This window comes from Vibrio floridensis, assembly GCF_021852965.1.
Lineage (GTDB): Bacteria > Pseudomonadota > Gammaproteobacteria > Enterobacterales > Vibrionaceae > Vibrio > Vibrio floridensis.
Genome location: NZ_JAKGCY010000012.1, coordinates 57,672 through 115,342, shown reverse-complemented (window position 1 = coordinate 115,342; position 57,671 = coordinate 57,672). Strand labels below are relative to the sequence as shown.

Annotated in this window: 53 protein-coding genes (1 of these 53 only partly in view); 24 read left to right on the top strand and 29 right to left on the bottom strand. The window is 47.8% G+C overall.

The features are described from left to right. Both LZU85_RS16475 and LZU85_RS16470 read left to right on the top strand, forming a co-directional pair. A protein-coding gene (locus tag LZU85_RS16475) for a WD40 repeat domain-containing protein (protein ID WP_176298331.1) crosses the window boundary here: on the top strand, positions 1-61 show its end. Its footprint begins 920 nt before the window's first position; only the last 61 of its 981 coding nucleotides appear in the window; its start codon lies off the left edge, out of view; it ends in the stop codon at positions 59-61. Positions 62-63: 2 nt separating this feature from the next. Then, positions 64-291, top strand: a complete 228-nt coding sequence (locus LZU85_RS16470) for a SlyX family protein (protein WP_011079308.1) — start codon at positions 64-66, stop codon at positions 289-291. 93 nt (positions 292-384) lie between these two features. Here LZU85_RS16470 and LZU85_RS16465 read toward each other — a convergent pair whose 3' ends face one another. From LZU85_RS16465 to kefG, 5 genes are all read right to left on the bottom strand, one after another. Then, positions 385-1,326, bottom strand: coding sequence for an isoaspartyl peptidase/L-asparaginase family protein (locus LZU85_RS16465; protein WP_080538783.1), 942 nt, complete (start codon positions 1,324-1,326; stop codon positions 385-387). Between the two features lie 126 nt (positions 1,327-1,452). After that, positions 1,453-2,058, bottom strand: a complete 606-nt coding sequence (gene slyD / locus LZU85_RS16460) for a peptidylprolyl isomerase (RefSeq protein ID WP_045614038.1) — start codon at positions 2,056-2,058, stop codon at positions 1,453-1,455. A 96-nt stretch (positions 2,059-2,154) separates the two neighbouring features. Continuing rightward, positions 2,155-2,355, bottom strand: coding sequence for a YheV family putative zinc ribbon protein (locus LZU85_RS16455; protein ID WP_086016862.1), 201 nt, complete (start codon positions 2,353-2,355; stop codon positions 2,155-2,157). 8 nt (positions 2,356-2,363) lie between these two features. Continuing rightward, positions 2,364-4,166: a glutathione-regulated potassium-efflux system protein KefB gene (kefB, locus tag LZU85_RS16450; RefSeq protein WP_237287779.1), complete on the bottom strand. Its 1,803-nt coding sequence runs from the start codon at positions 4,164-4,166 to the stop codon at positions 2,364-2,366. Continuing rightward, complete coding sequence (gene kefG, locus LZU85_RS16445; RefSeq protein WP_176298392.1) at positions 4,150-4,725, bottom strand: glutathione-regulated potassium-efflux system ancillary protein KefG; 576 nt, start codon at positions 4,723-4,725, stop codon at positions 4,150-4,152. Before kefG ends, kefB begins: the two co-directional genes overlap by 17 nt. A gap of 201 nt (positions 4,726-4,926) precedes the next feature. Between kefG and LZU85_RS16440 the strand changes: the two genes are divergently transcribed. The 6 genes from LZU85_RS16440 to crp all read left to right on the top strand — a co-directional run bounded on the left by LZU85_RS16440 (position 4,927) and on the right by crp (position 10,589). After that, positions 4,927-6,849 carry an ABC transporter ATP-binding protein gene (locus LZU85_RS16440; RefSeq protein WP_176298333.1) on the top strand — a complete coding sequence of 641 codons (1,923 nt, stop codon included), beginning with the start codon at positions 4,927-4,929 and terminating at the stop codon, positions 6,847-6,849. Beyond that, a complete protein-coding gene (locus tag LZU85_RS16435) occupies positions 6,846-7,325 on the top strand; it encodes a TIGR02444 family protein (RefSeq protein ID WP_176298334.1) in 480 nt (159 codons plus the stop codon). Before LZU85_RS16440 ends, LZU85_RS16435 begins: the two co-directional genes overlap by 4 nt. Before the next feature lie 145 nt (positions 7,326-7,470). Then, positions 7,471-8,448 carry a hydrolase gene (locus tag LZU85_RS16430; RefSeq protein ID WP_237287776.1) on the top strand — a complete coding sequence of 326 codons (978 nt, stop codon included), beginning with the start codon at positions 7,471-7,473 and terminating at the stop codon, positions 8,446-8,448. 55 nt (positions 8,449-8,503) lie between these two features. Then, positions 8,504-8,716 carry a YheU family protein gene (locus tag LZU85_RS16425; protein WP_176298336.1) on the top strand — a complete coding sequence of 71 codons (213 nt, stop codon included), beginning with the start codon at positions 8,504-8,506 and terminating at the stop codon, positions 8,714-8,716. Between the two features lie 128 nt (positions 8,717-8,844). Then, positions 8,845-9,714: a phosphoribulokinase gene (locus LZU85_RS16420; RefSeq protein ID WP_176298337.1), complete on the top strand. Its 870-nt coding sequence runs from the start codon at positions 8,845-8,847 to the stop codon at positions 9,712-9,714. Positions 9,715-9,956: 242 nt separating this feature from the next. Then, positions 9,957-10,589, top strand: coding sequence for a cAMP-activated global transcriptional regulator CRP (crp, locus tag LZU85_RS16415; RefSeq protein WP_011079297.1), 633 nt, complete (start codon positions 9,957-9,959; stop codon positions 10,587-10,589). Positions 10,590-10,799: 210 nt separating this feature from the next. Here crp and LZU85_RS16410 read toward each other — a convergent pair whose 3' ends face one another. The 11 genes from LZU85_RS16410 to rnr form a co-directional block, all read right to left on the bottom strand. Next, complete coding sequence (locus LZU85_RS16410; RefSeq protein ID WP_237287774.1) at positions 10,800-11,591, bottom strand: DUF1338 domain-containing protein; 792 nt, start codon at positions 11,589-11,591, stop codon at positions 10,800-10,802. A 212-nt stretch (positions 11,592-11,803) separates the two neighbouring features. Beyond that, positions 11,804-13,261 (bottom strand): succinylglutamate-semialdehyde dehydrogenase, encoded by a 1,458-nt coding sequence (astD, locus tag LZU85_RS16405; protein WP_237287772.1) that lies wholly within the window; start codon positions 13,259-13,261, stop codon positions 11,804-11,806. Between the two features lie 17 nt (positions 13,262-13,278). Continuing rightward, the gene (gene astA, locus LZU85_RS16400) at positions 13,279-14,298 is read right to left on the bottom strand and encodes an arginine N-succinyltransferase (RefSeq protein ID WP_013571001.1); all 1,020 of its coding nucleotides are present in this window, start codon (positions 14,296-14,298) and stop codon (positions 13,279-13,281) included. 234 nt (positions 14,299-14,532) lie between these two features. Then, complete coding sequence (locus LZU85_RS16395; protein WP_237287771.1) at positions 14,533-15,744, bottom strand: aspartate aminotransferase family protein; 1,212 nt, start codon at positions 15,742-15,744, stop codon at positions 14,533-14,535. Positions 15,745-16,094: 350 nt separating this feature from the next. Then, entirely contained in the window at positions 16,095-16,673 is a 579-nt protein-coding gene (locus tag LZU85_RS16390; protein ID WP_176298393.1) for an aminodeoxychorismate/anthranilate synthase component II, read from the bottom strand. A gap of 142 nt (positions 16,674-16,815) precedes the next feature. Next, positions 16,816-20,127: an ExeM/NucH family extracellular endonuclease gene (locus LZU85_RS16385; RefSeq protein WP_237287769.1), complete on the bottom strand. Its 3,312-nt coding sequence runs from the start codon at positions 20,125-20,127 to the stop codon at positions 16,816-16,818. Between the two features lie 21 nt (positions 20,128-20,148). Continuing rightward, positions 20,149-21,237: a porin gene (locus LZU85_RS16380; protein ID WP_237287767.1), complete on the bottom strand. Its 1,089-nt coding sequence runs from the start codon at positions 21,235-21,237 to the stop codon at positions 20,149-20,151. A gap of 462 nt (positions 21,238-21,699) precedes the next feature. Next, complete coding sequence (trpS, locus tag LZU85_RS16375; protein ID WP_011079289.1) at positions 21,700-22,716, bottom strand: tryptophan--tRNA ligase; 1,017 nt, start codon at positions 22,714-22,716, stop codon at positions 21,700-21,702. Positions 22,717-22,850: 134 nt separating this feature from the next. After that, positions 22,851-23,537: a phosphoglycolate phosphatase gene (locus tag LZU85_RS16370; protein WP_237287793.1), complete on the bottom strand. Its 687-nt coding sequence runs from the start codon at positions 23,535-23,537 to the stop codon at positions 22,851-22,853. A gap of 93 nt (positions 23,538-23,630) precedes the next feature. Then, on the bottom strand, positions 23,631-24,374 hold the full coding sequence (rlmB, locus tag LZU85_RS16365; RefSeq protein ID WP_011079287.1) for a 23S rRNA (guanosine(2251)-2'-O)-methyltransferase RlmB: 744 nt from the start codon (positions 24,372-24,374) through the stop codon (positions 23,631-23,633). A 37-nt stretch (positions 24,375-24,411) separates the two neighbouring features. Beyond that, positions 24,412-26,865: a ribonuclease R gene (gene rnr, locus LZU85_RS16360; protein WP_237287766.1), complete on the bottom strand. Its 2,454-nt coding sequence runs from the start codon at positions 26,863-26,865 to the stop codon at positions 24,412-24,414. Between the two features lie 250 nt (positions 26,866-27,115). Between rnr and LZU85_RS16355 the strand changes: the two genes are divergently transcribed. Beyond that, the gene (locus LZU85_RS16355) at positions 27,116-28,522 is read left to right on the top strand and encodes an amidohydrolase (RefSeq protein ID WP_130198959.1); all 1,407 of its coding nucleotides are present in this window, start codon (positions 27,116-27,118) and stop codon (positions 28,520-28,522) included. A gap of 63 nt (positions 28,523-28,585) precedes the next feature. On the opposite strand, the gene nsrR is transcribed toward LZU85_RS16355, so the two are convergent. Beyond that, positions 28,586-29,011, bottom strand: a complete 426-nt coding sequence (gene nsrR / locus LZU85_RS16350) for a nitric oxide-sensing transcriptional repressor NsrR (RefSeq protein WP_011079284.1) — start codon at positions 29,009-29,011, stop codon at positions 28,586-28,588. Positions 29,012-29,141: 130 nt separating this feature from the next. Here nsrR and hmpA point away from each other — a divergent pair, with 130 nt between their 5' ends. After that, positions 29,142-30,326, top strand: coding sequence for an NO-inducible flavohemoprotein (hmpA, locus tag LZU85_RS16345; protein ID WP_237287764.1), 1,185 nt, complete (start codon positions 29,142-29,144; stop codon positions 30,324-30,326). A 120-nt stretch (positions 30,327-30,446) separates the two neighbouring features. On the opposite strand, the gene motX is transcribed toward hmpA, so the two are convergent. Together motX and LZU85_RS16335 are read right to left on the bottom strand one after the other, a co-directional pair. Then, positions 30,447-31,082: a flagellar protein MotX gene (gene motX / locus LZU85_RS16340; RefSeq protein WP_080536778.1), complete on the bottom strand. Its 636-nt coding sequence runs from the start codon at positions 31,080-31,082 to the stop codon at positions 30,447-30,449. Positions 31,083-31,316: 234 nt separating this feature from the next. After that, complete coding sequence (locus LZU85_RS16335) at positions 31,317-32,633, bottom strand: adenylosuccinate synthase (protein ID WP_176298349.1); 1,317 nt, start codon at positions 32,631-32,633, stop codon at positions 31,317-31,319. Positions 32,634-32,806: 173 nt separating this feature from the next. Between LZU85_RS16335 and LZU85_RS16330 the strand changes: the two genes are divergently transcribed. Further along, positions 32,807-32,992 (top strand): DUF2065 domain-containing protein, encoded by a 186-nt coding sequence (locus LZU85_RS16330; protein WP_176298350.1) that lies wholly within the window; start codon positions 32,807-32,809, stop codon positions 32,990-32,992. An 11-nt stretch (positions 32,993-33,003) separates the two neighbouring features. On the opposite strand, the gene LZU85_RS16325 is transcribed toward LZU85_RS16330, so the two are convergent. The 3 genes from LZU85_RS16325 to tamA form a co-directional block, all read right to left on the bottom strand. Next, a complete protein-coding gene (locus LZU85_RS16325) occupies positions 33,004-33,351 on the bottom strand; it encodes a gamma-glutamylcyclotransferase family protein (protein ID WP_237287763.1) in 348 nt (115 codons plus the stop codon). Positions 33,352-33,422: 71 nt separating this feature from the next. Continuing rightward, positions 33,423-37,178 (bottom strand): autotransporter assembly complex protein TamB, encoded by a 3,756-nt coding sequence (gene tamB / locus LZU85_RS16320; RefSeq protein ID WP_237287761.1) that lies wholly within the window; start codon positions 37,176-37,178, stop codon positions 33,423-33,425. Continuing rightward, the gene (gene tamA / locus LZU85_RS16315) at positions 37,175-38,890 is read right to left on the bottom strand and encodes an autotransporter assembly complex protein TamA (protein WP_176298353.1); all 1,716 of its coding nucleotides are present in this window, start codon (positions 38,888-38,890) and stop codon (positions 37,175-37,177) included. Before tamA ends, tamB begins: the two co-directional genes overlap by 4 nt. Positions 38,891-39,117: 227 nt before the next feature. Between tamA and msrA the strand changes: the two genes are divergently transcribed. Then, positions 39,118-39,747, top strand: a complete 630-nt coding sequence (gene msrA, locus LZU85_RS16310) for a peptide-methionine (S)-S-oxide reductase MsrA (protein WP_176298354.1) — start codon at positions 39,118-39,120, stop codon at positions 39,745-39,747. A gap of 96 nt (positions 39,748-39,843) precedes the next feature. Here the strand turns inward: msrA and LZU85_RS16305 are convergent, their stop codons facing one another. After that, positions 39,844-40,053, bottom strand: coding sequence for a DUF1107 domain-containing protein (locus tag LZU85_RS16305; protein ID WP_176298355.1), 210 nt, complete (start codon positions 40,051-40,053; stop codon positions 39,844-39,846). A gap of 321 nt (positions 40,054-40,374) precedes the next feature. On the opposite strand from LZU85_RS16305, the gene LZU85_RS16300 reads away from it, so the two are divergent. The 7 genes from LZU85_RS16300 to LZU85_RS16270 all read left to right on the top strand — a co-directional run bounded on the left by LZU85_RS16300 (position 40,375) and on the right by LZU85_RS16270 (position 45,964). Next, entirely contained in the window at positions 40,375-40,926 is a 552-nt protein-coding gene (locus tag LZU85_RS16300) for a YtfJ family protein (protein WP_176298356.1), read from the top strand. 161 nt (positions 40,927-41,087) lie between these two features. Then, positions 41,088-41,366, top strand: coding sequence for a DUF2607 family protein (locus tag LZU85_RS16295; protein ID WP_176298357.1), 279 nt, complete (start codon positions 41,088-41,090; stop codon positions 41,364-41,366). 155 nt (positions 41,367-41,521) lie between these two features. Further along, positions 41,522-42,187, top strand: coding sequence for a zinc uptake protein ZrgA (zrgA, locus tag LZU85_RS16290; RefSeq protein WP_237287760.1), 666 nt, complete (start codon positions 41,522-41,524; stop codon positions 42,185-42,187). A 64-nt stretch (positions 42,188-42,251) separates the two neighbouring features. Continuing rightward, positions 42,252-42,956, top strand: coding sequence for an ABC transporter ATP-binding protein (locus LZU85_RS16285; protein WP_176298359.1), 705 nt, complete (start codon positions 42,252-42,254; stop codon positions 42,954-42,956). Beyond that, positions 42,953-44,212, top strand: a complete 1,260-nt coding sequence (locus LZU85_RS16280; protein WP_237287759.1) for an ABC transporter permease — start codon at positions 42,953-42,955, stop codon at positions 44,210-44,212. Before LZU85_RS16285 ends, LZU85_RS16280 begins: the two co-directional genes overlap by 4 nt. Positions 44,213-44,270: 58 nt before the next feature. Further along, the gene (locus LZU85_RS16275; protein ID WP_419795979.1) at positions 44,271-44,714 is read left to right on the top strand and encodes a DUF3299 domain-containing protein; all 444 of its coding nucleotides are present in this window, start codon (positions 44,271-44,273) and stop codon (positions 44,712-44,714) included. Between the two features lie 347 nt (positions 44,715-45,061). Then, on the top strand, positions 45,062-45,964 hold the full coding sequence (locus LZU85_RS16270) for a TIGR03899 family protein (protein ID WP_237287789.1): 903 nt from the start codon (positions 45,062-45,064) through the stop codon (positions 45,962-45,964). A gap of 89 nt (positions 45,965-46,053) precedes the next feature. Here LZU85_RS16270 and cysC read toward each other — a convergent pair whose 3' ends face one another. The 5 genes from cysC to cobA form a co-directional block, all read right to left on the bottom strand. Next, complete coding sequence (cysC, locus tag LZU85_RS16265) at positions 46,054-46,677, bottom strand: adenylyl-sulfate kinase (protein WP_176298362.1); 624 nt, start codon at positions 46,675-46,677, stop codon at positions 46,054-46,056. A gap of 12 nt (positions 46,678-46,689) precedes the next feature. Next, positions 46,690-48,414, bottom strand: a complete 1,725-nt coding sequence (locus tag LZU85_RS16260) for an SLC13 family permease (RefSeq protein WP_237287757.1) — start codon at positions 48,412-48,414, stop codon at positions 46,690-46,692. An 82-nt stretch (positions 48,415-48,496) separates the two neighbouring features. After that, positions 48,497-49,924 carry a sulfate adenylyltransferase subunit CysN gene (gene cysN / locus LZU85_RS16255; protein ID WP_237287756.1) on the bottom strand — a complete coding sequence of 476 codons (1,428 nt, stop codon included), beginning with the start codon at positions 49,922-49,924 and terminating at the stop codon, positions 48,497-48,499. A 17-nt stretch (positions 49,925-49,941) separates the two neighbouring features. Beyond that, positions 49,942-50,850 carry a sulfate adenylyltransferase subunit CysD gene (gene cysD, locus LZU85_RS16250; protein ID WP_237287755.1) on the bottom strand — a complete coding sequence of 303 codons (909 nt, stop codon included), beginning with the start codon at positions 50,848-50,850 and terminating at the stop codon, positions 49,942-49,944. 57 nt (positions 50,851-50,907) lie between these two features. After that, positions 50,908-51,783 carry a uroporphyrinogen-III C-methyltransferase gene (cobA, locus tag LZU85_RS16245; RefSeq protein ID WP_419795978.1) on the bottom strand — a complete coding sequence of 292 codons (876 nt, stop codon included), beginning with the start codon at positions 51,781-51,783 and terminating at the stop codon, positions 50,908-50,910. Between the two features lie 273 nt (positions 51,784-52,056). Between cobA and cpdB the strand changes: the two genes are divergently transcribed. The 4 genes from cpdB (at position 52,057) to LZU85_RS16225 (ending at position 56,078) form a co-directional block, all read left to right on the top strand. Next, complete coding sequence (gene cpdB / locus LZU85_RS16240) at positions 52,057-54,018, top strand: 2',3'-cyclic-nucleotide 2'-phosphodiesterase (RefSeq protein ID WP_237287754.1); 1,962 nt, start codon at positions 52,057-52,059, stop codon at positions 54,016-54,018. Positions 54,019-54,089: 71 nt separating this feature from the next. Then, positions 54,090-54,662, top strand: coding sequence for a Crp/Fnr family transcriptional regulator (locus tag LZU85_RS16235; RefSeq protein ID WP_237287753.1), 573 nt, complete (start codon positions 54,090-54,092; stop codon positions 54,660-54,662). 70 nt (positions 54,663-54,732) lie between these two features. After that, on the top strand, positions 54,733-55,188 hold the full coding sequence (locus LZU85_RS16230; protein ID WP_237287752.1) for a GNAT family N-acetyltransferase: 456 nt from the start codon (positions 54,733-54,735) through the stop codon (positions 55,186-55,188). Continuing rightward, positions 55,185-56,078 (top strand): DMT family transporter, encoded by an 894-nt coding sequence (locus LZU85_RS16225; RefSeq protein ID WP_237287750.1) that lies wholly within the window; start codon positions 55,185-55,187, stop codon positions 56,076-56,078. Before LZU85_RS16230 ends, LZU85_RS16225 begins: the two co-directional genes overlap by 4 nt. A 67-nt stretch (positions 56,079-56,145) precedes the next feature. On the opposite strand, the gene LZU85_RS16220 is transcribed toward LZU85_RS16225, so the two are convergent. Continuing rightward, complete coding sequence (locus LZU85_RS16220) at positions 56,146-56,709, bottom strand: LysM-like peptidoglycan-binding domain-containing protein (RefSeq protein WP_176298371.1); 564 nt, start codon at positions 56,707-56,709, stop codon at positions 56,146-56,148. 227 nt (positions 56,710-56,936) lie between these two features. On the opposite strand from LZU85_RS16220, the gene LZU85_RS16215 reads away from it, so the two are divergent. Beyond that, entirely contained in the window at positions 56,937-57,557 is a 621-nt protein-coding gene (locus LZU85_RS16215; protein WP_176298372.1) for a BamJ family beta-barrel-assembly machinery protein, read from the top strand. Positions 57,558-57,671: the final 114 nt, after the last annotated feature.

Here is a 57,671-nt window from a genome sequence, read left to right as displayed (position 1 = left end):
GCGCCGAGTGATTACGGCAACCTCTGCGGGCATCGCCCAAGCATGGCCATTGGAGAATTAAGCATGACAGAAAAAACCATCGCATTGCTTGAAAACCGCATCAATGACTTGGAGTGTCAGGTGGCGTTTCAAGAACAGACGATTGAAGAATTGAACGACGCTCTGACGCAGCAGCAACTGCTGATTGCTAAGATGCAAGATCAGATGAAGTATGTGGTCGGCAAAATGAAGAACATGGATAGCTCAAACATGGTAGACCCAGCGAAAGAGCCGCCGCCGCCACATTACTAAACTTAAAAGCTAAATTCAAAATCAACCAAGCCCAGCACATCTGCTGGGCTTCGTATTTTGTTACGGATAGTAGATGGTGGGTTACTGCGTTATTTATTCGTCAGCGTAGATTTTCACACAAAGCTCGCCTTGGGTATTGATGGCCGCTCGATACATACCGGAGCTGTTCATGGCAAAGTGAATGTCCCCCTGCGCATCAACCGCAATTAAACCGCCTTCGCCACCCATGCTCTTCAGCTCTCCGTGAATAATGTGCTCGCACGCCGTATGCACATCTTCGTTAAGATAGCGCATTCGCGCCGCAACATCTTCAGCCACACGCTTACGAATAAAGAACTCGCCCACCCCAGTGGTCGACACCGCCACCACGCCATTTTCCGCCACGGTGCCACAGCCAATCAGCGCAGAATCGCCAACGCGGCCATATTTTTTATTGGTCACTCCGCCCGTACTGGTGGCGGCCGCAAGATTGCCTTGTTGATCCAGCGCCACCGCTCCCACCGTGCCATGTTTTTTGTCATCGGGATATTTGGCTTCCGACAACGCAAACAAGCCTTTTTCACGCATCGAGAGCAGTTGCTCATAGCGTCGGTCAGTAAAGAAATAGTCCTGTTCGGTGTACTGGTGGCCTTGCTCAAAAGCAAATTTCTCTGCCCCTTCGCCAATGAGCAGGACATGAGCACTGTTTTGCATCACATCACGCGCCAGTTCTATGGGGTTTTTGATATGGCGAACCCCAGCAACGGCACCCGCTTTGAGCTCTCGTCCATGCATCACAGAGGCATCCATCTCCACCATTTCATTGTGAGTCAGCACCGAACCTTTTCCTGCATTGAAATTCGGCGAGTCTTCCAACACTTTGACCGCTGCCACCACCGCATCCAATGCATCGGCACCTTGCTCAAGTAACTGATAACCCGCTCTGACTGCGTGTTGTAAATCGGACAAAATGGCCTCTTTGAGCTCATTGCTCATCTGGCTGCGTAAAATGGTGCCGGCACCACCGTGAATGGCAATGGAAAAAGGCTTGTTCATCGTGGCTCTACTCGTTAAGAATCCTTGGCCAATATCTGAGCGTAGAATAGAAAAAAGCGCAAGCAGATTTCTCCGCTTGCGCTTGTTTACCTTAACTTTCCCGACTTATTCGAGAGATGGGTTCAATTAGTGTGAACCGCAGCTACCGCCACCGCAGCAGCCGTCTTTTTCGCCGTGGCTGTGGCCGTGACCTTCGCCGCCACAACAGCCGCCTTCATGGTCGTGATCGTGGTCATGGTCATGATCGTGACCACCACAGCAACCGCCACCTTGGTGGATGTGACCGTGCTCAATCTCTTCCGCTGTTGCTTCACGAACAGCAACCACTTCTACGTCAAATGTCAGTGTTTGGCCAGCCAGCATGTGGTTACCATCCACCACCACTTCATCGCCATCAACTTCTGTCACTTCAACAGGAATTGGACCTTGGTCTGTATCAGCAAGGAAACGCATGCCCACTTCGATTTGGTCAACACCTTGGAATACTTCCGCTGGTACACGTTGAACCAATGCATCGTTGTGCTCGCCGTACGCATCTTCCGGAGCAACTGTCACTGTGAATTTATCACCAGCCACTTTGCCTTCAAGCTCGTTTTCTAGGCCAGTGATTAGGTTGTTGTGACCGTGCAGGTAATCCAGTGGTGCATCGGTTGTTGAAGAGTCAACCACAATGCCATCTTCCAGTTTTACCTGATACGCAAGGCTAACAACCACGTTCTTTTCAATTTTCATAACTACTCCAGAGAGGGTTAATTTGCCTGACTAATACAAATCAGCCAGAACCAAATATCAATGCCGATATTATGGGGATCAATCTGAGAAACTCAATTATTCCGGCTTAAAAATACCGATCATTTCCTGATCTGCGTGTTTATTTTTATCTACAGATTTCGGTTTTCGCTGTTCTTTGAAGTCACACTCGACACACTCCACCAGCTCAATATTGTTTTCCGACCACCAAAGCAAAGTATCTTGCTGTTGGCAGGAGGGGCAACTTGCCCCGGCAATAAAACGTTTTTTGCTTTTCACTGACTCAACTACCTTTCATCCCAGAAATTTCGCGATTGATGATCGTTTTCCATCTCCCGCGCAAAAATCTCTTCCAACTCTTTTCTTGCTTCTTTAGCACGCTGTGCCAATTTCTTATCTTGATTGTGCTGTGGCAGAAGCTCTTTAAGCATAGCATTATCCAGTTTGCGAAAATGCGCTTCCGCCCGCTTTGCTTGATAGGGGTGCATGCCGATTTCCACTAAGGTTTGCCGCCCGAGATCAAGCGCGCCTAAAAACGTTTCTCGTGAATAAGTGCTCACACCGTGGCTGAGCAATTGATAGGCTTCCACGCGGCTACGCGCTCGCGCGAGCACTTTTAATTTAGGGAAGTGCTGTTGGCACAACTCAACAATGTTCATCACTTGATCCGGTGAATCTGTACAAATCACCAACGCTTCCGCCTTCTCAGCGCCTGCTGCGCGCAACAAATCGAGCTGTGTAGCATCGCCATAAAACACCTTATAGCCGTACTTACGTAGTAATTTAATTTGGCTAGCATCACTTTCCAATACCGTGACTTTGATTTTATTGGCATAGAGCAAACGACCAACAATCTGGCCAAAGCGACCAAAACCCGCAATGATCACCTTAGGTTCGGTATCCACCACATCTGGGGCTAAAGCATCGCTTTCTTGATTCAGCGTGCGGGCATACCACCATTTTTGTCCATTGAGTAACAAGGGGGTCGTCACCATCGATAGGCTGACCACGACTAAAAGGAACGAGACTTCACTTTGATTAAGTAACCCTTCTTTGCTCGCCGCAGTAAAAATAACAAAGGCAAACTCACCACCCTGGCTGAGAATGGCCGCCATTCGGCTACGTGCTTTGGCACGAAGTCGGCTGGCTCGACCAAGCATATACAGCACCATGCCTTTAAGCACCACCAAACCCGCGACCGCAGCAAGCACCTCTAAGGGATGCAGGACCAACAAACCCAGATTCACCGCCATGCCGACTGCGATAAAAAACAGCCCAAGGAGTAAACCTTTAAACGGCTCAATCGCAATTTCTAACTCATGTCGATACTCACTTTCAGCCAGCAGCACTCCCGCTAAAAACGTTCCGAGTGCCATTGAAAGTCCGAGCTGTTGCATCAGCATCGCAATACCAAGCACCACCAGTAAAGCGGTCACAGTAAACAGCTCTCTGACTCCAGTGAGTACCACATAGCGAAGCAATGGCCGTAATAAAAAGTGACCGCCAATCAACAGCACCACAACTGAACCAAACGTCACGAACGAGCTTAATCCATCGCCAGTTACCCCACTCCCGGCAAGCAGAGGCAAAAGGGCCAACATCGGGATCACGGCAATATCTTGGAAAAGCAAAATGGCAAACCCCGACTGACCGGTTTCGGTCCGCGCTAAACCTTGCTCTTCGAGCACTTTCAACGCAATGGCGGTAGACGAGAGAGCAAGCCCCATACCAATCACCAAAGCACTAGTCCAAGTGACATCAAACCACGTGACTACGCAAGCAATCAATAAGGTTGATATGACGACTTGCGCACCTCCCAAGCCTAGGATGGGACCGCGCATCTGCCAAAGTTTCTTCGGATTCAGTTCCAAGCCAATCAGAAATAGCAACAGCACCACGCCCAACTCAGCGAAATGCAAAATAGCTTCGACATCACTAATCAGCCCAAGTCCCCATGGACCAATCGCCACCCCAGCTAATAAATAGCCGAGTACAGAGCCAAGCCCTGAACGCTGCGCTAGTGGCACCGCGACTACCGCAGCAGAGAGAAAGACGACACTGGTTTGTAAAAAATCACTGGTGAGAGCCATCAATGCCTCCTAGTGGGTCGTTGAGCCACTGACGATAACGCTCAGCATGTTGATAGCGTTCCACATCAGAGACGTTTCTCGCCCAATAGAGCACTAAGGGTTCAATCCAGTGCATTTGACATAGCGCCGCGGTTAATTCAAATGGCTGCAGAATCTCTTCGAGTGGGTATTTATTGTAGCCTTTGGTGCTAAACGCCTCTTTTTTACCACCCGTAGTAATCACACTGCGCCAATACTTCCCCGCTAGCGCTTGACCCTTTCCAAATGCGAACCCTTTCCCCAATACTCGGTCTATCCACTCTTTTAATAAAGCAGGGCAAGAATACATAAACATCGGGTGATGCAGTACGATCACATCGTGCTCGAGCAACAACTGGTGCTCGGCTTTGACATCAATAAAAAAATCGGGGTAAATCGCATAGAGGTCGCGAATCGTGACATGAGGCAGAGAGGTAATTTTTTTTATCATGACCTGATTGGCCACAGAGGTGTGCGGCTCTGGGTGGGCATAAATCACCAAAACTTTGGGCTGCTTTTTTGGGGTTGCACTTTTTTCCATCATTGCACCTGTCATCCGTCCCATTCTTCGTTTTTGTGACTGAATCACAGCTATTGGCCAGCAAGCCAAGAAAACAAAGTGTTACTTAGTTGTTATTCATCATACTCATATTTGCATAATGATCGACATTTATCCTCTTTCCTCCTACTATGCGCAGCAAGAAAGTGCACGAATAAACAGCATTCATTTAAGCAGAACGACATGATTACCTTTTCAGACATTCAGCTGCTTCGCGGCGGCGCTCCTTTGCTTGATCAAGCATCAGCAACCATCCACCCAGGCGACAAAATTGGTTTAGTCGGTAAGAACGGTTGTGGTAAATCCACCCTGTTCGCCCTCATCAAAAATGAACTGTCGATTGATGCGGGCTCATTCAGTTGCCCACAACACTGGGAGCTGGCTTGGGTTGCTCAGGAAACGCCCGCACTGGAACGCAGCGCCATTGAATATGTCATTGATGGTGATCGCGAGTATCGTGAATTGGAACGTCAGTTACTTGAGGCCGAAACTCAAGAGCAAGGGACTCGCATCGCTGAACTGCATGGTAAAATCGAAACCATTGGCGGTTATAGTATCCGTGCGCGCGCTTCAGAGCTTTTAGATGGTTTAGGTTTTAGCCAAGAGCAGATGCATTGGAACCTGACCCAGTTTTCGGGCGGCTGGCGTATGCGTCTCAACCTTGCTCAAGCCCTGCTGTGTCGTTCTGATCTGTTGCTGCTTGACGAACCCACCAACCACTTAGACCTTGATGCTGTCATGTGGCTAGAACGTTGGCTACAAAGCTACCCAGGTACTTTGATGCTGATCTCGCACGACCGTGATTTTCTCGACCCAATCGTGAATCGCATCGTCCACATTGAAAACCAGAAACTCAATGAGTACACCGGTAACTACTCGTCATTTGAAAACCAGCGCGCTCAGAAACTGATCCTGCAACAATCGATGTTTGAGAAGCAGCAGAAGCAGATGGCGCACATGCAAAGCTACATCGATCGTTTCCGCTACAAGGCGTCCAAAGCTCGCCAAGCGCAAAGCCGCATCAAAGCGCTGGAGAAACTAGAAAAAGTGCTCCCCGCACAGTTTGATAACCCATTTAGCTTTGAATTTCGTGAACCTGCCGCGCTACCAAATCCGATCATGATGATGGATGACGTTTCTGCCGGTTACGGTGACAACCTCATCCTCGATAAAATTCGTCTTAATCTGGTGCCAGGCAGCCGCATTGGTTTGCTCGGCCGCAACGGTGCTGGTAAATCAACGCTGATCAAGCTCCTCTCCGGAGAGTTGAAAGCCCAAGGTGGCGATTTGACTTACTCGCAAGGCGTCAAAATTGGTTACTTTGCTCAGCACCAATTGGAAACCTTGCATCCCGAAGAAACGCCACTGCAACACATGATGCAGATCGCGCCAGATAAAACCGAACAAGAACTGCGTAATTATCTGGGTAGTTTTGGTTTTCACGGTGACAAAGCGCTGGAGAAAGTGGCGCCATTTTCAGGCGGAGAAAAAGCGCGCTTGGTGTTAGCGTTGATCGTCTGGCAAAAACCAAACTTACTGCTGCTCGACGAACCGACCAACCACCTAGACTTAGATATGCGCCAAGCGCTGACACTGGCACTGCAAACCTTTGAAGGCGCGATGGTGATCGTCTCGCACGATCGCTATTTGATCCGCGCGACCACCGATGATCTTTACCTAGTGCACGATCGCCAAGTAGCTCCATTTGATGGGGATCTCAATGACTACTACAAATGGCTCACTGAACAGCAAAAAGCAGAGCGTCGCGAAGCAGCCGCAGAAATGCCAGCCAAAGACAGCAGCAACAGTGCCGCAGCGAAAAAAGAGCAAAAGCGTCGTGAAGCCGATTTTCGTAAGTTAACCGCACCAATTCGCAAAAAACTGACACAGTTGGAAGCGAAAATGGATAAGTTGGGCGAAGCGTTGGCAGAAGCAGAGCAGCAATTGTCTGATAACTCACTGTATGATGCCGAAAATAAAGCTAAACTTACTCAAGTACTGGCGCTGCAAGCACAAAGTAAATCCGCTCTCGAAGAGATTGAAATGGAGTGGATGGCAGAACAGGAAGTACTGGAACAGATGGAACAGGAGTTCAATAGCCAATGAGTTCAGAGCACGTCCAACCTTCACTTACCCTCGAAAGGCTGTGGCAATTCAGCCTACAATATTATTCGATTCGAGAAGTGAAAGAGGCGTGCCTTGCTTTGCAGAACAACTTTAACGGCAACGTCAACTTACTGTTGCTGTTCAAATGGCTCGATGAACAACAACTGACGTTTCAAGAGCAAGAGTGGCATCAAGTACAAGCCTGCTTGGGCCGCTCTGAAACGCTACTGCATACCTACCGCGATCTCCGCCGCCAGTTTAAACAGCATCTACCGGATACCCTCTATCGCGAAGCGCTGCAATTTGAACTGCAATTGGAAAAGCAGCAACAATCCGATCTCGTTGATTGCATCAACACCCTAACGCTGTCACCCAACCAGCAACAGCCGCTCACAAAGCGCTACTGCCAACATCTCGGTGCCGCGCATCTCTACAATGCCTTCGCCGTTGCCTCACCGTCGCAGAAACTCGGTTGAAGTGTGATCCTGAGCCAGTCTTACAAAGAACATCACCCTCAATGATTGACGAAAAGTTGAGCAGAAGGACTAAATTAACTCGTATCACGCATACAAAGATCAGTGAAATGCCTCGCTGATCCAAATAACTCAAAGAGCAGCACACATGACTCAGTTTACCGCCGCAGCTGGGATAAAAAATCCACACCTACAAACCTTATTGCCGCGCTTAATTCGCAAAAAAGCACTGTTTGAACCCGTATGGCAAACACTGGATACGCCTGACGGTGATTTTTTGGATCTCGCTTGGAGCGAATCGCCACACAATGATCAAGCCAAAAACAAACCCTTGTTTGTGTTGTTTCACGGCCTTGAAGGCTGCTTCTACAGCCCTTACGCCAATGGTCTAATGAAAGCGTTTGCTGACGCAGGTTGGTTGGCGGTGATGATGCATTTTCGTGGTTGCAGCGGTAAGCCCAATCGCCTCGCGCGCGCGTACCACTCCGGCGAAGTAGAGGATGCCAGACTGTTTCTTGCGCATTTGCACGACGCGTTTCCTCACACGGTCAAAGTCGCCGTGGGTATCTCCTTGGGAGGCAATATGCTGGCCAACTACTTGGCCAAGTATCAGGGAGACGAACGGCTGGATGCGGCGACCATCGTCTCTGCACCGCTTGATTTGTCCGCTTGTTCGCAACGTATTGAGCAAGGGTTTTCGCGCGTCTATCGTCGCTACTTACTCTCCTCGCTCAAACGCAATGCACTGCGTAAGCACCATTTGCTGGCTGGCGAACTCGATCTTTCCTATCAAGCCATTAAACGAGTAACACGACTGTACGATTTTGACGACTTGATCACTGCCCCGCTGCACGGCTTCCAAGATGCCGCCGATTACTATCAGCAGTGCTCTGGGCTCAACAAACTGCGCGATATTCGCATTCCAACCCAAATCATTCACGCGAAAGACGATCCCTTTATGACCGACGCAGTGATCCCTAAGTTTGTGCTCCCAGACAACATCGACTATCGACTGTTTGATCACGGTGGTCATGTCGGCTTTCTCAGCGGAACCGCCCTGCAACCGCGATTTTGGCTAGAAGAAGCGCTGCCCGCCTACTATGAAAGTATGGCGGTTTCTGGATAATAGCGCCCCTGTCGACCGAAAAATCCACTCACGAGCATAGAATAAAGAGGTATTTATGATCGTTCCATGGCAACAAATCAGCCCTGAGGCACTGAGCAATTTGATTCGCGAGTTTGTGCTGCGTGAAGGCACCGATTACGGTGAAAGTGAATACTCACTAGAAGAAAAAATCACTCAAGTACAGCAGCAGTTGGAATGCGGCGAAGCGGTGGTGGTTTTCTCTGAGTTACACGAAACCGTGGATATTCAGTTAAAACAAAAATTCTAGCTGCGCCACACTTTACCGAATCCTATCCCATGACAAGCAAAGTGAACGTGCTATAGTGGGACAAACGATTGCTCCGCGGGAGGCCGATTCCCGCCCAACAGGTAAGTTTGAATACGACAAGGTCTGTCATGTCAGCAAAACATCCCATTATTGCCGTGACTGGTTCGTCAGGAGCCGGCACCACCACCACTTCCGAAGCCTTCCGCAAAATGTTCAATATGATGAGCGTTAAGCCGGCATGGGTTGAAGGGGACAGTTTCCACCGTTTTACCCGTCCAGAGATGGACGTCGAAATTCGCAAGGCAAAGGAACAAGGTCGTCATATCAGCTATTTCGGCCCTCAAGCCAACGACTTTCCGGCTCTGGCGGAGTTTTTCCGCCAGTATGGGAAATCCGGCACGGGCGAAGTTCGCCGTTATCTGCACACCTTTGATGAAGCGGTACCCTATAACCAAATGCCCGGCACTTTTACCCCATGGCAAAAGCTGCCAGAAAATACCGATGTGCTGTTTTATGAAGGGCTGCACGGTGGCGTGGTGGATGGAGAAGTGAATGTCGCGCAACACGTCGATTTCTTGATAGGCATGGTGCCGATCGTCAACTTAGAGTGGATTCAAAAATACGTTCGTGACACGCGAGATCGCGGCCATTCACGCGAGGCCGTGATGGATTCAATCGTACGCTCAATGGACGACTATCTGAATTACATCACACCGCAATTTTCTCGTACGCACATCAACTTTCAGCGAGTCCCGACGGTCGATACCTCCAACCCGCTCAACGCTAAGGGCATTCCCAGCTTGGATGAAAGTTTTGTGGTGATTCGCCTAAGAGGGATCAAAAATGTCGACTTCCCGTATCTACTGGCGATGATTGATGGCTCGTTCATGTCGCGCCACAACACCATCGTGGTACCGGGAGGAAAAATGAGTTTCGCCATGGAGTTGATTGTTCAACCCATCCTACAGCAATTGATTGAAACGGGAAAAATTGGTTAGAAACTCGACAAAGAGAACGATTACTTTTCATACCGTGATCATGTGCACATTTTTGCGTAGAAAATCCGATACTCGGCACGATTAAAATCAAGAAATCGTTTTCGAAAAAGGATACTATTTCAAACCGAAACACAAGATAGCTTGCACCCTTAGTTAACAGCTCTTATTCTAGGAAGCCTATATTAAGGCTTCGCTAAAATATGGATAGCGGCAAGCGTACCCTGCAGAGGAAGTGAGATATTATGGTTCTAGGTAAACCTCAAACCGATCCAACACTAGAGTGGTTTCTTTCACACTGTCATATTCATAAGTACCCATCAAAAAGCACGCTGATCCATGCGGGCGAAAAAGCAGAAACACTTTACTACATTGTAAAAGGTTCTGTTGCGGTACTGATTAAGGATGAAGAAGGTAAAGAAATGATCCTTTCTTACCTAAATCAAGGTGACTTTATTGGTGAACTAGGCCTGTTCGAAGAAGGCCAAGAGCGTACCGCTTGGGTTCGCGCAAAATCTCCTTGTGAAGTAGCAGAAATCTCATTTAAGAAATTCCGTCAGCTCATTCAGGTTAACCCTGATATTCTGATGCGTCTGTCAGCTCAGATGGCAAGCCGTCTGCAAGTGACCAGCCAAAAAGTGGGTGACTTAGCATTCCTAGACGTAACTGGCCGTATTGCTCAGACTCTACTCAACCTTGCTAAACAACCTGATGCGATGACGCACCCAGATGGCATGCAGATCAAGATCACTCGTCAAGAAATCGGTCAAATCGTTGGCTGTTCTCGTGAGACAGTTGGTCGTATTCTGAAAATGCTAGAAGAGCAGAACCTAATTTCTGCACACGGCAAGACTATCGTTGTTTACGGTACTCGTTAATTTCCATTAACGATGAACAATTTCAAAAGCCACTCATGGCAACATGAGTGGCTTTTTTGTTTCACAGAGACAGGTATTGGAAGTCAAGAACGCTACGCTTCAGCAGCAAACTTCCTCCTTCGAGACTAAACCCTCTCAGATTCCGAGTATTAAAATCTCTCGCAGCAAAGCATTCTCGAACCTTCAGGGCGCAGCCCGTTCTCGATTCTGTTAACCATTGGTGCTTTCGAAAATCTTATCGGCAGACGCTTCCACAAACCCTGGGTAAAGCTCACCATTGTCCATCGGGTAACGCTTGGCGAATTCGTAGAAACCACCAGGTACGATCTCACTGCCCTCGCTAAAGTGCACCGCCACTTTGTCGGCCATGGTCGAGGATTGCTCGAGCAACACCTCAGGTGAGCCTTTGACTTCACCACCCACTTCGTTAATGACAAAACCTGCGTTGCGTAAGTGATCATTCACGCCTTTGACCGAGTCCAACGCCTTGAGCTGATTGACACTGACGGTAAAGTGATTGGCACCATAGCCATGAGCCGCCAGCCAAGACGCATATTCACTTTCTTTTGCTAGGGTTTGGTAATCAGCAAACGACAGATCCCATAAACGACCACCGTGTAAAAATGCGCTGTCCTCTAGACGTGAAGCGTCGACTTGCTCCACCAATTTTTCGACGATGGCTTGTAACTCCTCCGAGCATTCATCCACTTTTAGCGCGCTGATAAACACTTTAGGTTGGGTCGGGTCGGGATGCTCAAAGTGCTTGGCAATCAACTTTTTGCTCTTAAACAGGTAATCACCACACGCCACATAGCCTAGCTCTAGAAATGGCTTGGCTAGCGTCTCGATGCCCAGCGGAGCAACATTAAATGTGCGCAAAGCGATGTGGTCGTTGATCAATGGCTCATCTTCTTCTAGCAGTTGATGAACTTTTGCAGCGGAAGGACACAAACGTTGAATATAGTCATTCCATAGCGATTGAAAGAGAACAGCTGGCGTCATAACGCCTCCTTGTTGTTGTAGATTCACGTTGTCGGTTATAGCGTAAATGGAAAAATGGCGATGGCGGTTGCTGTCCAGAGTGCAACCGACATCGCCATCAACCTGTGACGGCGATGACCGAGGTGTAAAAAACCTCACTTATAGTTGGGCCACAGTGACTCAGGCTCGATCCCACTGCACCCTTGGGCGACTAACACGCCCTTATTATTATTTTACAGTTCGATGCCTGGGCTTAACGTTGCAGGGAGTAATGTCTCCTCCCCTTCCATCGAAGCCATTGGATAGGCACAGTAATCCGCGGCGTAGTACGCACTTGGGCGCAAGTTGCCCGACGCACCGGGGCCACCAAACGGTGCATCACCACTCGCGCCCGTTAGCTGACGGTTGCGATTGACGATGCCAGCACGAATATGGTCAACGAAATATTGCCACTCACCATCATCGGTTGACACCAAACCCGCCGATAAACCAAAGCGGGTATCATTAGCGAGCTCAACCGCTTGCTCTAGTGTTTGATAACGCACCACTTGCAGCAATGGGCCAAAGTATTCTTCGTCGGGCAACTCAGCAATGTTGGTGACATCGATAATACCCGGCGTGACAAATGCCGCCTCGCCCGCTTTGGCTTCAATCAAGCTCTCTCCACCAAGCGATTGCAGGTTAGCTTGCGCCGCCAAAATGAAGTTTGCAGCAGCCACCGAAATCTGTGGTCCCATGAAGGGAGCAGGTTCTGCAAATGGCTGATCAACACGTAACTTCTTGGTCGCTTCGACCAAGCGGGTGATCAGTGCATCGCCTTTCTCACCCAATGGGATGTAGAGACGACGTGCACAGGTACAACGCTGCCCGGCACTGATAAAAGCCGATTGGATAATGGTGTAGACGGTGGCATCAAGATCGCCATAGTGATCGGTGATCACCATAGGGTTGTTGCCGCCCATCTCAAGTGCCAGCATCTTGCCCGGCTGACCAGCAAACTGGCGATGCAATAAATGACCTGTGTTGGCACTTCCCGTAAACAGCAAACCATCGATGCCTTTCGATTCCGCCAAGGCAATGCCCGTTTCCTTGCCACCTTGTACCAGATTGATCACCCCTTGAGGCAGGCCAGCCGCTTGCCACAGCTTCATGGCAAGCTCGCCCGTCCACGGAGTTTGCTCAGAAGGTTTAAACACCACCGTGTTACCGGCTAGTAGCGCAGGCACAATGTGACCATTGGGTAAATGACCCGGGAAGTTATACGGGCCAAAGACCGCCATCACACCAAGCGGGCGGTGACGCAAAACAATCTGGTTGCCTGCGGCTTCTTTTTGCGACTCGCCGGTACGCTCATGGTACGCACGAATCGAAATCGCGATTTTACCCGCCATGGCCGCCGCTTCAGTGCGCGTTTCCCAAAGCGGCTTACCAGTTTCTTTGGCGATCACTTGGGCGATCTCTTCACTGTTCTCTTTCACTTGCTCAGCAAAGGCCAACACCACCGCCTCTCGTTCGGCAACGGACAATGTTTTCCAGCCAACAAACGCTTGACGCGCTGCTTTCACCGCCATCTCCACTTGTTCCGCCGTGGCTCCCTTGCCACGCCAAACAACCTGATTGTCATACGGGGAGAGAGAGATAAACTCTTCACCTAAACCTTCGACCCATTCACCTGCAATCCACTGTGTCATCATCTCTTCCTTTCTGTTTACTGCGGCAACATGCGTACGTAGTGACCATCTTCAACGTTCAACGCTTCGGCGACGGCTGGAGATAAAATCACGCTTGATGTTGCTGGGTCATACGCTGCTTTGGCGGCAGTCGCACGAAAATCCTCAAATGAAGTATTGGCAATTAAGAACGCTTTTGAGCTCGAATGTTCACTGATCCGCACTTTCGCACGTACGGAATGGCGCACCGATTCAATATTGCGCAAATCGCATTCCACCGTTGGACCACCATCGAAAATGTCGACATAACCGCGGTTGGTAAACCCTTCTCTTTCCAACAACTTCAACGCAGGTCTTGTGTTGTCATGCACTTGACCAATCACCGCTTGCGCCTCTGGGCTGAGCAGGTTGATGTAGATCGGCAGCTTTGGCATTAAATCGGCAATAAAACCTTTCTTACCGATACCCGTAAGGTAATCCGCCATGGTGAAATCGATTGAGAAAAAGTGCTCTTGCAACCACTGCCAAAATGGCGAATTGCCTTGCGCATCAGAAACACCGCGCATTTCGGCAAAAATGGTTTGAGAGAAACGGTGTGGATGCTCTGCCATCATCAGAAAACGGCACTTAGACATCAGGCGACCATTCAAGCCTTCACGAAACTTCTCGCGCAAAAATAGGGTACAAATTTCGCTACAACCGGTGTAGTTATTACCAAAGGTCAGCAGTTTCACCACATTGTTGACGCCTAATTTCGGCGATGAGTGAACAATCTTGCTGATGTGATACGAGTAAAACGGCACATCCCAGCCAATTGAGGCTTCGATACCTGTAGTTCCCGCAACCTCACCCGTTTCACTGTCAAAACCGACCATCAGATAGCCTTCGTCACCGGGTTCGGTCACATTGGCTTTGGCAAAACTGTATTCAGAATGTTTGATTCGATTGGTTAACAGCTCTTCGTTAACCGGTAGAGAAGTGAATCCATGCCCTGACTCAACAGCGCAGGTGTGCAAAGATTCATAGTCCGACATTGCAATAGGGCGAACAACTAGCATCAATACTCCCTCCAGATGCACATACCCAAACGAATTGACGTTGCAGGTAGGCGGTAAGTGAGTTCATCCCATCAGCATAGATAGACTATGTGATTAGGGGAACGAGCATAGCCAACGCGCCTGCAACTTCAAATAGTAAGGGGATAGAAGGCCCTAGGTTCTATGCGTTAGCTCCTAGGAAAGGCATCGAACATTCACCCGCTTCCATGGGTGAATGTTCGGCATAAGCAGCGCTTAGACTAGAGAAGCGATCGCTTTGTCTAGCTTCGCGAAACCTTCTTCGATTTCTTGTTTAGTAATGACCAGTGAAGGGGTAAAACGCACCACGTTTGCGCCCGCCACCAACACTAATAAACCTTCTTTGCCTGCAGCCACCAACACATCACGAGCACGGCCTTGCCATTGTTCATTCAGTGCGGCACCAAGCAATAATCCCTTACCACGGATTTCAGCGAAGATTTGGTACTTCTCATTCAGTTTAGCTAATCCTTCACGGAACCACTGTTCACGTTCTTTCACGCCTTGTAGCGTTTCAGGTTTAGACACTTCTGTGACCACAGCCTCTGCCACGGCACAAGCCAATGGGTTACCGCCATAGGTTGAACCATGCGTACCCACTTTTAGGTGTTCAGCCAGTTTCGCCGTGGTGAGCATAGCCCCGATCGGGAAACCTCCACCAAGCGATTTGGCCGTGCTGAGAATATCGGGCGTGACACCCAGACTTTGGTAAGCATAGAACTCGCCCGTACGGCCATTGCCCGTTTGCACTTCATCAAATACCAGCAGCGCATTGTGTTTGTCACACAGTTCACGCACGGCTTGAATGAATTCCGCTGTTGGTGGAATGATGCCGCCTTCGCCTTGTAACGGTTCCATCATGACCGCACAGGTACGGTCTGAAATGTGTGCTTGCAGTGCTTCAATATCGTTGTAAGGAAGGTGAGTAACGTCGCCCGGTTTCGGACCAAAACCATCCGAGTACGCCGCCTGACCACCCACCGTCACGGTGAAGAAAGTACGGCCGTGGAAACCCTGTTTGAACGCGATGATTTCTGATTTTTCTGGGCCATAAACGTCTGCAGCATAACGGCGCGCCAGTTTCAGTGCCGCTTCATTGGCTTCCGCGCCTGAGTTGGCAAAGAACACACGTTCAGCAAAGCACACTTCGGTTAGTTTTTTTGCCAAACGCAACGCTGGCTCATTGGTCATCACGTTGCTCAAATGCCAAAGCTTACCCGCTTGCTCTGTCAGCGCATTCACCATCACTGGGTGACAATGGCCTAAACAGCTCACCGCAATACCACCAGCAAAGTCGATATACTCGTTGCCGTTTTGGTCCCAAATTCGAGAACCCTGCCCTTTAACTGGAATCATCTCCATTGGGTTGTAACAAGGCACCATCACCTCATCGAACAATCCACGCTCTACTTTCATTTCCACTGTCATTACACATTCCTTCTCGATACCGCAGCAGATAGCGAATTACGCCGACTTTCACTGTTCGGCAAATAATGTCTTGCTTTTACGCTTATGCGGCATTGTATTTACAATTAATTAACGATTTCAATAGTGAATTATTCTTTTTGGTTCGGGGTATAAATGTTGATAGTCACTATTAATGACTATTTATGCATCAAGTTGGTAAATTATTGAAGTACTTTTTTAAAAAGCGCAGAAGCTTACTGATGTAGTAAGAAAAATGAAAACAGAATGCAGAACGGTGCGAATAGTTTTTCACTCATCGCAAAAGCAAAAAAAGATGAAGAAAATGTTAAAAAAAGTGATCGAGATCAGGCTTAGCGCGCTAAAAAGTTCGCCAGTAGTTGGTGCCCTTGCTCAGTTTTGATCGACTCAGGGTGGAATTGCACCGCATCAATCGCCAGTGTTTTGTGCTGATAACCCATGATTTCGTCCATGCTGCCATCGGCATGGGTTGTCCATGCGGTGAGCTCAAAACACTCTGGTAGCGAGCCATTTTCCACCACCAGTGAGTGGTAACGCGTCACAGTCAGTGGATTGTTTAACCCTTTGAAGACGCTTCGGCCATTGTGCGTAATGGGCGAGGTTTTTCCGTGCATCACTTGTCTGGCTCGCACCACTTTCGCGCCAAATACTTGCGCGATCGCTTGATGACCTAAGCACACCCCCAATATCGGCAGTTTACCGGCAAAGTGCTCTATCGCAGCCAGCGAAATCCCCGCTTCGTTTGGCGTACAAGGCCCAGGAGAGATCACCAGGTGTGTGGGGTTTAGTTGTACGATACCCGCCAGATCAATCTCATCATTACGTACCACTTGCACCTGTGCGCCCAGTTCACAAAAGTACTGGTAAAGGTTGTAAGTAAACGAATCGTAATTATCGATGATCAATAGCATTGGAAAACAACAACTCACTCAAAGATGAACGGATAGATAAGGGCGGTATTTTGCAGCACCAGTCGCGAAAGGCAAGCCTTTTGACCGATAGAACAAAAATAAGGCCAGCAAATTGCTGGCCTTAAAGGTTTACACTTTATGCTTATAGCGAACGGCGGCGACGCAAGAAGCCAAAACCGAACAGTGATAGCAGCGCACCGAAGCCGAATGCACCACCAGAACCATCATAGGCAGCGACAACCGGTTTGACGTTGCTTGAATCACGCTTGGCAACAGTAACGGTCATCGATTTGCTTTCTACCACCTTTTCATCCGCTGCTGCGCGAGTTGCTGCTGAGCGAAGCACACGCATAGTCATGGTGTATTCACCAGCCTCCAAACCAGCCACATCAAACATCACCGTTTGAGCGCCATTTGCCTTAAGCGTCACTTTTGGCAGAGTGACCCCTGTAGGGCGAGGAGAGATTGAGATTTCCGCGGTATCACCCATGATTGCTTTTTCTGACACAGGGAAAGCAATATCGGTTCGGCCACTTTTCATGGTGATAGAAACTGGATTTTCACCAACTTCACCATATTTGTAGCCTAAGCTGATAATGGCAGAATCATGATCAGAAGAGCGGAAAGGTGTTTCAGCATAGAACGGATTAGGTTCATTGGTATCACCTCCTTTGTATTTGTGGTTGTAGTCATACAAAGACGATTCTGGTGCATTAATGTGCCAATCTGTCGCATCGACTAAACGATGCTTGAGAGAAGGAGAAATCAACATGTGATCCAGCGAGCCGACTTCATCATTAAACGAATAGCTCCATGAGGTTTTACCTTTTTCCGTTTTTAGATCAACCGCGTTTAAGTAGCCAAACGTCTTTTCAATACGCTGACCATTTTTTTCAAATGGCGTTTTCCCTACGTAGGTATGTTCTGATGCATAGATAGCTTTGCCTGTAGGGTTGCTTGTGAGTACGAGCATCGGATCTTCATTTGCGTATGAGTTCATGTCACCTAACACGACTTTATCGCCAGCAATGTCCTCTAACTCTGAACCTAAGTGGTACGCAGCTGCGACACGGAAGTTTTCACACGAGCCTTGGAAATCATCATTGCGCACATCATCCTGAACAGGGTCGAAATTCTTCCACGTTTCCCAACCTTTCCAATCTTCGTAACACGTTGAGCCTTTAGACTTAAAGTGGTTCACAGCAACAGACAACGTCTTGCCAGTGTGATTCACTTTAAAAGTCGCTACGACGGTATGACGTTGATAATTGTCTCCGTTTTCGCGAATTTCACCTTTTTTATCTAAAATTGGCGCACCACTGTCATCAACGATCGTCGGAGCATGCTGCTCTGGCATCGGGATAACTTCGCCGCTGACAATCGAGACCTTTGAAGGACGATAGATAACACCCGAAGTGATCGCGTCCGAACCAACCGTATCTTGCTCATCTAGAACCGCGTCACCGTTCTTATCAAACCCAACAAACACATAGCGATTATGGATTGAGTTCTTTCTATGACGATCTCCGTAATCTTCGTCGTCGTATTTTTCATTAACGGCAGCAAGTAACTCATTGATTGCGCTAAAGTCACCAAAACCATTGTTCTCAATTTCCATGACACCCAAGATGTCCGCATCTAAGCCATAAATCGCTTCAACGATTTTAGCTTGTTGGCGTTCAAACTCCTCTTGAGATTCTGCACCACGACTATCACCGAAGTTGTTGTCGGAACCACCATACGGTGAGTTAAAGTAGTTCAGTACGTTCTGAGTCGCGACTTTAATAGTAAAACCGTGAACACCATATGATTCGTTGAGTTTTGGAGCATCGGTACGATCAGTATTGTGGATAAATGTAATCTTCTGCGAGGACTCCAGCGCTTTGGGAACGATGATATTAAAATTACCATATGAATAACCAACCACACCGGTCAAACCCACTACGCTATCATCAATACGGACGTAGTTTTTCTGAGGATCTTGTTTAAACTCAGGATAATAAGGAATCTCGCCATTTGGCGCTTTCCCGTCAGATTCAAGAATCACACGGAAATCATCGTTTTCAGCAGCTTGCGCTAATGAAGCTATCGACCCAGCAGCATGATCTTGGTTTGGCTGAGGATTAGGACGTTTGTAGGCAAGAACCATGTTATTGCGGAAAGCATCAAAATCGAAGCTAAAGCTACGTGACACTCGTAAATCATATTTTACTGCGGTCAACTCATCACGACGCGCCTCTTTAGCCTCGGCTAAACGCGCTTGGTATATAGCCTCATCTTCACCATCGGAACGCTTAACCGTCACTTTATCCACAAGAGCTTCAATAGCAGCCAACTCTTGAGCTGTCTTGCCCATATCCGCTGAAGTTTTGACCAACATACCTTCGTAGCGTTCTAGCGTAGATTCAAATGTTGTATCGTCAGCATGACGCTTTAGTTCAACAGGTACGACTTCAACTGGTGTTGCATCAACCACTTCCCACTTATCATCAACAGCAACAAGTTGGGTTAAACCATAGTTTTCTTTCACTTTAGCGACCACACACACTTTTTGACCCACCATGCTCTCAGTGGCTTGAGTGGTTGGTACAAAGATGCCGTCCGATGTTAGGTCATTGCCATCGTTATCGTATAGGTAGAAACCCTTCGCAGGGTAGCTAGTTACCGCAGAAACAATACCTGTCACTTTATACGATTCTGTTGACTCGTACCCTTCAGTAATAAGCGGAGAGAACTTACCTTTGCCTTGTACTGCACCAATAGTTTGCTCTGTTAATTCCGTTGCGTCAGTACATGGAGTATTGGCAGGTGGAGCAATTGGATCATTGTTCACCGCAGATGGATCGCCTAATCCCCCAAAATCATCCTGAGCGAACGCTTCCCAATCATTGACGTCATAAGTATTTTTAGGTCCTGAACCTGGTTTACGTCTCAGGGTCATGTTTGCCCATGGATCATCAGCAGCATCAGAATCACTGTAGATACCGAAGATATCGTGCACATCACTTTGAGCTGAAGAAGTCCCTAGCCAGACCGCATCATCCCCGTTAAACGTTAAGGCGTTGAATTTTACTTGGTCATACGTGCCAGCGGCCACAACCGTACCTTCTCCAGCCAATCTTTCAATGTATTGGCGGATCTCCGTCCCAGCCTCACCATTTATAACGACGATACTTTTCCCTGGTGCAATGGTGACATTTTGCAGGACATTGACTTTGTCCTTATTATGAATCATGTTTTTATAACGACCAAAGTACAGCGCTAAATCACCACTGTTACCTTCAAAGGTGACGGCAGATGTACCAGTGTTACTGATTTCAATAGCTTTATTCTGTGCAGAACCTTCAACATACTCGGTAATAAATACTTTGCTCATATCTCCAATGTCAGCAGTCGCGATGCCGCTGAGCACGGTACTAATTGCACCAGCAAGTAGAGTCATTTTTTTGTTCATTGTTTTATCCTCTCGGTCCAATTAGAAATAAACGCGCGCGTAGGCATAAGCTTGTTGCGCGGCTTCACCACTATTGACTTCAAATGCAATAACGCTTGAAGAAGTCGGTTTGTAATTCACCCCTAGCGTCGTCCAAATACGCTCATTACCCCAATCGGACGCTTCAGCACCATTTGCCTCGTTGTTTATTGCCCATTGTTCATATTCTTCGTAGTTGTATGACGCGGTAAGTTCCCACTGAGGATTGAAAACATACTTGGCCGAGGCTAAGTATCCCTCATTTTTTTGAAGCTTATAGTCGTTGTAAAGAACGCACTCTGGCACACCGTACTCATTTGGTTTCTTCTGAGCACAAGTACCGATGTCTTCTTCTTCTCTAAATACGTTGATCCCCAAGTGGAAGTCTTTAGTCACCGCGAGTCGAGCTCCCGCACCAAGCAGTCTTTGCTCACCATATTTAGACTTACCATCAGAGCCACCACGCCCTTCTAGGCCAACCACTGCAGAGAAACGCTCACCAAAGTAACCCAAGTAACCGTTGACGATATCGCCTAGCTCAGAGCCCGACGACGATTTACCACCGTAGGTATAAGAGGCGCCCACTTTGATGTCGGAGAAGAAACGACCTTCGTATTTAACGGTCATATCTTGGTCACCCGCTTCGCCAGTTTCTACCGTGGTATCAAACGTGAAGTCACCCCATTTGTCGTAATCGTCAAAGGCGGTATCGGTTAACCCTAGTTCGAGGTATTGGTTGAAAGCCTTGCTGTCCAGCAGGTCATAACCGAGGAACAATTTATCGATGCTTAGAACTAAATCACCCGATCCGTACTGCCAGTTTTCACGTTCGTAATCCAACTCTAAGCGGTAGTGCATTCGACCATTTTTGCCACGCACGCCCATGGTTGCGAACGAGTCATCAATGTAGCTTTTCTCGTCAGTGTAAAATTCACCATACTCAAAGTTCGCACCAATATGGCCACCCACACCCACTTCACCATACAGCTTGAGATAGTCTCCATTCTCATTTTCGTAAATGGTGGCGGCTTGCGCTGCGGAGGCCAACAATAGCGAGGAGATCGCCATTGCCACTGCATTTCGTTTCAACATTGCTATTTCCTTGTATCTCGATATCCAATTTGGGAATTTGTTTGTATCGGTTAAACAGGGCTCTGTTATTTCAGTGATTGGCCAACGAAATAGATATTGGTCAAATTTAGGGCGCACAAAGCCAGCCACCTTATCTGAAGGCGACAACGGTTAGGGTTTAACCATTACATTAATAAACAAGAGTAATGTCTCTATTTGATGAAAAAAGAAAAGCAAGATGCAAGTTAAATGCGAAATGACTCACACTTACAAAACTATTAATACGGGGTGATTTATAGTTTCAACAAATAAAAGGATCAAAAAAAATAATACAAAACAACATTGAATAAATTAGAGCTACAACTCAATTACAAATGATAAAACATGATATGAAACACCACTTATATTAGTGGTTATTAAATTAGCAATAACAAAAAAGGCCGCCTAACGGCGACCTTAAAATAGTCAAAAAATATATCCGAATTAAGGGCGACCAACAAAGCCAACCACTTCGTATACTTTCTTTAGCGTTTCCGCTGCGCGTGCTGATGCTTTGTCTGCCCCTTGGCGCATCACCTCATTCATGTAGCCACGATCTTCACGAATGCGGTGATATTCCGCTTGAATCGGCTCGAGCATCGACACCAATGCTTCACCGACATCCTTCTTGAATGGACCATACATTTCCACGCCTTGGTACTTGGCTTCAATCTCTTCAAAGCTCATACCGGTGGCCGCGGAGTACAGTCCCATCAGGTTGGAAATGCCCGCTTTATTGTCCCAATCATGGGCAATGCGTGGCGGCGTTTCGGTATCGGTTTGCGCTTTGTTGATCTTTTTGATGATCGATTTCGGGTCTTCAAGCAGAGTGATCACGTTCTTACGGTTATCATCCGATTTCGACATCTTCTTCGTCGCATCCTGTAAGCTCATAACACGCGCATTCACCGTTGGAATGTACGGCTCAGGAATGGTGAAAATTGGGTTTTCTGGTGAATAGATGTTGTTGAAACGTGTCGCGATATCACGTGCCAGCTCCAGGTGCTGCTTCTGATCGCTGCCCACTGGTACTTGATGTGCACCGTAAAGGAGGATGTCTGCCGCCATCAACACTGGGTAACCAAACAACCCAACGTTAACATCGTTCGCGTAACGGGCTGATTTGTCTTTGAACTGAGTCATACGGCTCAATTCACCCATTTGAGTATAACAGTTAAGAAGCCAACCAAGTTGAGCATGTTCTGGTACATGTGACTGAACAAATAGCGTGCTCTTCTTCGGATCAACACCAACTGCGAGACAAATGGCCAATGCGTCGAGGGTCGCTTCATGCAGCGCTTTCGGATCTTGACGAACCGTAATCGCATGAAGGTCTACCACACAATATTGGCAATCATAGTCGTCTTGCATCTGCTGCCATTGACGTAGAGCACCCAAGTAGTTACCGATACTTAGTTCACCTGACGGTTGAACACCACTTAATACAATGGGTTTGCTCATGAAATGATTCCTTTGACTTCTTAATCTAAATAAATGAAAAACCGTGCAGACTCAGCGCACGGTTTCCTCAGTGTACTCATTGACGAGTATTTTTCTAGTGGTTTTCACCGTATGGAACGGAGACGAATCGCACTTCAAGCAGAAACGAGCACCACATCAAGCAATTGCGCCAAGCTATCGGCAACGAAATCCGGCTCAGAGGCAGAAATAGGTTCGCCATGGTTGTAACCATAGGTCAAACCAAAAGAGGCACAACCAGCATTTTTTGCTGCCAGAATATCGTTCTTAGAGTCGCCCACCATCAACATCTCGGTTGACTGAATCTGATGTTTTTCCATGAGCCAATTGAGTGCGATTGGGTTGGGCTTCTTCTCTGGGAATGAATCACCACCAAGCACATCGACAAAGTAGTCAGCGATGCCGTGCTGCTGCAACACATCCGGAACAAACTTGCTGGGTTTGTTGGTCACCAACGCCAAGGTGAAGCCCGCTTGGTGCAGCGCTTTCAGCGTTTCTTTCACCGTTGGGTAGAGGTGACTAAGCTTATGACCAGTTTGCTGATAGAAATCATCAAACAGCTCACGCGCCTGAGCTCTCAATTCATCACTCAACTCTGGGTTGATGGTTAAGCTTTGGCTCAAGGCACGACCAATCAGAATGTCTGCGCCATTACCGACGTAATCGCGAACTTGCAGCTCGGTTACTCCCGGAAAACCGACTGCACGTGTCGCTTGATCCGCCGCAACGGCTAAATCTGGCACGCTGTCTAGCAAGGTGCCATCAAGATCGAAGGCGATTAATTTTATCTCTTGTTGAGTCATCACTACTTGGCTCACTAAACTTGGCTCACTAAAAACAAAGGATGGTCATTGCCATCCTTTGTTCAATTTCATCCGCTCACTATACCGAAGTGGTTATTGTGATGCCAGTCTCTGACGCACCGCTTCAAACAAACAGATGCCTGAGGCCACGGAAACATTGAGGCTAGAAACCGCCCCTGCCATTGGGATTTTGATCAAGTCATCGCAGGTTTCACGGGTTAAACGGCGCATGCCATCCCCTTCAGCGCCCATCACTATGGCCAATGAGCCCGTCAGCTTCGCTTGATAGATATCGTGCGTTGCTTCACCCGCCGTACCCACAATCCAAATACCTTGCTCTTGCAGATGACGCATGGTGCGCGCCAAGTTGGTCACGCGCACCAAAGGCACCGTTTCGGCCGCGCCACACGCCACTTTACTGACGGTCGCTGTCATCGGTGCTGACTTGTCTTTCGGTACAATGACCGCCGCCACACCCGCAGCATCGGCATTACGCAAACATGCGCCAAGGTTGTGTGGGTCGGTCACCCCATCCAGAATCAACAACAGTGGCGAAGCATGCTTGGCCAAAATGTCATCCAGATCGTTCTCATTCAGCTGCTTGGCCGGTTTTACCCGTGCGATGATGCCCTGATGGTTTGCGCCGTGCGCTTTGTCATCCAAGGTTTTGCGTGTCATCTGTTGTAGTGACACGCCCACCATTTGCAGCTCGTTGAGGATCGGCATCAGTCTGTCATCCTGACGCCCTTTTAGCACATAGGCTTCAATAAAACGCTCTGGCTCTTTGTCCAGAACGGCTCTTACAGCATGAATGCCGTAAATAAATTCATTACTCATGAGTTAACCTGTTTACTCGTAGAAGATACCGGACCGATTACTCCGCCGCGTTTTTACTGCGCTTGGCTTTCTTCGGTTTACTGTGTGGTTTTTTCTTCTGCGCTTTTTTCACTTTCTTTTTCTTGCCGTCTTTTTCTTCCGGACGCTTGGTCGGTTCGACGACAGGTTCGTGACGCATTGGCGCTTTCGATGCTCGAGCGACACCTTTTTTCTTCGCTTTGGCTTTCTCTTTCGCTTCCGCGACGCGCTTCTTCGCGGTTTTGCCTTCGCCGCGTAGCTTACGGCTTGTTCCCACCAATTCAAAGTCAATTTGCTTATCATTTAAGTTCACCGCCAGCACTTTCACTTTGACGGCGTCGCCTAAACGGTAAATGTGACCAAAGCTTTCACCGATAAGTCGTTGACCAATCGGATCAAATTGATAGTAGTCATTGGCCAGCGTCGAAATGTGCACCAAACCATCGATGTGCAATTCCGTTAGACGAACAAAGAAACCAAAACTGGTGACATTGGCAATCACCCCATCAAGTTCGTCACCCACGTGATCTTGCATGTATTCACATTTGAGCCAATCGGCAACATCGCGTGTGGCGTCATCGGCGCGACGCTCGGTCATTGAACACTGCTCGCCATAGAAATCCATGTCATCAAATGAATAGTGGAAGCCACCCGTTGGGGTCCAGCGATCTTGATTTTGGCCTTTCTCTTTAGCGATCAGATATTTGATCGCACGATGCAACAACAGATCCGGATAACGACGAATCGGCGAGGTGAAATGCGCGTAGCGCTGCAAGGCCAAACCAAAGTGACCGGCATTATCTGCGTTGTACACCGCTTGCTTCATTGAGCGCAGCAACATGGTCTGGATCAGCTCTTTATCGGCACGTTCGCCAATTTGCTTCACCAAATCCGCATAATCTGTCGGTGATGGCTCCAAGCCCCCTTTCAGATCTAAGCCTAACTCGCCCAAGAAATCGCGGAAGCCTTGCAGACGAAGTTCTCCTGGCGATTCGTGAATACGATAGAGCGCAGGCTCTTTGGCTTTTGCCACCAGCGAGGCAGACGCAATGTTGGCCATGATCATACATTCTTCGATGATCTTGTGGGCATCATTACGAATCACAGGCTCAATACGGTCGATCTTACGTTCGGCGTTAAAGATGAACTTGGTTTCCACGGTTTCAAATTCAATCGCCCCGCGCTGATCACGCGCTTCTTTGAGCACCTTGTACATCGCATGCAACTCTTCAAGATGCGACACCAAGGGCGCGTAACGCTCACGCAGCTCTTCATCCCCTTCAAGGATTTGGCTGACTTTGGTGTAAGTCAAGCGGGCGTGGGAATTCATAACTGCTTCATAGTGCTTGTAACCTGACAGCTTACCGCTATCTGAAATGGTCATTTCGCACACCATACACAAGCGATCCACTTGTGGGTTCAACGAGCAGAGTCCATTGGACAGCACTTCTGGCAACATAGGGACGACTTGTGATGGGAAATAAACCGAGTTGCCGCGGTTGATCGCTTCTTTGTCGAGCGCCGAGTCAGGGCGAACGTAGTAGCTCACATCCGCAATCGCCACCCATAAGCGCCAGCCGCCGCTTTTTTTCTTCTCACAGTAAACCGCGTCATCAAAGTCACGAGCGTCCTCACCATCGATGGTGACCAACGGCAGTTGACGCAAGTCCACGCGACCAACCTTCGCTTCTTCAGGCACTTCTTCGCCTAAGTTCGCGATCTGCTTATCGACTTCTTCCGGCCACTCATGAGGGATTTGGTGCGTACGAATAGCAATTTGCGTTTCCATGCCCGGCGCCATGTTTTCGCCCAACACTTCCACCACTTTGCCCATCATGCCGCGTGAGCGAGCACCACGGTCAGTGATTTCAATCACCACCACGTTGCCCATGCGAGCGCCCGCTTTGTGCTCATTTGGGATGAGAATGTCATGACTAATGCGTGAATCGTCCGGCACCACATAGGAATAGCCATACTCAAGGAAAAAACGCCCAACGATTTGTGCTTTGCGCTCGTCCAACACACGCACTAAACGCCCTTCCCTGCGGCCGCGCTTGCTGTTGTCCGTCGGTTGCACTAAAACGAAATCGCCATGAATCAAGGTTTTCATCTGGTGATGAGGCAGCAGAATATCATCGTCTTTGTTCACGCTGCCTTCTGGTCTAACCCAACCGTGGCCGTCTTTGTGACCAATCACGTACCCTTTAATCATTTCCAATTTTTCAGGTAAGGCATAGCATTGACGACGAGTAAAGACGAGCTGCCCATCGCGCTCCATTGCACGCAAACGGCGTCTTAGCCCTTCATATTGATCTTCGTCTTTTAACTGCAGTGCTTCGAACAAATCATTGCGATTCATCGGTACGCCAGCTTGTTCGAGAAACTCTAAAATAAACTCACGACTTGGAATGGGATTTTCGTAATTTTCTGATTCACGATCGGCAAAAGGATCGTTTTGAATAACGTCTGACATAGGCAGGCCTATTTAGCAAGGAAGGTATGGTTGTAGTATATCTGACTCTGCTCATAAGCTACAGCCACGCGTCGCAGTTTCAGCAAATTAACACTTATTTTTCATAGTTTTTCATCATTCTTCTGATTCGTTTACATCTCCGTGCCAAGATCACAGAAGTATGCAAACCGAGGAGCAAACGTTTGCAATTCATCATGAATCTCTTACTATCGCGGCAAACTATACCGATGCCTGTTCCAAGGAAAATAGAATGCTGAAACGTAACGTAATAGCTGCTGCCATTGCAGGCATGAGCCTGTTTTCATCCATGAGTTATGCCGCGCAACCTGCGGATCTTATGATCACCGATGCCATGATCCTCACCATGAACCAAGACAAAGTGGTGTATCAAAACGGCACTGTAGTGGTAAAAGAGAACAAAATCATCGCGGTGGGTGATGCGGATGTGGCAAAGCAGTATCAAGCAAAACAAGTGCTTGATGTCGATGGTGACATCGTAATGCCGGGTTTAATCAACACGCACACGCATGTGTCGATGACGGTATTTCGCTCATTAGGTGACGATGTGCCTGACCGCCTGCATCGCTACATTTTCCCATTAGAAGCCAAACTGGTGTCACGCGATATGGTGCGCATCGGCGCAAATTTGGGGAACGTTGAAATGCTCAAAGGCGGCGTAACGACCTACGCAGACATGTATTACTTCGAAGACGAAGTGGCGAAAACGGTCGACCAAATTGGTATGCGTGCCGTGCTTGGCCAGAGTGTGATTCAGTTTCCTGTCGCCGATGCCAAAAACGCCGACGAAGGCATTCAATACGCCCTGAACTTTATCGACCAATACCAAGATCACCCAAGAATTACCCCAGCGTTTGCACCGCACGCGCCCTACACTAACACCACAGAAACGCTACAGAAAATTGCGAAGCTCTCGCTAGAAAAGAACGTACCTGTTTTGATTCACTTAGCCGAATCCACCCGTGAGCAAGAAAAGATTGCTGAACGATCAAACGGTTTATCACCGGTGCAGTACATGCATCAAATCGGCGCATTGAATGCCAACCTCGTCGGCGCTCACATGATTTTGGTCGACGACAAAGACATTGAGTTAGTGAAGCAGGCCGATATGGGCGTGGCTCATAACATGAGTGCCAACATTAAGTCTGCCAAAGGCGTCGCCCCAGCCCTCAAGATGTACGACGAAAACGTGCGTATTGGTTTGGGTACCGATGGTCCAATGTCGGGCAACACGCTGAGCACCATTGATGAATTCAACCAAGTGGCGAAAGTACACAAACTGGTCAATCACGATCGTGCAGCCATGCCACCACTCAAAGTGATCGATATGGCGACCATGGGCGCTGCAAAAGCACTGCATATGGAAGATAAAATCGGTTCTCTTGAAGTCGGCAAACTGGCGGACATCATCGTTATCGATACCAAAGCGCCAAATATGGTCCCCGTTTACAACCCATACTCTGCTTTGGTTTACTCAGCCAACAGCGGCAATGTGCGCCATGCCATTGTTGATGGCAAGCTGATCATGCAAGAGCGCCAAATCAACACGGTGAATGAGGAGCAAATTCGCCAAGAAGCACTGGCCTTTACTGACATCGTCCGTAAAACCGTGCTCGACTCGGGCGAAGAGATTCGCTAACTCCGCGACGTTCTGCAGCAACAGTGTGCTCTATCTTTGGATAGGGCATACTGGCAACGCCAGTTAGGCTTTTTGCAGCAAGATCAGGAGCTCTGCGTTGTCATCCAACAGCTCAGCGATCGAGCAGTCATCCAACTCCGCCAAAAAGGCCAGCTTCGCACGATATAAGCGCTCCTTCAAACGGCATGCGGGCGTAATATGGCAAAACTCCACCGAGCAATTGACAAGATCCAATGGCTCCAAATCTCGCACAACTTCTCCAACTAAAATCGTCTTCGCTGGGCGATTCAAGCGGATCCCACCATTTTTTCCTCTTACGGTTTGAATGTAGTTTAACTGCCCCAAACGGTTGATCACCTTGACCATATGGTTGCGTGAAACACCAAATAGCTCAGTCACATCGGTGATATTGGTCTGTTCATTATCCGGCAACGACGCGAGATAAATCAGGGTGCGCAAGGCGTAATCAGTAAAGCTCGTCAGTTGCATGGGAGGCTCCTCTATGGTGAAGAAAGTCTAAAACTTTTCTTGATTGAAAGATACATTTGAGATACAACTTTAAACATGCATTACAGATACAACTTAAAATTAAACAAATAATCCTAATAGGAAGCCCGCTATGCTCAGCGAAAACACCATTAACATTGTAAAATCGACCGCCCCCCTGTTGGCCGAAACAGGACCAAAACTGACCGCCCATTTCTACCAACGTATGTTTGAGCACAATCCTGAACTCAAAGATATCTTTAACATGAGTAACCAACGCAATGGTGACCAACGAGAAGCGTTGTTCAACGCCATCTGCGCCTACGCCAGCAACATTGACAATCTGCCTGCACTCTTAGGCGCGGTGGAAAAAATCGCTCACAAGCACTCCAGCTTTTTGATCACTGCCGATCAATATCAAATTGTCGGCGGTCACTTGCTGGCAACCATTGATGAACTTTTCTCTCCGGGGCAAGCCGTGCTCGATGCCTGGGCTGAAGCTTATGGTGTGCTGGCGAATGTCTTCATTCAGCGAGAAGAGCAAATTTATCAAGCCAACCAATCACAAACCGGTGGCTGGCGTGGCTTACGCGAGTTTGAACTGGTCGAAAAACAATACGAGAGTGCGCACATCTGTAGCTTTGTCTTCAAGCCCGTCGATGGTGGCACTGTCGTTGGCTTCAAACCAGGGCAATATTTAGGGATTTACATCAACGATGAGCAGTTTGAAAATCAAGAAATTCGCCAATACAGCTTGTCATCCTCTGTACGTCCTGATTGCTATCGCATTTCAGTGAAACGTGAAGAAGACGGCCGAGTCTCTAACTATCTGCACGATCATCTCGACGTTGGCAGCAAAGTCAAACTCGCAGCGCCTGCCGGTGACTTTTTCCTTGATGCCGCGCCAACGGCACCAGTCGTGCTTATCTCTGCGGGTGTCGGCCTCACGCCAACACTTTCTATGCTTGAAAGCCTAACCGAGCATCAAGCGCCGGTGACTTGGATTCATGCAACTGAAAATGGCCAACAACACGCATTTAAACAACACGTCAAACAATTGGTTGAAACGCATCCGCATTTCAATTCGTTAGTTTGGTACAACCAACCAAACTCAGACGATAAAATCGGTGACGATTTCCAGTTCAGTGGATGGGTGAACCTGCATGAGATTGAAACCGTCCTCAAACAGGCTGATGTACAAGTGTACTTCTGTGGCCCTGTTGGCTTTATGCAGTTTATCGCCAAACAATTGCTTGAGATGGGAGTGCTTGAACAACAGTTCCATTACGAATGTTTTGGCCCACACAAAGTGGTTTAGCATTAAAGTAGTTTAGTATTAGAGTGCGACAAGGTTCGTTGAACTCAACCACACAAGACACAAAAGCCCACCGAGTTGGTGGGCTTTGGCATTCAAAGAGAGAAGAGTGATGACAAGGTATTACCAGAACGTATCTCGCCTTTTCGCTCGGGCGATAATATTCTCTGGCATGCGCTGCTCTAAACCTTGGCGCAGCATTGAAATTCGTTGGTGCTGACGTTGGTCAGCAGTGACTGAGTTGTAGAGCCAGCGATAGGCATCTTCGTAATCCAAAGGGCTGCCATAATCACGCAGCAACAGTTCAGCAAGATGGATACGCGCATTGAGGTTACCCATGGCCGCCGCTTCGCGAAGGTAGGGAATCGCTCTTTCTTTGTCTTGCTGCACTAAGGTACCACGTGAATAGTAGCGCCCCAGTTGCTCTAACGCTGCCGGTAGCCCTTGGTGGGCTGCGTTTTCCATGTAGTAGAGCCCGAGTTCAACATCTTGGTCCACACACACACCCCACGCCAGCATATCACCATAAAGGAACTCGTACGCAGGTAGGTTAATTCTCGTTGCCCGCGCCACGATATCTTCCACCAGCTGGCAGTTATCGGCGCGCACACGCTCAAGATGCCTATTTTGCTCAATCAGCTTAATAAGCTCTGCTTCGCTATAAATCGGTACAGGTGCTCCCACCTCGGCGACATTCGCTTTCGCAAATGGAGCACTCAACACCAACAGCAGCGAAGCAGCTACTGTTCGTAATTTCATATTCATCACTCTTTAATGTCTATCCTCAGCCAACGCGTCTCGTTGAAATCACAGGCTTGATAACATTATCGGCAAAAGACCACTTAGCTTTAGACAAAAATTGCCGCTTATCGGCAATAGCTTGCCACAGCTAGTATAGTTTTTCACCAACTTGAGTGCCGTGGAAAATGACTCCCACTAGAGAATACAAAAAACCGGCCAAGAGGCCGGTTTCGTTGTCATCTGAGTTCGCGATTAAGATTCGAATGGATGAACCTTAACGATCGTTTCGTTACGATCTGGACCTGTAGAGATAATGTCTACTGGCACGCCAGTCAGCTCTTCAATACGCTTGATGTAGTTGATCGCTGCTTGTGGTAGATCTTCTAGAGATTTAGCACCAAAGGTGTTCTCAGACCAACCAGGCATGGTTTCATAGATTGGTGTCGCTTTCTCAAATGCTTCTGCCGCCATTGGAGAAACTTCAAGAATTGAGCCATCTTCCATCTGGTAAGCAGTACAAATTTTCAGCTCTTTCAAACCATCTAGAACATCAAGTTTGGTTAGACAGAAACCTGATACAGAGTTGATTTGGATTGCGCGGCGCATTGCCACAGCGTCAAACCAACCAGTACGACGTAGGCGACCCGTTGTTGCACCAAACTCGTGACCAACCGTACCTAAATGTTTACCAACAGGATCTTGTTTGTCTTTACCATCGTATAGCTCAGTCGGGAATGGACCAGCACCTACGCGAGTACAGTAAGCTTTTGCGATACCTAGAATGTAACCAATGTAACGAGGACCAAAACCAGAACCTGCAGCAACACCACCAGCGGTTGTGTTAGAAGAGGTTACGTATGGGTAAGTACCGTGGTCGATATCTAGCAGAGTACCTTGAGCACCTTCGAACATGATCTTATCGCCACGCTTGCGTGCTGCGTCTAGTTCGTCAGTAACATCAATCACCATTGAAGTCAGTAGCTCAGCATAGCCTTTCGCTTGCTCAAGCACTTCTTCGTAGCTTACTGCTTCTGCTTTGTAGAAATTCACTAGTTGGAAGTTATGGAACTCCATCACTTCTTTTAGTTTTTCTGCAAACGCTTCCATATCGAACAGGTCACCAACACGAAGACCGCGACGAGCCACTTTATCTTCGTACGCAGGACCAATGCCACGACCAGTTGTGCCGATCGCTTTTTTGCCGCGAGCAATCTCACGAGCTTGATCGAGTGCAACATGGTAAGGAAGAATGAGAGGACAAGCTTCAGAAATGAATAGGCGTTCGCGAACTGGAATACCGCGCTCCTCAAGAGGTTTCATTTCTTTAATTAGCGCTTCAGGTGAAAGTACTACACCGTTACCGATAACACATTTTACGTTATCACGTAGGATACCTGATGGAATTAAGTGAAGTACGGTTTTAACACCGTCGATTACGAGTGTGTGACCTGCATTGTGACCGCCTTGGTAGCGAACCACATACTTTGCATCTTCAGTCAAAAGGTCAACGATTTTACCTTTACCTTCGTCACCCCATTGGGTGCCCAGAACGACTACGTTATTTGCCATCTTTCCAAGTCTGATTGATAGTTAAAAAAGGATTCTAGCACCGAATTACGCATCTTGCAGTCATTTTTTGTGCACAGCGATCCCTACCGTTTAGTCATTCCTCAGCACGGCCACTTTTGCCAACATCATATCACTGATAATATTTCACTTTATTTTCACTGCGGATTTATGCAATGTCGAACTCACTGTGGCTGGCGCTTGGGCTGGTACTGATTGTGGAAGGATTGGGGCCATTGCTGGCTCCGAGAGGGTGGCGAAATATGGTGGCACAGTTAAGTGAGCAACCCGATAATCAGTTACGCCGCATTGGAGGCTGCCTTGTCGTGGCTGGCGCTGTGATTACTTATATGATGAGCTAAGCGTCAACAGCTCAAACACGCTGACACCAATCGCCCGACACGATCTCATCCACCAACTTGCTGCTGTCTTGATAGAGGTAGATCCACGCTCGCCCAAATGGCGTTTCAATGGTTTCGCGTCGATACTCTACGGGAACATCTTCTAATTTATCAAGTGCGTATAAGGTCTCATCGTCAATCAGATAGACTTCGCCATGAATGGCGCGATGACCAGCCGCTAACGCGGGATAGTCTCCGAGATCGTAAAGGCGGTAATCTTGAGCACTTTGATAACCACCCAAAAACTCGCTTTTCTCGAGATAATGATGGTTAGATTCCCCTTTGCGCAAGGTGCCATAGACAAAAACCAAATGCTGCATAACGCCTCCCTGTTATCTACATGATGTGCGATGTTGGACCAAGTTAAGGTTTGATAGCATGTAGCGGCGCTTTAATCAAACTCAAACTGATAGAGCAAGTCAACCGCGCTTTCGACGCCAGAGACCCCTTCCAAGTAGAGATCTTTCATTAAGCGGTAACGGACCGTAAACTCCCCCAACGGTTTAAAGATGCCAACACCATACTTCACCTGCAAGCCAGGCATGATGTAACCACTCACCGTCACTTGAGAATCTTCCCCCGACCCTGCGGTATCTAACTGCAGATCTTGCACGCCAAACGCTTGGCCAATTTCACCAACCACTTTGCCACTTTTCGCTAAGCTTAATCCGATCAATGCCGTAGTCATGGCACTACCACCGCCAGATTCACCATCGATATCTTGCCCCCGAAGCAGATAAGAAAGCGCATTGGCTTGCGGCATAGCGGGTTCAGAGAATATGGAGATCTCAGGCTCTGTCGCTGGACCAGTAACCTTAACGCCAGCAATAACATCATCTTGGGTGTTTTCTGGATTGCGAATTGCCTTGATGGCGACATAAGGTTGATCCACTGGGCCATTCATCAACACTTTACCTTCTTTGATCAACAAATCTTGACCAAACGAGCGATAAGTACCGTTGACGATATTCACTTCACCAAGAATGAATGGTCCCTTGTCTTTCTGGGTCACATTGAGTTTGCCAATCAATCCACCCTCAAGACCAAATGCGCTCAGCTTGAAGTCATCCCCGATCGAGATATTGATGTCCGTTTCCACATTGAATGGCATAGAAGAGGCGTTATTGAGAGGTTCCAATTGGTCATTGAGCATCACTTGATCCTTCGAAACACTGACGGCACTTGGTGGCAGCTCTTCAACCACAATGCGTCCCCATGGCAGCGCCAAGTTACCCGTCACTTTAGCCAACGTCGGATTCACTTCAATGGTCATGTCAGGGACTAACTGAATCTTGACCATCGGAGGCATGTTCACTTTCAGCGAATCTGCGTAAACACGGACTTTACTGTGCCAGTTATCCAATTGCTGCCAATTAGCATCACCTTCGACTTTCAACTCACCATCAGGTGTAACGATATTGGCATTGAGGTTGGCGTCATAGCCGGAAAATGCCACCGCCACTTTGCCTCGTTGTACATCAATCGGGCTGATATCACCATTGGCCTCAATATCATCAACCAGAAACTGACCCGTCACTTTCGGTTGTAAAGCGGATCCTTCTAGCTGTAAGTCTGCCGAAAGGAGCGCCTTTAGTGAGCTGTACTCACCCACTAATGGCTGCAGGAAGTCCAGATTAAATTGACTCAACAACAACTTTGCTTGCAGTTGAGGATCTTTTGCCTGCACATCCGCAACAGATAAACGACCACTCAAATCGCCGTTGTCTCTGACGTTGATCTGCCAGTCTGCGTTGAGCTTGTCCTGCTTTAAGTTGGCATTGAATGAGATATCATCCCAACCGAGCGTCACCGTTTGTTCAATTTTTTGCTGAACTTGCCCCGATGGCAGCGTGACAGAAAGCGTCACTTGTGGTGCGGTTTTTGGCGCCCATTTCGCCCACACATTCGCATTCACACTGCCATCAAGGTGGGTTTCCGCAGGTAAGAACATGGCAATCTGTTTGAAATCAAACTGGTTGAGCGCCAATGTCGCTTCGCCCTTTTTGCCCACATTAATATCTTGCGTAAGGCATAGACTCGACCCTTGCTGCTGCCAACAATGTGCAGCAACCGCAACACTCTGTTTGTCGATGTTGGCCGTGATCGGTGTACTCTGCTCAAGTGTCCAAGTTCCCTGTTTGGTGGTGGCAAACATACGCTCTAATGCTCCCGACCACACCATCTCCGGTTTTTGCACCAAACTGCCACTGATCGCCAAACTGGTCGAGGCAAGATCAGATGAAACATCTAAACTCAGCTGATGCTGCTTTTCGGAACCATTGGCCGAGAGCACAATCGAATCCAAGAGAGTCTCTTGGTAGCGCAATGCAGAAATATTTAGGGTAACGTCCGCTTGCGGCTGCGGCATCGGCGTAATTCTGCCAGCCAGCGACAATGTTTCAATGCTTGCTTGTTGCTGCCATTGCACTTGGCTAGCCTGCAAATCAAGCTCAATATCCGGCTCTTTTAAGGCACCACGCAAATCAATCTCACCCATCAGCACACCTGAAAGATCCGGCACACTTTTGGCTAAATCGGTGAACTTTACATCGACATCCATTGCCCAACGCTTATCAAGCTTTCCTTTTGCAGTAAGCGAATTGGGGCCATGGGAAAGCGTCAGTCTGTCTGTGTTGAGATGAATGTCACCTTTGCCACTGCGGTCTGAAGCCTGCAAAGATCCCTCAACATTAAGCGGATAACCACGAAGCAGGCCATCGATATCAAGCAAAGGCAGCGAGACTTCCCAGCCACCACGTTCCGTGAGCATCCCTTTAGTGGAGAGCTTACCACTGAGATTGCCTTCTGCTTCTGGCCACTGTAAGCCCGGCTGAATGTTGTCGAGCTGAAAATCCGCTTGCCAATGTACCGGACCTTTCCAACTAGCAAAGACTTGGCCAGCCAGCGTGCCGCCCAAGGTTTCCAAGTCCAACTTCTCCAGCTCAATCCGCTCCAGTGAGCCTTTGCCTTTTAACGCAAAATCCAGCGCCGGAATCGCTTTCCCATCCAAATGAGATTGCAGGGCGAGTTGGTAATCTTGCAACTCACCTTTGGCGGTCAAACTCGCCACATCGACATGGTAATCAGCCTCACCGACAAACGGCCATTGCGTTTTGAGTTCACTTAAGTTGACATCAAAGGGCAAACGAACCAAAAGGGGTTGCAACGACGCAGAGAGACGAGCAGATACTGGCCCCGTCAACTCACTTTCAATCGCCAAATTCGCCACACTCTGCGCCGCCTTAAACACAATATTCTGACCTTTTAAGTCACCTTCTTTCAGATCTGCGTTCAACAGCAACGTTAAAGGGTAGTCACCTTTCAGCTCCACTTTCGCGCTGGCTTGCGCATCCACTTGAGGAATATCCAGTTCTAGCGTTTTTAGCTCTACCTGATGCTTAGCAGCACGGGCTTGCAGGCCTAAATGATTGAGCGTAAACGGCGTTGCTTGATGTAAGGTAAATCTTTCTAGATCAAATCGTTGCAATACGACTTGCAGTGGAATCCACACCTCAGGCAAAACAATGTCTTGCCGTGGCTGCGCGACTGGAAGCTCTTCTTCTTTTACTTCATTACTTGGTGCAAGCGTTAGATCCACATTTTTAAAATGGGTGGGAGAAATCACTAAGCGCTCACCTTGCATGGAAAGTGCGCTGCTAAACTCACCCCAAGAAACTTGATTGCCCAACACATCGAGCTTGAAGTCTGTGAGCGCTAAACGATGCAAAAAAATCGGCACTGGTGTGCTGATGCTTTTCAGTGGTTCACTGGGTTGTTCCACACTTTCCTCTGTGGCGGGCAACTCAGGCATCGAAAAGGTCAAACCGTCTAGGTCGATATCATTAATGCAGACTTTAGGCTCCAATAAGCACTGAAAATTCATCGCCAGTGTGAACTTCCTGACAGAGGCATCCACCTTAAGATCAGGGTCGTTAAACGTCACATCCCGCAAAGTAAACTTAGGGAAAAGAGAACCTTGCACTTGACCCACTTGTAACTGCGGCAACGCTTTTTCAGCAACCCAAATCGCAGAAGTCAGTCCTGGATGGGTAAATAGCACCATGCCAATCAACGCGAGCAGCAACACCAACACCGCCATCACGCCCGCAGATAGCCATTTACTCCACTTAAACACCACTCTGATCATAGCTCAGGCCCCAAAGTGAAGTGGACACGAAATTCGTCTCCCGGCTCGGCATCTAACCCCCAAGCAAAGTCCAGTCGAATTGGGCCAACCGGAGAGCCCCAACGAACACCAATCCCGGCCCCAGTCTTCCAATCGGGCGTTTCATTAAATGCATCACCGTAATCGACAAAGGCTGCGGCCCACCAGTTACCGACAAGGCGATACTGATATTCGAGCGTACTGGTGGCGATGTACTTCGCACCGGTCAAAGCGCCACTTTCATCTTTCGGCGAAATGGACTCATAACCATAGCCACGCAAGTTGTTATCACCGCCAGCGAAAAAACGTAAAGAGGGAGAAAGTTTGTCAAACTCATCAGCAATATTGGCCCCTCCTTCCAATCTCGCGATGCCACGATGATTTTCCCCCAAACTGCGAATCCAAGTCGTACGCCCTTGAACACGCAGCACACTCGTTTCGGACAGTAAGTGATCATCACCGAATTCTAAGGTGATACTCTGTTTATCTCCCCAGCTTGGCATACTTCCTCCCCGCACTCGACTGCGAGAAAAAGAGATACCCGGCAGCACAAACTGTGCGACATCATCTTGCAAACCTTGCTCATAGTTTTCAATCAAATAGCGGACGAAGACGGTTCGATGCCAACGGTTGTCTAGTAACCAATGACGTTCGACTGCAAGGTTAGACTCCAAGCTCTTAGTGTCACGACTATCCACATTCTTCATCGCATATTGAATACGATAGTAATCGTGCAACACGTCTTCCAAAGGGATCTGATAGCCAGCGGTAATAGTTTGCTCAGGCTTTGAAATCAGTAAGCTGCTATCAAAACTGTGGCCCAGCTCATTCACCCAAGGTTTTTTCCACTTGAGCGTGCCACGAAACTCAACATCGGTTGCGTAACCAATACCCGTTTCAATTTGGTTCTTCGCTTGAGGAGCAAGGCTCACTTTCATCGGCAACACGCGTGATTCATCCAACAGGGTCAAATCGGGCTCGACAAACACAGACGAGAACCAATCGGTGTTCGACAGATTTTGGTTGTACTCGCCCACTTTGGCGACAAGGTAAGGATCACCGGCTTGATAGGGTTGAAGGGAACGTACTCGGTTGTCTTCAATTTGGCTGCCCGTCACTGTGGTTTCACCAAAGTGATAACGGATGCCGCTGGCATAGTGCAGGCGCACGAAAGCACGATTGAGATCGGCAGCGACCTCTAAGCGCGCTTCCGTAAAGTCACCCTTAAAGTACCCTTTTTGTAAGGCTAAGTTGCGAATGGAGGATTTCAACGCGTCGTAATCACCATGATTCAATACCGCCCCTTGTTTCACCGGTGACTTTTCTATCAACTGGATAAAATCTTTGTCAGTGCTCGCTTCACCATCGATTTTCACATCCATGGTATCAATAGTAACGGGGTCACCCAGGGTGATATGCGCAATCAATTCTTGTTGATCAGTGGAAATTTGATAGTCGATCGTGGCGTGATAATAGCCAAGCGCGTTCAATGCACTATTGATGATAACGTCTAAACGCGACTGAAAGCGGAGCGATGTGGAATAATCCTTTTCGTCGATAGCGCTCAAATGTGCTTCTATATTATCTTCAATGGCACCACTGACCCCTTCCAAAGTTAAAGAGATCTGTGGCTCCGCAAAAAGCTTACCGGACAAGATAAGACTGACGAATAGTGGTAATACTTTTTTTATCATGTTTTAGTAAGTACAAAACGTCGGCTGAGATCGAGGCGATGCGGGTGGAATATCGTTGGAAATCAACACAAGCTACCGATAGATAAGTTGCGTTAGGCTGACGCTCTAAACTATCCTGCATTACCAGCTGAGACTTAGCTTGCAAGATAGCACCCGACCCACAAAGGAACAACCAGATTCCTTTTTTTGTTCGGACTCATATCACAGATGATTAAAAGGGAAGAGACATGCTCAACAAACAGATTCTCATTGATGCCGCACAAGCACTCAAAGGGAGAGCGACACCAATGACGGTGGAAACGGTTCATTTTGTCAATGGCAGCGACATCACCGCCCCCATCGCAGCGGGACAAGAAGAAATTCTCCTCGGCATGGGTTGTTTTTGGGGTGCAGAACGCCTGTTTTGGCAACTTGAAGGGGTAGTTTCGACCTCGGTGGGTTACAGCGGCGGCTTCACAGTCAACCCCACTTACGAAGAAGTCTGCAGCGGACAAACTGGCCACACCGAAGTGGTCCGTGTGGTGTTTGATCCTCAAGTTTTGCCGTTAACACAACTTCTAGAGAAATTCTGGGAGCGCCATGATCCTACTCAAGGCATGAGACAAGGTAACGATTTAGGCACACAGTACCGCTCGGCGATTTACACCTTTAATGAACAACAGATGGCTATCGCTCTCGCATCCAAAGAAGCGTACCAAGCAGCGCTATCCGGTAATCAACTGGCAAACATCACCACCGACATTCAACCAGCAGGAGCCTACTACTATGCAGAAACCTACCATCAGCAGTATTTAGCCAAAAATCCCGATGGCTACTGCGGCCTTGGTGGTACAGGGGTCTGTTTCCCTACTGCTTAGAGCGCTGATAAAACGCCCATTTCAGCGATCGCTTTACTGCGATCGCTCGAAAGCTTCTACTCTAGATTAAAGATCGGCTTTGGCTCTCTTCGCTGATTATGCCGCTGCTAAAGAAAGTGCCGCGATTTCCGCATTCACTTCACGATAAACCGATATCTTTTTTGCGTTGTATGTATCGGGCAACAGTACTTTTCCATTATCGAACTCAAACTCCCCGATCCCATCAATAGAAAACGATCCTTTAAAAAGGGTTTTTACAAATCGAGCCACTTGACGTGGCCGATAGACAGCAAACTCGCGCAACATAAATAACCTCAACTTCCGTATCAGTCCAATGTGACATGGTGAATCCACGCCACTCCTGCCTTTCCCGGCAATGTCTTTTTTGTCTGAGCTGTGCAAGCAACGCTGTGCCAACTCACTTATTCATCATTAGTAGTATCTAATGGACCGATAAAGCATACATCAGAGTCGCCGACAGATAAACTCATCCTAAGTGTTTTTGTTAATAAAATGTTACTTTCAGTCAATTATTTATCTCTCACCCATATTATACTGGTGCCGTAAAGGATAAAATAACCCCCACTCAGGATACCCAGATAACGGGGAAAATAAGGAAAAAGAGATATGAAACAAAAGACTCTCCTCGCACTGGCTCTGCTAGGCGCTTCATTTAATACGGCGGCACACAATCTTTCCATCGGCACCAATGTTCCCAGCGTCAAAGTCGATGCTTACGGCGAAATCGTTCTTCAAGGTAAAGGCACCGCTTTCCAACCATGGGCATCGGCGCAAATGATGGGGAAAGTTCGCGTGATTCAAGCCATCGCTGGTCGCAGCAGTGCGAAAGAACTGAATGCCCCATTAATGCAGGCCATCACAGCGGCGCAATTTTCGGCGGATCACTACCAAACCACCACCATTATCAATCAAGACGACGCAATTTGGGGCACTGGGTCATTCGTAAAATCATCAGCACAAGAGAGTAAAATGGAGTTTCCATGGTCTTCCATGGTGTTGGATGAAAATGGCGTGGTCGCACAAAGTTGGCAACTAAACAAAGAAAGCTCTGCGATCATTGTGCAAGACAAGCAAGGCAAGGTGTTATTTGTGAAAGAAGGGGCACTTTCTGCTGATGAAATCACTCAAGTTCTTGAATTAATCAAAACTAACATTTAATTACTTCTTTTCATCAATAAAACCCATACACTCCATCGTGATGGGTTTTATTTTTGTACCCGGTTTTGACAAAAATAATCAACGTTTCGCTGTAATTTCTGTTATGTTATAACACTTTCTTACGTCTCAATCAGTTTATGCAACACGGTCTCACTACTTCCATGAACAAGCTGCACCACACTGCTCTATTTGCGGTGGTCTTAAGCTTATTCTTGAGTTTCGCCAGTATTGCACATGATTTTGACTTTAATGCAGAACATCACAACTCGCACCATTGCCAGTTGTTTGCCAATGCTCATCATGGTGTGAGCCCAGCGGTTATCACCATACCAATCGATCCACCAAGCTGGTTTGAAAGTACACCTCCATCCTTTGAAGCACCTGTCGCTATAGTTACAGCTTATCTTGCGCGCTCACCTCCGGTTACCGCACCTCAGTAGGGGAGCGTTTAAGCCTGTCACGACAATGCCTATTTACACACTTTCGAGCTTACGTGGGTATTGCAATATCACTTAGCGAACTTTCTCGTCCCAAACTGAGGCGCACTAAATAAATCTGTACAACAATCAATTTATTTACGATAAGGATTAGAACCATGCTTCGCAAAACTTCTCTCGCCATTGTGGTTGGACTAACGTTTTCTTCACTCGCTTTCGCACAAGAGGGCTTTCGTCAACATGATGCGCACGTCCACGGCCAAGTGGAGTTTAACGTGGCTCAAGACGGCCATGATCTTCTGATTGAGATCACCGCGCCGGGAGCCGATGTCGTGGGGTTTGAGCACGCCCCAGAGAATCACGATCAAGAAACTCAGCTCAAAACAGCACTAGAGACCCTTTCTAAAGCCGAGTTGATCGTTCAACTGGATGGTGCGGCTAAATGTTCTATCGAAACGGTCTCGGTGAAGCACACTTTAGGTGGTGAAGAGCATCATGAACATGAAGAGCATGATGATCACAAACATCACGACGATCATAAACACCATGATGACCGCAAACATCATGACGATCACAAACACCATGATGACCACAAACACCATGACGACCACAAACATCATGACGACCATGACCACGATAGCCATGGCGCATTTACGGTGGAATACCAATATCACTGCGATAATCTGACCGCGTTGACGTCACTGAAAACTGGTTGGTTTAGTCAGTTTTCTGCGACTCAAGCCATTCAAGCTAATGTGCTAACCGATAAGCTGCAAAACTCCGTCAAACTCTCAGCAACACAAACGACGATCTCGCTGAAGTAATAGAAGAGCAAGTGGGTAAGCCATCACTTACCCACAATTCCTCGCCACTGATAGGATAAACGTTATGGTGAACACCCCATCTGAAGTGATTGGTTTGAGTCACGTCTCTTTTACTTGGAAAGACGCCGCCAAACCGATCCTGCAGATCCCGCATTTTTCAGTTGCTCGTGGTGAGCATGTATTTATTAAAGGTCCAAGTGGCTGCGGGAAATCCACACTGCTGAGCTTGCTCACTGGCATCAACCAAGTTCAATCCGGTCAACTCACCATCTTAGGGACAGAGTTAGCCAAATTATCACCCAGTCAAAGAGACCGATTTCGAGCAGACAATATTGGCTACATTTTTCAGCAGTTTAACTTATTGCCCTACCTCAATGTGTTGGAAAACGTATTGCTGCCTTGCCAGTTTTCCAAGACGCGTGCAAACAATGTCGCTGGGGACGCACAACAAAAAGCGGCGCAACTCTTAAACCGACTTCACCTGCCTAAGTCTTTGCATTTCAAAGCGGTCAGTGAACTCAGCATCGGCCAGCAACAACGCGTTGCCGCTGCTCGCGCATTAATTGGCTCACCTGCCTTAGTCATCGCTGACGAGCCCACTTCAGCACTCGATTTTGATAACCGCAGTGCGTTTATCGAGCTATTAATGGAGCAAGCAAACGAGGTGAATGCCACCTTAGTATTTGTCAGCCACGATCCAACGCTAGAGCGTTTGTTTGACCGCACCATTGATTTACGCCAGTTAAACCAAGCAGGAGATCAGCAATGAGTGCGACTTTTACCTTAGCGTGGAAAAGTTTATGCAACCGCAAAGCCACCGCAGTTCTCACCATCATGACGGTCGCCATCTCCGTCATTCTTTTGATGGGCGTTGAACGCATTCGTACCCAAGCGAAAGAGAGCTTTGCCAATACCATTTCTGGTACCGATCTGATCGTTGGCGGTCGCTCCGGCCAGGTCAATCTGCTGCTCTATTCTGTTTTTCGCATCGGCAATGCCACCAACAATATTGATTGGAAAAGTTACCAAGAGTTTGCTCATCATCGTGCTGTCGCATGGGCAATTCCAATTGCGCTTGGGGATTCACACAAAGGCTTCCGTGTGATGGGCACCAATCATAGCTACTTTGAACACTATAAATATGGCAGTAAGCAACCACTTACTTTTTCACAAGGTCATGAGTTTCATGGCTTATTTGAAACCGTATTAGGGGCGGATGTTGCCAAGCAACTGGGCTACCGTATCGGTAGCGAAATCATTATCGCTCATGGCATTAGCGATGTCGGCTTCAGCCGCCACGACAACCTTCCTTTTAAAGTCGTCGGCATTCTTGCTCCGACAGGAACGCCCGTCGATAAAACCGTGCATGTTTCTCTGGAAGCCATTGAAGCCATTCATGTGGGTTGGGAGTCGGGTGCGCGCATGGGCCCATCGCCAGACGCATCGCAACTGGAACAGAAAGCATTTCAACCGAAGCAGATCACCGCCATGATGCTGGGTTTGAAATCACGCATTCAGACCTTTGCGCTGCAACGTGAGATCAACACCTACAATCAAGAACCGCTTAGCGCCATCATGCCCGGCGTTGCTCTGCACGAACTTTGGGGCATGATGTCCGTGGCAGAACAGGCTCTCATGGCCGTCTCGGTATTTGTGGTGATCGCCGGCTTACTTGGCATGCTGAGTAGCCTGCTGACCAGCTTACAAGAACGACGTCGGGAGATGGCTATCCTACGAGCGATGGGCGCTCGTCCTCGTCATGTTTTCGCCCTGCTGATCAGTGAAGCGAGTTTACTCACTTTTGCAGGTATCGCGCTGGGTGTTACCGGGGTTTACGCGCTGTTGAGTGTTGCCCAACCCATTATTCAACAACAATATGGCATTAACATCACCATGACGGCTATTTCACCCCATGAATGGATGTTACTCGCCTTTGTCCAAATTGCAGGAATTTTGATCGGTTTCATTCCTGCTATTCGAGCCTATAAACAATCACTGAGTGATGGAATGACCATAAGGATTTAACGTGATGAAAGGTAAAATAACTCTGCTTTTAGCCGTGATTTTTGCAGCTTGGCTACCCATGCAGGTGCTAGCAAACGAAGTCACCACGCTAGATTGGATTGACTTGGTACCTGAGCAAGAACGCAAAATGTTTGATAGCGTTGGCATGCCAGCCGCTGACCATTCAGGGACTGCTGCCGCACAATCAAAAGTGGGCGGCGTAAGACCTGAGCTAAACAACACCAAAGTAAAAATTCCAGGCTTTGTGATCCCTCTGGAAGGTGATGCAAACAAGGTCACCGAGTTTCTTCTTGTACCTTACTTTGGCGCTTGTATTCACGTACCACCGCCACCGCCGAACCAAATTATCTATGTTAAATTTCCAAAAGGGGCGCCAGTACAAGAGCTGTGGGACGTGATCTACTTGGTAGGGACATTAAAAACAGAAACCGTCAATCATGAATTGGCTGAAACAGCGTACGTGATTGAAGGTGATGCGATTGAACCTTACGATGACATGTAACTAGATTAACATTTGTATGACCTGTCAATCATTCTGCATTACGCAATAAATTTAGATAAATAAATTAGTGTTGCCACATAAACCACCAAAAGCAGAGCGATTGACAGGTGTTTTTTCAGCTTATTCTCTCCGAAATACTTCATAGTTCCCTCACAAAAGACGGCAACAATTTTAACAAGTTATTATCATTTGTCATAGCTTATTGTGTGGCGTTTTACGATTTTCTCCGAGGACAGAATAAGATCACACGAGTGAAGCCGAGAGTGTGAGGCGTAAATCTTGCAGTCCCCTTCCGATAAAAGGTACATTGAGACCTATGTGTAATGAATAACGCGAAGGATATGGGCATGGCGGACAGCAGACCTCCCGTGGTGATTGATGTAGAACCTGAAACGAAAAACCAAAGTTTTCAGGAGAAAAAATCCAGCTATATCAAAGACAGCGCTAGCCGCATTCAAACCATTGCCCAAACTTACGGTCTCGATGCGTTGCTGCAAAAAGATCCCCCAACAAAAACCGCTTTAGAGCGGGCCGTTTTTTGTGAACAAAAGCGTAAAGAGCAGCGCCAGCAAAACTTGGAACAGATTCTGAAGCTCGCACACCTCTCATGCAAAGATGAAACCGCTGGTGATCCAGACCAAGATTGGCTCTATCGTTTCTTCGATATGGCACAAGAAATCCACAATGCCGCCATGCAGAAACTCTGGGCACAGGTGCTCAAGCGCGAAGTGACCAATCCGGGTTCGACTTCAATGAAAGCCCTCAAGGTATTGCAGGATATGACGCCGAAAGAAGCCCATACGTTACAGCGAGCCGCTTCCTTAGCGTGCAGCTTTGGTGGAGATACCAGTCGAAAACTGCTGATCGGTTATCGCGCTCAAGGAGGGTTATTCAGCTTTGGTAAACGCGATACCACAACCAACATCAACATTGGCAGCTTTCAACTGCCATTTTCCAGCTTGTTGGTGTTGATTGAACTGGGTTTGCTGCATGGTACCGAATTGGAATCGGGAGAAATTGACCAACAGACACCCTTAATGCTGACTTATCAAGGGCGAAATCTACAGCTAAATGCGCAGTCAAAAGGGGTGCGTCTGCTCTATTACCGCTTTACCCCAACAGGCAATGAACTGTGCAAGTTACTTGGCAATAAACCACACAGCCAGTATTACGATCAGTTGGTCGCTCTACTTAATCAGAAGTTCACCGTACAAAGTGACGTACAAAGCTCCGTCCATCACACCGTTTAGTGCTCTCTAACCGTAACATTCTCGCCATAAAAAACGACCGCAGTGAGCGGTCGTTTTCAGTTTGGCTTAGTCTATCCATAGGTTTCAATCTAGCGCGGTGAAATCACCCCACGTTGGCTGAGCGCTTCTATAAGTTGATCCACCAGCTGCTCAATGTTTTTCTCACCGGCAGGTAAATCAATTTCAGGGTTCAGCGGCACCTCATACTCAGAATCAATCCCAGTAAAGTTACGAATTTCCCCTGCTCGTGCTTTCTTGTATAAGCCTTTCGGATCCCGTTGTTCACAGACCTCCAAGGAAGTGTTGACAAACACTTCGATGAACTCGCCATCTGGCAAGAGATCTCGCACCAATTGTCGCTCTGCACGATGCGGAGAAATAAAAGCGGTCAGGACAATCAAACCCGCGTCCGCCATTAACTTAGCCAGTTCACCAATCCGACGGATATTTTCACGACGATCTTGCGTCGAAAACCCCAAATCACTACACAAACCGTGACGCACGTTATCGCCATCAAGTAAATAGGTATGAAAACCTTGCTCCGCAAGACGATTTTCCAACGCTCCGGCCACCGTAGACTTGCCTGCGCCTGAGAGTCCGGTAAACCATAATACGGCCGGCTTTTGCTGTTTTAATTTGGCGCGCTGTTCCTTAGTCACAGCATGTTGATGCCAAACTACATTTTCATCTTTTTGCGCGATGACGCTGCTCATAGAAAATCCTTTTTAAAACGGGAAGAAAACCGGAATCAACGTCAGCACTAGCGCGGAATAGACCAGTGAGATGGGTACGCCAATTTTCAAATAATCCAACAAACGATAGTTGCCTACGCTATAAACCAACAAGTTCGTTTGGTAACCATAAGGAGAGATAAAACTCGCACTCGCACCAAACAGCACCGCCATGATAAAAGGCATTGGATCAACGCCATAGCCTAGCGCCATACTGTAGCCCAAGGGAAAAGCGAGGGCAGCGGCAGCGTTGTTGGTCACTAACTCAGTCAGTATTAAGGTCATCACATAGGTAGCGACGAGCGCGCCAAACACTCCCCAACCATTGAACGCCTCAATGAACATCCCTCCCATACGCTCAGAAAAACCCGAGCTGATCATCAGCTGCGCAATGGACAGCGCCGAGCCAACAATCACCACAATATCAATCGGAAAGCGTCTTCTTAGCTCATTCAGTTGCACGATGCCAAACACCACCAACGCCAATAGATAGGCGGCTAACCCTTTGATGATTGGCACTAAACCCACCAATGCAGCAACAATCACCGCCGCGAAGCCGAGCAACACCAGTGCCGATTTGTGACTGTCCAAACGCGCGCTAGAGTCTAAATCGTTCATCAACACAAACTCTTTGCGGTGCGCTTGGCGCTCTGCTTCAAAGCGTTTTCCTGGAACGACCACCAAGGTATCCCCCGCGGCTAAGGTGATATTGCCTAAACCACCTTCTAAACGCTCATGACCACGGCGAATTGCCACCACGACCGCATCAAAACGATCACGGAAACGGCTCGATTTTAGCGTTTTATTGCAGAAGGTTGCGGAGGAGCTCACCACGACTTCGACAAAGTTCTGGCCATTAAGATGCTGCTGGCCAAACAGAGTAAGCCCCTGAATCTCTTGCAATGTCGACACACTGTCCACCTCGCCACAAAACAGCAGTCTGTCTTTCGCTTGCAGAACAAAATCTGGGCCAACCGATGAGACCGTTCGCCCATCCCGAATCACTTCGGCCAAAAACAGCTTACGTAAAGCACGCAGGTTATTTTCAGTGACGGTGCGCCCAACTAAAGGCGAACCAGGTTCGACCCTCGCTTCGAGAAAATAGGGTAAATCATCTTGGCCTTGCTCGTCATAATCGGGCAACAAATAACTCAATGGGATCAGCACTAATACCCCACCAAGCACCACCGCCAATCCAATTAAGGTGGGAGTGAAGAAATTGAGGCTTGGCAAGCCGGCATCTTCGACAAAGCTATTGATGATCAAGTTGGTTGATGTACCAATCAGCGTTAGCGTGCCACCAAAAATAGCGGCATACGATAGTGGAATCAACAACTTAGATGGAGAGTGTTGTCGGTTGCGCTTAATCGCGCCAATCAACGACACGACCACTGCGGTGTTGTTGGTAAACGAAGAGAGAAAGGCGGTGGAAAAGCCTAACTTGGCAATCACCGTCACTAAACTTCCTTCTGAAATACTGCGACTCACCCAACTGATGAGACGCGTTTTTTCCAATGCCGTTGACGCTAAGATCAACAAAACCAATGTTAATAGGGATGAGTTAGTGAAATTGGCCGCAATGGTGGTTAAATCACTTAACCCCGCCATAAAGGCCGCAAACGCTGCGCCTGCAAAAATGTAGCTTGGCTTTATTTTTGTGACGAGCAGACAAGTGATGATGCCCAGCAACACCGCCAATACAAATCCTTGCTCCCACATACTACATCCCCACAAAGGGAGAGCGTGTCTCTCCCATGACTACAATTGATTTCTGATTATTTCACTGACTTGTGCGCCGTGCTTACTTCAGCAACTGGCTCAAATCCTTCGCATCCCAATGAGGGAAGTGTTTACGAATCAGAGCATTGAGTTCAATTTCAAATGCCGAGTAATCGCCAACGGCTTTCTGCACATCCACCAAACTCTCACTCACCATGCCCGCGCCTACCGTAACGTTGGTAAGACGGTCGATGATGATGAAACCACCCGTGTCGGCACAATCTTGGTAGTTATCGAGGGCAATCGACTCGTTCAACGTCCATTCACACAAACCAATACCGTTGAGCGGAAGTTCTGCCGCACTGTGTGTTGACAGGTTGTTGATGTCATATTGATGATGAATGTGCTCAACACGGCCGATGGTTTTCTTACCAGCGATCTTGATATCGTAATCACGCCCTGGTTGAAGTGGCTGCTCAGTCATCCACACCACATCGGCGGCGAAGTGGTTAGTCAGTTCCACATCTGTTCCTTGATGAACAATCAGATCACCGCGGCTGATGTCGATTTCATCGGCTAACGTGAGCGTTACGGCCAAACCCGCTTGTGCTTGTTCAAGGTCACCATCAAAAGTGACGATGCGCGCAACGGTTGAACTCTTACCCGATGGCAACGCGGTAATGCGATCGCCCACTTGGACCACTCCGGACGAGATGGTGCCAGCAAAACCACGGAAATCGAGGTTCGGACGATTAACGTATTGAACAGGGAAACGGAACTCACCCGCTTCTTTCTCTTTTACTACGTCCACCGATTCCAAAATTTCCAGTAGTGTCGGGCCTTGGTACCAAGCCATTTGCTGGCTTAGTTCAACCACGTTGTCGCCTTCCAGAGCAGAGATTGGGATAATTTGAATATCCGTTTCACCACGAAGATTCTTAGAAAACGCTTGGTATTCGGCTTTAATCTCTTCAAAACGCTGTTGAGAGAATTCCACCAAGTCCATTTTGTTCACCGCCACCACAAAGTGTTTCAGGCCAAGCAAGTTGGAGATAAACGAGTGGCGACGTGTTTGATCCAACACCCCTTTACGAGCATCGATCAAAATAACCGCAAGATCACAGGTCGAAGCACCAGTTGCCATGTTACGCGTGTACTGCTCATGCCCCGGAGTGTCGGCGATAATGAACTTACGCTTCTGGGTTGAAAAGTAACGGTAAGCCACATCGATGGTGATGCCTTGCTCACGCTCCGCTTGTAGACCATCGACCAACAACGCCAAGTCTGGACGGCTGCCGGTGGTACCGACGCGCTGGCTATCGTTATGCACAGCGGCCAATTGATCTTCATAAATCTGTTTTGAGTCGTGAAGCAAACGACCAATCAGGGTACTTTTACCATCATCTACTGAACCACAGGTGAGGAATCTAAGTAGTGATTTGTGTTGATGTTGATTTAGGTAACCTTCAATACCTAACTCAGCGAGCTGAGCTTGAACTGCACTATTCATATTCTTTCCTTAGATCCTTAGAAATAACCCTGACGTTTTTTCAGTTCCATCGAGCCCGATTGATCGTGGTCGATGGCTCGTCCTTGACGTTCACTGGAAGTCGTGACCAGCATCTCTTCAATGATACCTGTCAGCGTATTCGCTTCTGACTCGATCGCGCCGGTCAGTGGGTAACAACCGAGGGTACGGAAGCGTACGCTTTTCTCTTCAACCACTTCACCCTCTTTGAGTTTCATACGGTCATCATCCACCATGATCAGCATGCCATCACGCTCAACCACCGGACGTTTTGCCGCAAGATACAGCGGTACAATCTCAATGTTCTCTAGGTAGATGTATTGCCAAATATCCAATTCGGTCCAGTTCGACAGCGGGAACACGCGGATACTTTCGCCTTTATTTACTTGACCGTTATAGGTTTTCCACAACTCAGGGCGCTGATTCTTCGGATCCCAAGTGTGGTTTTTGTCGCGGAACGAGTAGACACGCTCTTTCGCTCGTGACTTCTCTTCATCACGACGAGCCCCACCAAAAGCAGCATCAAAACCATACTTGTTCAATGCTTGCTTGAGACCTTGTGTTTTCATGATGTCGGTATGCTTAGAAGAACCATGGTCGAACGGGTTAATGCCCATTGCGAGACCTTCGGGGTTTTTGTGCACCAACAACTCAAAACCATACTTTTGTGCGGTACGGTCACGAAACTCGATCATTTCGCGGAACTTCCAATCGGTATCCACGTGTAATAGTGGGAAAGGAATTTTTCCAGGATAGAAGGCTTTGCGTGCTAGGTGCAGCATGACCGAAGAGTCTTTGCCGATTGAGTACATCATTACAGGATTGTCGAACTCAGCAGCCACTTCACGGATAATGTGAATGCTTTCAGCTTCCAGCTGCTTCAAGTGAGTCAGGCGTTGTTGATCCATAGTTATTTCCTTTTTAAACCGGTTGGTTTATACGTATCCCTAAATCTTTGGTAACGATTACATTGAGTTGGCAATAGCACTATTGATGCTTCGACTACCAGATAAGAACCAATCTAATTTCTGAGACAACTGCACTACTTCACCAATCACGATCAGTGCTGGAGCCTCGGCTTGCTTGGCCAAATCAGCCAACTCGGCTAACTGACCTTTGAATACTTTCTGCGATAACTGCGTACCACGTTCGATGATCGCAATTGGCGTGTGAGGAGCACGACCATGCTTGATCAGTTGTTCTTGGATGTAGTTGGACTTCATCAACCCCATGTAGATCACCAGTGTTTGCTGACCTCGCGCCAGAGTCGACCAATCCATTTGATCGCTTTCCGCTTTGAGATGCCCTGTAATAAACATAGCGGACTGCGCGTAATCTCGGTGGGTCAGTGGAATGCCTGCGTAGGCAGTGGCACCAGCGGCGGCGGTGATCCCCGGCACCACTTGGAAATTGATCCCCGCATCGGCCAGCACTTCGAGTTCTTCGCCACCGCGGCCAAAGACAAAAGGATCGCCACCTTTGATGCGTACCACTTTGTGGCCTTGTTTGGCAAAGTCGACCAATAGCTGGTTGGTTTTTTCTTGCGGCACACTATGATGGCCAGCACGTTTACCCACACACACCAGAATCGTCTCACTCGGCACCAAAGCCATGATTTCTTCGGAAACAAGGTAGTCATACAACACCACATCGGCTTGCTGCAGATAGTTAAGCGCTTTTAATGTGAGTAATTCTGGATCACCTGGCCCCGCACCCACTAAGGCAACTTCACCCGCTTTTAGTTGACTATGGCCATAACGATTTGCCACCGAATTGCTCGCCACAGTACTTGGGCGCTTAAAAGGGAAAACCGTTGCTGTGTCCTTTTTTGCCATGGTCATCTTTCCATCGAACCTATTGATGTGTGCATTATGGCGAGCTCTTCATATTACCTGAAATTCTAAAATTTCATTTTTTATTCAAAAAACTGCTAAGGAACGATTACTCATTAGTCGACATTGTTGAAAAAATCGGCATCAGATGAGATCCAGCAAGCACTACACGCTAAAGTAATTGCTCAAAATCACAATTCAACATGCTGTTCAATATGGGTTTCATAATTATTTGTTACATTAATCACCGTTATTTCCGCAAACCTCTTTTTGGAGCAAACGATGAAACTGGCAGTGAAACCCCTATCTCTCGCTGTGTTGACCAGTATGTTAGTGATGGCTGGACCAGCAATGGCAGAGACCATCAAATTACGTATCGTCGAAACCACAGACATCCATACCAATGTTATGGACTACGACTACTACAAAGACAAACCGTCACAACAAATTGGTCTGACACGCGCAGCAACTTTGGTAAAACAAGCTCGTGGCGAAGTGGTCAACAGCGTGTTGGTTGATAATGGTGATTTGATTCAAGGCAGTCCAATGGGTGACTATATGGCTGCAAAGGGCATTGAAGTCGGTGAGGTTCATCCTGTTTACAAAGCGATGAATCAATTGAACTATGATGTCGGTAACATCGGAAACCATGAGTTTAACTACGGTTTAGAATTCTTAGCAGAAACGATTAACGACGCAGATTTCCCGTATGTCAGCGCCAACGTGTTTGATAAGAAAACGGGCAAGCACTACTTCAAACCATACCTTATCAAGGAACATGTGTTCAAAGATGTCAACGGCGCAGAACACACTATCAAAGTGGGTTACATTGGTTTTGTTCCACCTCAAATCATGGTTTGGGACAAGAAAAACCTAGAAGGCAAGGTCTTCGCCAGAGATATTCGTGAAACCGCTGAAGAGCTGGTTCCACAGATGAAAAAAGAGGGTGCTGATGTCATCGTCGCTATCCCGCATTCCGGTGTTTCATCCGATCCATACAAAATTGGTGCTGAAAACTCGGTGTACTATCTCTCAGAAGTGGACGGCATTGATGCAATTGCGTTTGGCCACTCCCACGCCGTGTTCCCAGGCAAAGGCTTTGACAACATCCAAGGTGTCGATAATCAAGCAGGCACCATCAATGGTGTTGCTGCGGTAATGCCAGGCCGCTGGGGTAGCCATGTCGGTATTATTGACTTAGAGCTGCAGCAAAAAGAAGGTAAATGGACGGTTGTTAAAGGACAAACCGAAGCGCGCCCAATTTTCGACAAAGCGACCAAGCAACCCCTAGTCGATGCCGATCCTGCGATGGTAAAAGCACTGGAAGCGGATCACAAAGGCACTCGTGAGTTCGTTAACCAACCTATCGGTAAGGCGAATGACGTGATGTACAGCTTCCTCGCCTTGGTTCAAGACGACCCAACCGTGCAAATTGTTAACTTGGCGCAAAAAGACTACGTAGAGCGTTTTATCCAAGGCGATCCCGATCTCGCAGGTCTCCCAGTTCTTTCTGCCGCAGCCCCCTTTAAAGCCGGTGGTCGCAAAAACGATCCGGCCAACTTTACTGAGGTAGAATCTGGTCAGCTCACCTTCCGTAACGCGGCGGATTTGTACCTCTATCCGAATACACTGGTGGCGATGAAAGTCACTGGTCACGAAGTGAAAGAGTGGCTGGAATGCAGCGCGGGTCAATTCAAACAAATCGACGTAAACAGCACCGCACCTCAATCTCTGATCGATTGGGATGGCTTCCGCACTTACAACTTTGATGTGATCGATGGCGTTAACTACCAGATCGACATCACTAAGCCTGCGAAATACGATGGTGATTGTAAGGTGATCAACCCAGACGCACAGCGTGTAATAGGCTTAACGTACCAAGGCAAGCCGATCGATGTGAAGCAAACGTTCATTATTGCAACCAACAACTACCGTGCTTATAGCAACAAGTTCCCTGGCACTGGCTCAGAGTTTGTCGCATTCGATTCTCCAGATGAAAACCGCACCGTGGTAGCAAACTATATTTCTCGCGTTAGCCAAGAGAAAGGCGAAGTGACACCAAGTGCTGACAATAACTGGACTTTCGCACCAATTAAGTCGGACAAAGCGCTTGATATTCGTTTTGAAACCTCACCAAGTGAAAAAGCGGCGCAGTTTATCAAGGACAAAGGTGTTTATCCGATGAAACAAGTAGCGACCGACGACGTTGGTTTCGCGGTTTACCAAGTCGATCTGCAAAAATAACTTTTCTGATGAAGAGATATCTTTAAACTCAAACCGTTGTCATAAGGCAACGGTTTTTTTATGGGAGCGATATGGATACTCGTTTTACACAACACTTAGCCACACTGAACTTAACGCCCAGTGATATTGCGATGATCAGTGAGCACGCCAAAGAGCTACAACTCCCTACTCGCCATATCCTTACTCACCAAGGTGAGCAGCCACAACAGATCTATTTTCTGCTCGATGGACTTTGCCAGGCCTGTTATCTCACCGAAGAAGGTAAAGAATTTAGCAAAGAGTTCTATTGGGAAGTGGATTGGATGATCGGCTTTGAAAGCCTCATTTCACAACAAGCCAGCCCTTTTCTGCTTGAGACGCTCTCTCCGGTTCATTTACTGACTTTCCCAATCGAGGTTTTTAAACAGTGGCGAGAAACCCATCATCCGCTTTACGTTAAGCTGTTGGAAACACAACTGCTGTATAAAGAGCGGAAAGAACGCTTTTTACTGCTGTATACACCGGAGCAAAAATACCAGCTATTTAAAGATTCTTTCCCAACCTTGTTAGAGAGATTAAGTGATAAACAAATTGCCGCGTATTTAGGCATCACACCGGTCAGCTTGAGTAGGATAAAAAATCGTTATTGCAACGGGCAATCTTAACTTATGTTAATGGCAAACGAGCGACACAAGCCGTACATTCCACTTATCAATGGCGTAAGGAACAATAACGATGACCCAATGGCAACTCCTGCCTTTTTCACAGCTTTCCACTCAGCAGCTCTATGAACTTCTCAAACTGCGTGTTGACGTTTTTGTTGTTGAACAAAACTGCCCTTATCCAGAATTGGATGGTCATGATACGAAACCCGGAGTACAGCACTTACTCGGTTACCAAAATAGTCAGCTTGTCGCGTGCAGTCGTCTGTTGCCTGCGGGCACTACGTACGAGAATGTCTCCATTGGTCGAGTCGCTACGCTTAAATCTGTACGCGGCGAAGGACTGGGACATCAGCTACTTAACCAAGCCTTAACGCACTGTGAGCAGCTTTGGCCCGGAGCCTCAATCGAGATCGGTGCTCAACAACACTTAGAAGGTTTCTATCAGCACCATGGTTTTCAAACTACATCAGAGATGTACTTAGAAGATGGCATACCTCATGTCGATATGAAAAAGCACGCGAAATGACAACGCCTCAAGTCGCTATTGCTCTGTTGGTTTTGGGTAATCTATTCGCCACCCTTTCTGACGTGGCGGTGAAACTGCTCGACGGTGGCATTTCACCCTTTCAATACATGTTTTTACGCCAGCTGTGCTCATTTCTCATATTGACTCCTTTTTGGTTAACACAAGGCCGCAAGCTACGCTCATTATCGCAACCTAAGGTGACTCTAACCCGCGCACACCTGATTTTAGTTGGTAGCGGTTGCATGATGGTATCAATCACCTATTTACCACTCGCCACGGCCAACGCCATTTTCTACGCAGCACCGCTACTCATGTTGCCACTCTCGGTCTGGCTATTAAAAGAGCGCCCTTCTTTAGGCAAAATCATCGCAACCACTATCGGCTTTATTGGTGTTTTGATTGTGTTGAGACCATCACATTTCCATTGGGCCGCCTTATGTGCTTTGGGCACAGCTGCAACATTAGCTCTGTTCAATATCTTGGTAAGAAAGCTACCAGCGCAACAATCGGTAGTGACAACATTGTGGTGGACCACGCTCTTTTCCCTACCCGTGTCAGCATTGCTGGCGGCCTTATTCTGGCAACCCATCCAGTTAGATCACGTTCTATACGTTGCTATTAGCGCACTGTGCATTCTTGGTTATAACGGGTTAGCCGTAGCGGCCTATCGGAAAGCACCCGCAGGCCAAATTGCGCTTTCGGAGTACTCTGGATTGATCTTCGTGACGGTGATTGGCATCGTATGGTTCAGTGAAATACCGGACACCTTCACTTGGCTGGGCATTCTTTTAATCATATTGCCTTTAATGCCTATCCAGCATCTAAGATTGAGAAAGAAACATCGAGCAAAAGAGACCATCCGTGACAGCAACTCCTCGTACGAGGAATGAAAGAATAAGGCACACTCAGTGTGCCCTATTTCTCAGTAACTAAACGTCAACTTGGCAAAGCTAATCGTTACTTGCTACGGCCAAAGCCACCATCGGAAAGACGGAAGAACATGACCGAAGTGGCGCCTTTCTCAAGCTGCAAAATATCCAGTTGCCCAGCATCATTGAGCTTAAATCGCACCAACTGACCTTGTTTAATTTGACTCAAAGGCTTGTCATCCCCTTCGATCCTCACCAAGGCATTGAGGTCAGACATAGCAAGTTGGTTGTTACGAAATACTTGCGACAAAGTGTCCCCATCGCGTACCAGATACTCCTTCCAAGCGACTGATTTTAAGCTTTTTTGCTCTTGTGTGCGTTGCTCACTCAAGCCCGTGGTATCGATATCTAACGATACACGTTGTGGTGCCTTCGTCACCAGCTCTTGTTGTTTAGGCTCACTTGCTGGCCAAACCAATAAAATCAACAATATCGGCACCAGAACATAAAGTGCACGCTGATGGAGACGTGGCAACCTCTGCCAGAGCTGGCGTGTAGCCATGAGTTTGGCTTTTGCATCAAAATTAGCGACACGCTGTTTTATCAGCGCAATATAATCAACCTGCGCTTTTTTCTTTTTACGTCGATTCATGCTAGTGCTTCCTCAAACCCTTTGCACTTAAGTATAAAAATACAAATCAGCTGAGTATAGTGCTTTGCTGCAAGTGTTAGTCATTCCCAAGTAAAAATGGTTTAAAAGCGTGAACAAAAACAAACACCCGGGTTCTCTTAAGGCCTTTTGATGAGAGATGAAACGTTTAAACATCGGGCTGAAACTGTTATCCTTTCGCCTTTATTCGTTCAATAAGAGTGACTTTTATGTCTGACATTAAATTTGAAACCGTAGAAGAGAAAGCAAGCTACGGTATCGGCCTACAAATGGGCCAGCAGCTAGCAGGTTCAGGTCTAGATGGCCTAAACGTTGCTGCCATCGCTGCGGGTATCGCAACATCTCTAACTGGCGACATGCCAGCGGTAGAAGTAGACGAAATCAACAAAGCACTACATGAGCTGTACACTCGCGCAGAATCTGCTCGTGCAGAAGCGGCAAAAGCGGCAGCGGCTGACGGCGAAGCCTTCCTAAAAGACAACGCGCTTCGTTCAGAAGTCACGGTTCTTGAATCTGGCCTTCAATACGAAATCATTACTGAAGGTAATGGTGAAATCCCAACTTCAGACAAAACTGTACGTGTTCACTACCACGGTGAACTGGTTGATGGGACGGTATTCGATAGCTCAGTATCACGTGGTCAACCAGCACAATTCCCAGTAACAGGCGTGATTAAAGGTTGGGTTGAAGCACTACAACTGATGCCTGTAGGCTCTAAATGGAAACTCTACATCCCACACGATCTTGCTTACGGTGAGCGTGGTGCGGGTGCATCTATCCCTCCATTTGCAGCACTTGTATTTGAAGTAGAACTGCTAGATATCGTTTAAGCAGTAATTTCTATACGGATTGCAAAAGCTGACTTCGGTCGGCTTTTTTTATATGCGAGGTGCGAGGTGCGAGGTGCGAGGTGCGAGGTGCGAGGTGCGAGGTGCGAGGTGCGA

Excerpts from the sequence above, each read along its gene's own strand:
- LZU85_RS16300 (WP_176298356.1), top strand. The coding sequence starts at position 40,375 with ATGAAACAAAAGACTCTCCTCGCACTGGCTCTGCTAGGCGCTTCATTT.
- LZU85_RS16270 (WP_237287789.1), top strand. The coding sequence starts at position 45,062 with ATGGCGGACAGCAGACCTCCCGTGGTGATTGATGTAGAACCTGAAACG.
- LZU85_RS16225 (WP_237287750.1), top strand. The coding sequence starts at position 55,185 with ATGACAACGCCTCAAGTCGCTATTGCTCTGTTGGTTTTGGGTAATCTA.
- astD (WP_237287772.1), bottom strand. The coding sequence starts at position 13,261 with ATGACACAGTGGATTGCAGGTGAATGGGTCGAAGGTTTAGGTGAAGAG.
- crp (WP_011079297.1), top strand. The coding sequence starts at position 9,957 with ATGGTTCTAGGTAAACCTCAAACCGATCCAACACTAGAGTGGTTTCTT.
- zrgA (WP_237287760.1), top strand. The coding sequence starts at position 41,522 with ATGCTTCGCAAAACTTCTCTCGCCATTGTGGTTGGACTAACGTTTTCT.
- trpS (WP_011079289.1), bottom strand. The coding sequence starts at position 22,716 with ATGAGCAAACCCATTGTATTAAGTGGTGTTCAACCGTCAGGTGAACTA.
- cysN (WP_237287756.1), bottom strand. The coding sequence starts at position 49,924 with ATGAATAGTGCAGTTCAAGCTCAGCTCGCTGAGTTAGGTATTGAAGGT.
- LZU85_RS16280 (WP_237287759.1), top strand. The coding sequence starts at position 42,953 with ATGAGTGCGACTTTTACCTTAGCGTGGAAAAGTTTATGCAACCGCAAA.
- rlmB (WP_011079287.1), bottom strand. The coding sequence starts at position 24,374 with ATGAGTAATGAATTTATTTACGGCATTCATGCTGTAAGAGCCGTTCTG.
- LZU85_RS16470 (WP_011079308.1), top strand. The coding sequence starts at position 64 with ATGACAGAAAAAACCATCGCATTGCTTGAAAACCGCATCAATGACTTG.
- kefG (WP_176298392.1), bottom strand. The coding sequence starts at position 4,725 with ATGGAAAAAAGTGCAACCCCAAAAAAGCAGCCCAAAGTTTTGGTGATT.
- LZU85_RS16220 (WP_176298371.1), bottom strand. The coding sequence starts at position 56,709 with ATGAATCGACGTAAAAAGAAAAAAGCGCAGGTTGATTATATTGCGCTG.
- LZU85_RS16235 (WP_237287753.1), top strand. The coding sequence starts at position 54,090 with ATGGATACTCGTTTTACACAACACTTAGCCACACTGAACTTAACGCCC.
- LZU85_RS16465 (WP_080538783.1), bottom strand. The coding sequence starts at position 1,326 with ATGAACAAGCCTTTTTCCATTGCCATTCACGGTGGTGCCGGCACCATT.
- cysD (WP_237287755.1), bottom strand. The coding sequence starts at position 50,850 with ATGGATCAACAACGCCTGACTCACTTGAAGCAGCTGGAAGCTGAAAGC.
- LZU85_RS16305 (WP_176298355.1), bottom strand. The coding sequence starts at position 40,053 with ATGTTGCGCGAGTTTGCTGTCTATCGGCCACGTCAAGTGGCTCGATTT.
- cysC (WP_176298362.1), bottom strand. The coding sequence starts at position 46,677 with ATGAGCAGCGTCATCGCGCAAAAAGATGAAAATGTAGTTTGGCATCAA.
- LZU85_RS16230 (WP_237287752.1), top strand. The coding sequence starts at position 54,733 with ATGACCCAATGGCAACTCCTGCCTTTTTCACAGCTTTCCACTCAGCAG.
- hmpA (WP_237287764.1), top strand. The coding sequence starts at position 29,142 with ATGCTCAGCGAAAACACCATTAACATTGTAAAATCGACCGCCCCCCTG.
- LZU85_RS16215 (WP_176298372.1), top strand. The coding sequence starts at position 56,937 with ATGTCTGACATTAAATTTGAAACCGTAGAAGAGAAAGCAAGCTACGGT.
- kefB (WP_237287779.1), bottom strand. The coding sequence starts at position 4,166 with ATGGCTCTCACCAGTGATTTTTTACAAACCAGTGTCGTCTTTCTCTCT.
- LZU85_RS16440 (WP_176298333.1), top strand. The coding sequence starts at position 4,927 with ATGATTACCTTTTCAGACATTCAGCTGCTTCGCGGCGGCGCTCCTTTG.
- msrA (WP_176298354.1), top strand. The coding sequence starts at position 39,118 with ATGCTCAACAAACAGATTCTCATTGATGCCGCACAAGCACTCAAAGGG.
- LZU85_RS16385 (WP_237287769.1), bottom strand. The coding sequence starts at position 20,127 with ATGAACAAAAAAATGACTCTACTTGCTGGTGCAATTAGTACCGTGCTC.
- LZU85_RS16275 (WP_419795979.1), top strand. The coding sequence starts at position 44,271 with ATGCAGGTGCTAGCAAACGAAGTCACCACGCTAGATTGGATTGACTTG.
- tamA (WP_176298353.1), bottom strand. The coding sequence starts at position 38,890 with ATGATAAAAAAAGTATTACCACTATTCGTCAGTCTTATCTTGTCCGGT.
- LZU85_RS16435 (WP_176298334.1), top strand. The coding sequence starts at position 6,846 with ATGAGTTCAGAGCACGTCCAACCTTCACTTACCCTCGAAAGGCTGTGG.
- LZU85_RS16285 (WP_176298359.1), top strand. The coding sequence starts at position 42,252 with ATGGTGAACACCCCATCTGAAGTGATTGGTTTGAGTCACGTCTCTTTT.
- LZU85_RS16325 (WP_237287763.1), bottom strand. The coding sequence starts at position 33,351 with ATGCAGCATTTGGTTTTTGTCTATGGCACCTTGCGCAAAGGGGAATCT.
- LZU85_RS16420 (WP_176298337.1), top strand. The coding sequence starts at position 8,845 with ATGTCAGCAAAACATCCCATTATTGCCGTGACTGGTTCGTCAGGAGCC.
- cobA (WP_419795978.1), bottom strand. The coding sequence starts at position 51,783 with ATGACCATGGCAAAAAAGGACACAGCAACGGTTTTCCCTTTTAAGCGC.
- rnr (WP_237287766.1), bottom strand. The coding sequence starts at position 26,865 with ATGTCAGACGTTATTCAAAACGATCCTTTTGCCGATCGTGAATCAGAA.
- LZU85_RS16380 (WP_237287767.1), bottom strand. The coding sequence starts at position 21,237 with ATGTTGAAACGAAATGCAGTGGCAATGGCGATCTCCTCGCTATTGTTG.
- LZU85_RS16410 (WP_237287774.1), bottom strand. The coding sequence starts at position 11,591 with ATGACGCCAGCTGTTCTCTTTCAATCGCTATGGAATGACTATATTCAA.
- nsrR (WP_011079284.1), bottom strand. The coding sequence starts at position 29,011 with ATGCAACTGACGAGCTTTACTGATTACGCCTTGCGCACCCTGATTTAT.
- LZU85_RS16395 (WP_237287771.1), bottom strand. The coding sequence starts at position 15,744 with ATGACAGTGGAAATGAAAGTAGAGCGTGGATTGTTCGATGAGGTGATG.
- LZU85_RS16425 (WP_176298336.1), top strand. The coding sequence starts at position 8,504 with ATGATCGTTCCATGGCAACAAATCAGCCCTGAGGCACTGAGCAATTTG.
- tamB (WP_237287761.1), bottom strand. The coding sequence starts at position 37,178 with ATGATCAGAGTGGTGTTTAAGTGGAGTAAATGGCTATCTGCGGGCGTG.
- LZU85_RS16355 (WP_130198959.1), top strand. The coding sequence starts at position 27,116 with ATGCTGAAACGTAACGTAATAGCTGCTGCCATTGCAGGCATGAGCCTG.
- LZU85_RS16370 (WP_237287793.1), bottom strand. The coding sequence starts at position 23,537 with ATGACTCAACAAGAGATAAAATTAATCGCCTTCGATCTTGATGGCACC.
- LZU85_RS16330 (WP_176298350.1), top strand. The coding sequence starts at position 32,807 with ATGTCGAACTCACTGTGGCTGGCGCTTGGGCTGGTACTGATTGTGGAA.
- LZU85_RS16260 (WP_237287757.1), bottom strand. The coding sequence starts at position 48,414 with ATGTGGGAGCAAGGATTTGTATTGGCGGTGTTGCTGGGCATCATCACT.
- LZU85_RS16295 (WP_176298357.1), top strand. The coding sequence starts at position 41,088 with ATGAACAAGCTGCACCACACTGCTCTATTTGCGGTGGTCTTAAGCTTA.
- LZU85_RS16390 (WP_176298393.1), bottom strand. The coding sequence starts at position 16,673 with ATGCTATTGATCATCGATAATTACGATTCGTTTACTTACAACCTTTAC.
- LZU85_RS16335 (WP_176298349.1), bottom strand. The coding sequence starts at position 32,633 with ATGGCAAATAACGTAGTCGTTCTGGGCACCCAATGGGGTGACGAAGGT.
- astA (WP_013571001.1), bottom strand. The coding sequence starts at position 14,298 with ATGCTAGTTGTTCGCCCTATTGCAATGTCGGACTATGAATCTTTGCAC.
- motX (WP_080536778.1), bottom strand. The coding sequence starts at position 31,082 with ATGAAATTACGAACAGTAGCTGCTTCGCTGCTGTTGGTGTTGAGTGCT.
- slyD (WP_045614038.1), bottom strand. The coding sequence starts at position 2,058 with ATGAAAATTGAAAAGAACGTGGTTGTTAGCCTTGCGTATCAGGTAAAA.
- cpdB (WP_237287754.1), top strand. The coding sequence starts at position 52,057 with ATGAAACTGGCAGTGAAACCCCTATCTCTCGCTGTGTTGACCAGTATG.
- LZU85_RS16430 (WP_237287776.1), top strand. The coding sequence starts at position 7,471 with ATGACTCAGTTTACCGCCGCAGCTGGGATAAAAAATCCACACCTACAA.